43 protein-coding genes (2 of these 43 cut by a window edge) are annotated in these 57,671 nt (G+C 63.1%); 28 read left to right on the top strand and 15 right to left on the bottom strand.

From position 1 onward, the window contains the following. From I7X13_RS03225 to I7X13_RS03215, 3 genes are all read left to right on the top strand, one after another. Nucleotides 1–189, top strand: partial view of a T9SS type A sorting domain-containing protein gene (locus I7X13_RS03225; protein WP_198074331.1) — the 3' end only. 2,328 nt of this gene lie to the left of the window's left edge; only the last 189 of its 2,517 coding nucleotides appear in the window; its start codon lies beyond the left edge, outside the window; its stop codon occupies nucleotides 187–189. A gap of 115 nt (nucleotides 190–304) precedes the next feature. Continuing rightward, on the top strand, nucleotides 305–2,824 hold the full coding sequence (locus I7X13_RS03220; RefSeq protein WP_198074330.1) for a T9SS type A sorting domain-containing protein: 2,520 nt from the start codon (nucleotides 305–307) through the stop codon (nucleotides 2,822–2,824). Between the two features lie 96 nt (nucleotides 2,825–2,920). Further along, nucleotides 2,921–3,724 carry an aminotransferase class IV gene (locus I7X13_RS03215; protein WP_198074329.1) on the top strand — a complete coding sequence of 268 codons (804 nt, stop codon included), beginning with the start codon at nucleotides 2,921–2,923 and terminating at the stop codon, nucleotides 3,722–3,724. On the opposite strand, the gene I7X13_RS03210 is transcribed toward I7X13_RS03215, so the two are convergent. Both I7X13_RS03210 and I7X13_RS03205 read right to left on the bottom strand, forming a co-directional pair. Next, nucleotides 3,699–4,211 carry an energy transducer TonB gene (locus I7X13_RS03210; RefSeq protein WP_198074328.1) on the bottom strand — a complete coding sequence of 171 codons (513 nt, stop codon included), beginning with the start codon at nucleotides 4,209–4,211 and terminating at the stop codon, nucleotides 3,699–3,701. The genes I7X13_RS03215 and I7X13_RS03210 overlap by 26 nt on opposite strands. Before the next feature lie 8 nt (nucleotides 4,212–4,219). Beyond that, the gene (locus I7X13_RS03205) at nucleotides 4,220–5,014 is read right to left on the bottom strand and encodes a thymidylate synthase (RefSeq protein WP_198074327.1); all 795 of its coding nucleotides are present in this window, start codon (nucleotides 5,012–5,014) and stop codon (nucleotides 4,220–4,222) included. A gap of 126 nt (nucleotides 5,015–5,140) precedes the next feature. Between I7X13_RS03205 and I7X13_RS03200 the strand changes: the two genes are divergently transcribed. Next, nucleotides 5,141–5,746, top strand: a complete 606-nt coding sequence (locus tag I7X13_RS03200) for a hypothetical protein (RefSeq protein WP_198074326.1) — start codon at nucleotides 5,141–5,143, stop codon at nucleotides 5,744–5,746. A gap of 79 nt (nucleotides 5,747–5,825) precedes the next feature. Here I7X13_RS03200 and I7X13_RS03195 read toward each other — a convergent pair whose 3' ends face one another. Then, entirely contained in the window at nucleotides 5,826–6,059 is a 234-nt protein-coding gene (locus I7X13_RS03195; RefSeq protein ID WP_198068320.1) for a hypothetical protein, read from the bottom strand. Between the two features lie 97 nt (nucleotides 6,060–6,156). Beyond that, nucleotides 6,157–6,615 carry an ankyrin repeat domain-containing protein gene (locus I7X13_RS03190; RefSeq protein ID WP_198074325.1) on the bottom strand — a complete coding sequence of 153 codons (459 nt, stop codon included), beginning with the start codon at nucleotides 6,613–6,615 and terminating at the stop codon, nucleotides 6,157–6,159. Between the two features lie 328 nt (nucleotides 6,616–6,943). Here I7X13_RS03190 and I7X13_RS03185 point away from each other — a divergent pair, with 328 nt between their 5' ends. Next, complete coding sequence (locus tag I7X13_RS03185) at nucleotides 6,944–9,268, top strand: efflux RND transporter permease subunit (protein ID WP_198074324.1); 2,325 nt, start codon at nucleotides 6,944–6,946, stop codon at nucleotides 9,266–9,268. Here the strand turns inward: I7X13_RS03185 and I7X13_RS03180 are convergent. Beyond that, entirely contained in the window at nucleotides 9,230–9,916 is a 687-nt protein-coding gene (locus I7X13_RS03180) for a hypothetical protein (RefSeq protein ID WP_198074323.1), read from the bottom strand. The genes I7X13_RS03185 and I7X13_RS03180 overlap by 39 nt on opposite strands. A gap of 97 nt (nucleotides 9,917–10,013) precedes the next feature. Here I7X13_RS03180 and I7X13_RS03175 point away from each other — a divergent pair, with 97 nt between their 5' ends. Genes I7X13_RS03175 through I7X13_RS03165 form a run of 3 tightly spaced genes read left to right on the top strand, consistent with a single transcriptional unit; the run spans nucleotide 10,014 to nucleotide 12,272 of the window. After that, the gene (locus I7X13_RS03175; RefSeq protein WP_198074322.1) at nucleotides 10,014–10,838 is read left to right on the top strand and encodes an oxygenase MpaB family protein; all 825 of its coding nucleotides are present in this window, start codon (nucleotides 10,014–10,016) and stop codon (nucleotides 10,836–10,838) included. Between the two features lie 27 nt (nucleotides 10,839–10,865). Beyond that, entirely contained in the window at nucleotides 10,866–11,297 is a 432-nt protein-coding gene (locus tag I7X13_RS03170) for a ribosomal maturation YjgA family protein (RefSeq protein ID WP_198074321.1), read from the top strand. Nucleotides 11,298–11,351: 54 nt separating this feature from the next. Next, nucleotides 11,352–12,272: an FKBP-type peptidyl-prolyl cis-trans isomerase gene (locus I7X13_RS03165; protein ID WP_198074320.1), complete on the top strand. Its 921-nt coding sequence runs from the start codon at nucleotides 11,352–11,354 to the stop codon at nucleotides 12,270–12,272. A 32-nt stretch (nucleotides 12,273–12,304) separates the two neighbouring features. Here I7X13_RS03165 and I7X13_RS03160 read toward each other — a convergent pair whose 3' ends face one another. Both I7X13_RS03160 and I7X13_RS03155 read right to left on the bottom strand, forming a co-directional pair. Further along, nucleotides 12,305–15,934, bottom strand: coding sequence for a DEAD/DEAH box helicase (locus I7X13_RS03160; protein WP_198074319.1), 3,630 nt, complete (start codon nucleotides 15,932–15,934; stop codon nucleotides 12,305–12,307). A 77-nt stretch (nucleotides 15,935–16,011) separates the two neighbouring features. Then, on the bottom strand, nucleotides 16,012–16,476 hold the full coding sequence (locus I7X13_RS03155) for a hypothetical protein (RefSeq protein ID WP_198068312.1): 465 nt from the start codon (nucleotides 16,474–16,476) through the stop codon (nucleotides 16,012–16,014). A gap of 16 nt (nucleotides 16,477–16,492) precedes the next feature. Between I7X13_RS03155 and I7X13_RS03150 the strand changes: the two genes are divergently transcribed. From I7X13_RS03150 to I7X13_RS03110, 9 genes are all read left to right on the top strand, one after another. Continuing rightward, nucleotides 16,493–17,098, top strand: a complete 606-nt coding sequence (locus I7X13_RS03150) for a hypothetical protein (RefSeq protein WP_198074317.1) — start codon at nucleotides 16,493–16,495, stop codon at nucleotides 17,096–17,098. Nucleotides 17,099–17,113: 15 nt separating this feature from the next. After that, on the top strand, nucleotides 17,114–17,473 hold the full coding sequence (locus tag I7X13_RS03145) for a hypothetical protein (protein ID WP_198074316.1): 360 nt from the start codon (nucleotides 17,114–17,116) through the stop codon (nucleotides 17,471–17,473). 63 nt (nucleotides 17,474–17,536) lie between these two features. Continuing rightward, nucleotides 17,537–20,692 carry a DUF5691 domain-containing protein gene (locus tag I7X13_RS03140; RefSeq protein WP_198074315.1) on the top strand — a complete coding sequence of 1,052 codons (3,156 nt, stop codon included), beginning with the start codon at nucleotides 17,537–17,539 and terminating at the stop codon, nucleotides 20,690–20,692. A 118-nt stretch (nucleotides 20,693–20,810) separates the two neighbouring features. Next, complete coding sequence (locus I7X13_RS03135) at nucleotides 20,811–21,899, top strand: ATP-binding protein (protein ID WP_198074314.1); 1,089 nt, start codon at nucleotides 20,811–20,813, stop codon at nucleotides 21,897–21,899. Between the two features lie 58 nt (nucleotides 21,900–21,957). Further along, nucleotides 21,958–23,136 (top strand): ImmA/IrrE family metallo-endopeptidase, encoded by a 1,179-nt coding sequence (locus I7X13_RS03130; RefSeq protein ID WP_198074313.1) that lies wholly within the window; start codon nucleotides 21,958–21,960, stop codon nucleotides 23,134–23,136. Nucleotides 23,137–23,336: 200 nt separating this feature from the next. Next, entirely contained in the window at nucleotides 23,337–24,236 is a 900-nt protein-coding gene (locus I7X13_RS03125; RefSeq protein ID WP_198074312.1) for an NAD(P)/FAD-dependent oxidoreductase, read from the top strand. A gap of 68 nt (nucleotides 24,237–24,304) precedes the next feature. Continuing rightward, entirely contained in the window at nucleotides 24,305–26,629 is a 2,325-nt protein-coding gene (locus I7X13_RS03120) for a DUF5682 family protein (protein WP_198074311.1), read from the top strand. A gap of 21 nt (nucleotides 26,630–26,650) precedes the next feature. Beyond that, nucleotides 26,651–27,370 carry a 2'-5' RNA ligase family protein gene (locus tag I7X13_RS03115; RefSeq protein WP_198074310.1) on the top strand — a complete coding sequence of 240 codons (720 nt, stop codon included), beginning with the start codon at nucleotides 26,651–26,653 and terminating at the stop codon, nucleotides 27,368–27,370. An 8-nt stretch (nucleotides 27,371–27,378) separates the two neighbouring features. Beyond that, nucleotides 27,379–28,491, top strand: a complete 1,113-nt coding sequence (locus I7X13_RS03110; RefSeq protein WP_198074309.1) for a VWA domain-containing protein — start codon at nucleotides 27,379–27,381, stop codon at nucleotides 28,489–28,491. Nucleotides 28,492–28,576: 85 nt separating this feature from the next. Here I7X13_RS03110 and I7X13_RS03105 read toward each other — a convergent pair whose 3' ends face one another. Next, the gene (locus tag I7X13_RS03105) at nucleotides 28,577–29,665 is read right to left on the bottom strand and encodes a winged helix DNA-binding domain-containing protein (RefSeq protein ID WP_198074308.1); all 1,089 of its coding nucleotides are present in this window, start codon (nucleotides 29,663–29,665) and stop codon (nucleotides 28,577–28,579) included. Between the two features lie 442 nt (nucleotides 29,666–30,107). Between I7X13_RS03105 and I7X13_RS03100 the strand changes: the two genes are divergently transcribed. Together I7X13_RS03100 and I7X13_RS03095 are read left to right on the top strand one after the other, a co-directional pair. Then, nucleotides 30,108–32,099, top strand: a complete 1,992-nt coding sequence (locus I7X13_RS03100) for an AAA domain-containing protein (protein ID WP_198074307.1) — start codon at nucleotides 30,108–30,110, stop codon at nucleotides 32,097–32,099. A gap of 98 nt (nucleotides 32,100–32,197) precedes the next feature. Then, nucleotides 32,198–33,949, top strand: a complete 1,752-nt coding sequence (locus I7X13_RS03095; RefSeq protein WP_198074306.1) for a sensor histidine kinase — start codon at nucleotides 32,198–32,200, stop codon at nucleotides 33,947–33,949. Nucleotides 33,950–34,097: 148 nt separating this feature from the next. On the opposite strand, the gene I7X13_RS03090 is transcribed toward I7X13_RS03095, so the two are convergent. Further along, a complete protein-coding gene (locus I7X13_RS03090) occupies nucleotides 34,098–34,733 on the bottom strand; it encodes a response regulator transcription factor (RefSeq protein WP_198068300.1) in 636 nt (211 codons plus the stop codon). Between the two features lie 170 nt (nucleotides 34,734–34,903). Here I7X13_RS03090 and I7X13_RS03085 point away from each other — a divergent pair, with 170 nt between their 5' ends. The 3 genes from I7X13_RS03085 to I7X13_RS03075 all read left to right on the top strand — a co-directional run bounded on the left by I7X13_RS03085 (nucleotide 34,904) and on the right by I7X13_RS03075 (nucleotide 41,101). Next, entirely contained in the window at nucleotides 34,904–36,106 is a 1,203-nt protein-coding gene (locus tag I7X13_RS03085) for a hypothetical protein (protein ID WP_198074305.1), read from the top strand. Nucleotides 36,107–36,413: 307 nt separating this feature from the next. Further along, nucleotides 36,414–39,650 (top strand): tail fiber domain-containing protein, encoded by a 3,237-nt coding sequence (locus I7X13_RS03080; protein ID WP_198074304.1) that lies wholly within the window; start codon nucleotides 36,414–36,416, stop codon nucleotides 39,648–39,650. A gap of 2 nt (nucleotides 39,651–39,652) precedes the next feature. Then, nucleotides 39,653–41,101: a T9SS type A sorting domain-containing protein gene (locus I7X13_RS03075; protein ID WP_198074303.1), complete on the top strand. Its 1,449-nt coding sequence runs from the start codon at nucleotides 39,653–39,655 to the stop codon at nucleotides 41,099–41,101. 146 nt (nucleotides 41,102–41,247) lie between these two features. Here I7X13_RS03075 and I7X13_RS03070 read toward each other — a convergent pair whose 3' ends face one another. Next, nucleotides 41,248–43,416: a S9 family peptidase gene (locus tag I7X13_RS03070; protein WP_198074302.1), complete on the bottom strand. Its 2,169-nt coding sequence runs from the start codon at nucleotides 43,414–43,416 to the stop codon at nucleotides 41,248–41,250. 122 nt (nucleotides 43,417–43,538) lie between these two features. Beyond that, on the bottom strand, nucleotides 43,539–44,699 hold the full coding sequence (locus I7X13_RS03065; RefSeq protein WP_198074301.1) for an SMP-30/gluconolactonase/LRE family protein: 1,161 nt from the start codon (nucleotides 44,697–44,699) through the stop codon (nucleotides 43,539–43,541). A gap of 319 nt (nucleotides 44,700–45,018) precedes the next feature. Here I7X13_RS03065 and I7X13_RS03060 point away from each other — a divergent pair, with 319 nt between their 5' ends. Both I7X13_RS03060 and I7X13_RS03055 read left to right on the top strand, forming a co-directional pair. Next, nucleotides 45,019–47,208, top strand: a complete 2,190-nt coding sequence (locus I7X13_RS03060) for a catalase (RefSeq protein WP_198074300.1) — start codon at nucleotides 45,019–45,021, stop codon at nucleotides 47,206–47,208. 161 nt (nucleotides 47,209–47,369) lie between these two features. After that, nucleotides 47,370–47,885, top strand: coding sequence for an FKBP-type peptidyl-prolyl cis-trans isomerase (locus tag I7X13_RS03055; RefSeq protein WP_198074299.1), 516 nt, complete (start codon nucleotides 47,370–47,372; stop codon nucleotides 47,883–47,885). A 191-nt stretch (nucleotides 47,886–48,076) separates the two neighbouring features. Here the strand turns inward: I7X13_RS03055 and I7X13_RS03050 are convergent, their stop codons facing one another. Then, nucleotides 48,077–48,676 carry an acyl carrier protein phosphodiesterase gene (locus I7X13_RS03050; protein ID WP_198074298.1) on the bottom strand — a complete coding sequence of 200 codons (600 nt, stop codon included), beginning with the start codon at nucleotides 48,674–48,676 and terminating at the stop codon, nucleotides 48,077–48,079. A gap of 128 nt (nucleotides 48,677–48,804) precedes the next feature. Between I7X13_RS03050 and I7X13_RS03045 the strand changes: the two genes are divergently transcribed. After that, a complete protein-coding gene (locus tag I7X13_RS03045; protein WP_198068291.1) occupies nucleotides 48,805–49,317 on the top strand; it encodes a pyridoxamine 5'-phosphate oxidase family protein in 513 nt (170 codons plus the stop codon). A 96-nt stretch (nucleotides 49,318–49,413) separates the two neighbouring features. Beyond that, entirely contained in the window at nucleotides 49,414–50,133 is a 720-nt protein-coding gene (locus I7X13_RS03040; RefSeq protein ID WP_198074297.1) for a spheroidene monooxygenase, read from the top strand. Here I7X13_RS03040 and I7X13_RS03035 read toward each other — a convergent pair. Beyond that, nucleotides 50,130–51,725 carry a hypothetical protein gene (locus I7X13_RS03035; RefSeq protein ID WP_198074296.1) on the bottom strand — a complete coding sequence of 532 codons (1,596 nt, stop codon included), beginning with the start codon at nucleotides 51,723–51,725 and terminating at the stop codon, nucleotides 50,130–50,132. The two genes, I7X13_RS03040 and I7X13_RS03035, sit on opposite strands and share 4 nt — an antisense overlap. 167 nt (nucleotides 51,726–51,892) lie before the next feature. On the opposite strand from I7X13_RS03035, the gene I7X13_RS03030 reads away from it, so the two are divergent. Both I7X13_RS03030 and I7X13_RS03025 read left to right on the top strand, forming a co-directional pair. Continuing rightward, on the top strand, nucleotides 51,893–53,509 hold the full coding sequence (locus tag I7X13_RS03030; RefSeq protein WP_198074295.1) for a hypothetical protein: 1,617 nt from the start codon (nucleotides 51,893–51,895) through the stop codon (nucleotides 53,507–53,509). Between the two features lie 81 nt (nucleotides 53,510–53,590). Continuing rightward, a complete protein-coding gene (locus I7X13_RS03025) occupies nucleotides 53,591–55,126 on the top strand; it encodes a hypothetical protein (RefSeq protein WP_198074294.1) in 1,536 nt (511 codons plus the stop codon). Between the two features lie 80 nt (nucleotides 55,127–55,206). On the opposite strand, the gene I7X13_RS03020 is transcribed toward I7X13_RS03025, so the two are convergent. Beyond that, nucleotides 55,207–57,549, bottom strand: a complete 2,343-nt coding sequence (locus tag I7X13_RS03020) for a xanthine dehydrogenase family protein molybdopterin-binding subunit (RefSeq protein ID WP_233454643.1) — start codon at nucleotides 57,547–57,549, stop codon at nucleotides 55,207–55,209. Nucleotides 57,550–57,598: 49 nt separating this feature from the next. After that, nucleotides 57,599–57,671, bottom strand: the end of a protein-coding gene (locus I7X13_RS03015) for an FAD binding domain-containing protein (protein ID WP_198074292.1). 911 nt of this gene lie beyond the right edge of the window; 73 of the gene's 984 nt are visible here — the last part of the coding sequence; its start codon lies beyond the right edge, outside the window — the gene reads right to left on this strand; its stop codon occupies nucleotides 57,599–57,601.

Here is a 57,671-nt window from a genome sequence, read left to right as displayed (position 1 = left end):
GCCCCCGACGCCAGCGCCCACCCCCAGGCCCTCGACCTGCTCGACGCCCTCGGCCGCGCCGTGCGCCACCTCGAGCTCAACGGCGCCGCGCCGGCCTCGCTGGCCCTCGACAACCTGCCCGCCGGCACGTACCTGCTGCGCGTAACCTACGCCGAAGGCGCCGTGACCCGCCGCGTGCAGGTGCAATAGCCCTGCCTTATTCACGAAGCGGTTGAGTGACTCAAAAAGCTTATCATTCCGAGCTTTTTGGGTCACTCAACCGCTTCACTGTATTTTTGCTCCTTCCGATTCCATTTCTAATTCCATGAAAAAAAATCTACTTGCCGTAGCTTTTCTGCTCTTGAGCGGCAGTGGCAGCCAACATCTATTAGCCCAAAGCCTGGACCCGCAGTTCACCCCGCCAAGCATGTACGGCGTCGGCACTGTGAACAATGCCATTGAACAGCCCGATGGCAAACGGCTGGTGATAGGCGATTTCCGGCGCGCGAACGGTACCAGCACGGGTACGCTGGTGCGCCTGACTGCGACGGGTGCCCTCGACCAGGCCTTCCAGCAAAACCTGGGCTCCCTGACCAACGCCTACAAGGTAGCCTTGCAGGCCAACGGACAGATGCTGGTGACAACCCTTTCGACCACCCCCATCACGGCGGGCGGCATCACCCGCAACAGCGCCATTCGCCTGAACGCTGACGGCACCGGCGATGCCAGTTTCAGCCTCGGCACGGGCATCAGCAACGCGACCAGCGTGGTCTACATCGACAACATGCTGCAGCTGCCATCGGGCAAAATCATCATCACGGGCGCTTTTGACCACATCAACGGCGTGGCGGCCAACAACATTGCCCGGCTCAACTCCGACGGTTCCCTGGATACTACCTTCAACTCGGGGATGGGCAGCGATGAAGAAATTGAGTCGGTGGTTCTGCTGTCCAACGGCCAGCTATTGATTGGGGGTTATTTTACCACTTATAACGGCAGCCCGGTCAACGGCCTGGCCCGCCTGAATGCCGACGGCACCCGCGATGCGTCGTTCATAACGCCCCTGGGGCAATACGATGAAGCCAGCAACATTGCCGTGCAGCCCGACGGGCGCGTTTTAGTCTCGGGGTCCCTGAGCGTGAGCGGCACTAGGGGTATAATCCGGCTGCAGACCAACGGCAGCCTGGACAACACCTTTGCTCCAGCCGCAACAACTCCCTATTCGACCTACTCCTACTACGGCAATGCTTTTGAGCTGCAGCCCGATGGCAAAATCGTCGGCATCAGCGCAACTGGTGTAAGTTCGGGCGGCAGTGCCGCTTCGCGCGTTTTCCGCCTCAATTCGGATGGGACGCTCGATGCTGCATTTCTGGTTGGCACCGGTCCGAATGCCATGCCCCGCTCTGTCACGCTGCTGGCAAGTGGCAAAATCCTGGTTTCGGGCGGGTTCACCAATTTCAATGGCACCCTCGACCGCAACCTGATTCAACTCAATTCGACGGGTACGATTGACGCCACCTTTCAGCCAGTGATTCAATCCCTGGGCACCATTTCATCGGTGGCGCTGCAACCCGACGGCAAAATGGTGGTTGGGGGTTCGTTCACGGAAATCAACGGCCAACTGATGCGTCGGCTGGCCCGCGTGAACACCGATGGCACGCTGGACGCCACGTTTGCGGGCAATACCGCTTTCGATACCAACCCTTCGAGCCTGGCGCTGCAGCCCGACAGCAAAGTCCTGGCATCGTCGCTCGATAAAATGCTGCGCTTCCTGCCCACGGGAGCCGCGGATAACAGCTTCGCCGTCGATTTCACGGGCAGCCAACTCACGCGCACGCTGTTGCAGCCGGACGGGAAAATCCTGGTGGCCGCAACTAGCGCCATCCGGCTGAACGGCAGCACGACCAACAGCCTGGTAGTGCGCCTGCAAGCGAACGGCACCCAGGATGCCACGTTTGCGACGGTGGCTCCGGGCACCAACAGCAATACCAACTCCCTGCATACCATCTACGCTATGGGCCTGCAGCCCAACGGCAAAATTCTGCTGGGGGACGGGTATTACGGCACCCAAGGCGGTTTTAAAGCTGCCATTATGCGCCTGGATAGCAACGGAGCCATTGATGCCACTTTTAATCGCAGCGAATTTACCCTGACGCAGCAGCCCAGCGTGATATACGCCCTGGTGACGCAACCCGACGGCAAAATTCTGGTGGGGGGCAACTTCGACACGAACTGGAGCACCACCCGCCGGAGCCTATCGCGCCTGAACGCGGACGGCACCCTCGACACCGGCTTTACGCCACCGACCATCACGGGCTACATCAATTCGCTGCTGGTGCAGCCCAACAACCGCATCCTGCTGGGCGGCACCTTCACTAGCGCGGCCCTGCCCACCAACCTGGCCCGGGTGCTGGCCAACGGCCAGGCCGATGCCACGTTTGGCAGCACAGTTGTGCCCAACAGCACCGTGCGCGCCCTGCTGGTGCAGCCCGACGGCAAGCTCGTAGTGGGCGGTTCCTTCTCGGTCCTGAGCGGCCAAACCAGTGTGGGACTTGCCCGCATCGTTTCGGCTAATGTGCTGCACGTGCAGGCCCCGCAGGCCGTGGCCGCCCGCACCCAGGCCTGGCCCGTGCCCGCCCACACCGCCCTCACCGTGGCCCCCGACGCCAGCGCCCACCCCCAGGCCCTCGACCTGCTCGACGCCCTCGGCCGCGCCGTGCGCCACCTCGAGCTCAACGGCGCTGCGCCGGCCTCGCTGGCCCTCGACAACCTGCCCGCCGGCACGTACCTGCTGCGCGTAACCTACGCCGAAGGCGCCGTGACCCGCCGCGTACAAGTGCAGTAAACTGTTCTGGTTGATATTCACCAAAAACGGACGAGCCGGCTGGCTCGTCCGTTTTTTTGTGGGCCTGGGCCACTGGCCGGCCCTACCTTGCAACCTATGCTGCTGCTCAATAACCAACTTTTGCCCGCTGCCGCCCTGCCCCTGCCCAATCGCGGCCTGGCGTTCGGCGACGGCTTTTTTGAAACGCTGATTTACGCCGACCACCGCCTGCGCCTCGCCGCCGACCATTGCCAGCGCATGCAGCAGGCCGCCGCCGCGCTCTACCTAACCCTGCCCCCGGAGCTGGCCACGCCCGAAGCGCTGGAAACCACCCTTGCCCGCCTCGCCGCCGCCCACAACCTGCCCGCCGCCCGCCTGCGCCTGCAGCTCTGGCGCGCCGGCGGCGGCCGCTACACCCCCACCACCGAGGCCATCGAATGGCTAGCCACCGCAGAAGCCTTCGTGCCGGACGAAACGCCCATTGAAAAAGCTTATTTCGCGCGGGAAACGCACTCCATCTATTCCCCGCTCAGCTTTTGCAAAGGCCCGCAGGCGTGGCTCTACGTGCGGGCCGCCCACGAGCGGCAGCAGCGCGGGCTCGATGAAATTATCCTCTGCGATGCCGCTGGGCACGTAGCCGAGGCGGGCGCGGCGGCCATTTTTTGGGTGAAGGACGAGGTGCTGTTCACGCCCTCACTCGAAACAGGTTGCGTGGCGGGCGTGCGCCGGGCACAGGTACTGCGGACGGCGCGGGCGGCAGGCGTGGAATGCCGCGAAGGGCTGTTTGGAGGAGAAAAGCTGCTGGCCGCCGATGCCGTTTTTACGGCCAATGTGACGGCTATAAGAATAATTAAACAGGTGGACAGCGATGTTTTCGCGGAGCCGGACCCAGCAATTATTGCATGCGGAACCGACTGGTAATGGTAATAGTGTCAGCGGCAGCACCCGGTTCAAAACGCACCAATTTCATTACGCGCACTATTTCAGCTTCTAAATCCGTCAACCCTCGGGCGTAGTAAAGGGGAACTGCATCGCCGATTACTTCGCGTCTGGTGATTATTACACTCCCCACACTACCATCGGTCATCACTGTAAGGCGAGCGGAAAAATTGCCTTCTATTTCAGCCCGCATCGTATTGGCCGGATAGGTCAGCTTACTGCCGGTGAACTGGTAAAACGGCTTTGCGGCTTTCAATTTGACCGAATCCGGCGCGTGCCAAAAGCGTGGTATAACCGGTGACAATGGCTGAGCGACGGTCTCGGACTTCGTCGGCGGCTTGGGAGGTAGCGCTGACACAACTGGCAGGCCACGTTGCAAATGCAGCGGCATTCCCGGTGCCGCATAGGTTTGTGCGTGCGCCAAGTGGCCGAGGACGCAACCAATAGCCGTTAGTATTCCATGTTTCATGCCGCCTTCTAAACGGCAACCGGCGCTTTTATTGCGGGCCAGGGCTCATAATTCTCCAGCTTGAAGTCCTCGAATTGAAACCCGAAAATATCCGTCACCGCCGGGTTGAGGCGCATCTGCGGCAGCGCTTTGGGCTCCCGCTCCAGCTGCAGGCGCGCTTGCTCCAGGTGGTTGCTGTAGAGGTGGGTGTCGCCGCCGGTCCAGATGAACTCGCCCGGCTGCAAGCCCACTACCTGGGCCACCATGAGGGTGAGCAGCGCGTAGCTGGCAATGTTGAAGGGCACGCCCAGAAACACGTCGGCCGAGCGTTGGTAGAGCTGGCACGAGAGCTTGCCATCGGCCACGTAGAATTGGAACAGCGCGTGACAGGGCTGCAATTTCATGTCGGGCAGCTCGGCCACGTTCCAGGCCGAGACGAGGATGCGGCGCGAATCGGGCTGCGTTTTTAGCTGCTGGATAATCTGCGTAATCTGGTCGATGTGGCCGCCGTGGCCGTCGGGCCAGGAGCGCCACTGGTGGCCGTACACGGGGCCGAGGTCGCCGTTGGCATCGGCCCACTCGTCCCAGATTTTCACGCCATGCTCCTTGAGGTAGGCAATGTTGGTGTCGCCCTTGAGGAACCACAGCAATTCGTGGATGATGCTCTTCAAATGCACCTTTTTGGTGGTCACCAGCGGGAAGCCCTCGGCCAAGTTGAACCGCATCTGCGGCCCGAAAATGGACACGGTGCCGGTGCCGGTGCGGTCGGTTTTCACGGTGCCGGTGTCGAGGATTTGGCGGAGCAGGGCTTGGTATTGGCGCATGGGGTGAGGAATTCTACAAACGTAATCAGAGGTAAAAATAGTGGATAATCGCAGCGGCATTCTTGCCCAAGCATTTTCAGGCTAGGTTTGTAAGAACGTAGTCTAATCCGCTAATGCTATTCAAACATGAGCAATGAACGTCATCAGCTAGCAAACTATAAAAGCCGAGTAAAACACATTTTTCTGCCGCTCATTTGTTGGTTACTTGTAGTTGCCTGCTATTGGACTGACTTCACAAGTGGACTCATATTCTTTGGGTTGTGCGCGCTTGTCTTAACCTACCCCTTGCTTAACTTAAAGCAGAAAAGTATTTTCACAGGTACCGAAGGCCATAAAGCAGAAACCAGAAAGGACTTTAATTTCATCTATAATGATTTGGGCAATTTCACTTATTCTACAAGTGGTTTTGATGCGTTATTGAACAGTCAAAATATTCACATCTACTGGAAAGATATTCGAGCAATTTTTGGGTATAAGGCAGACTTATTTACCACTGATTTGATATGCATGGATATTCACAGCGCTGAAAAGGTGCTGCGTCTGACGGAAGAAACGGCTGGATGGTATCAATTTAATAGTAAAATGGCCGGACAGTTTCCGTCCATAGACCCAAAGTGGTGCATTGATATTGCTTCACCTGCTTTTGAAACAACCTTGACGTTGTTGTATGAGAAAGATGGGATGGAATTGTCACAAGCCATCACAGTTTATTATCCACAGCAAACCAAATAATGGAATTTAAGTAATAAAAAAAGCCGCCTCGTTTCCGAAGCGGCTTTTGGTTTCTCAGCAGCGGCCGAAGCCGGAGCACTTACAGCTTGGTAGCAGCCTCGGGCTTGGCGGCGGGCTTCACGCTGGCGGTTTTGCCGCCTTTCATGCAGCACGAGTGGCCGGCGGCCATGCCGTCTTTCGAGCACGAAGCCTTCATGTCTTTGGTGCAGGCTTCTTTCTTGCCTTTTTTACCGTCTTTGTCGTGGCCGTCGTGGGCAAAAGCGGTGGTGCCGGCGAAGGCAAACAGGGCGAGGGCGAGCAGGGTATTTTTCATGGGAAACGAAGTGGGGTGAGGGGATGAAAGCAACACAACGGTTAGCAGGCCCTAAGATACACGCAGGCGGCGCTTTTCTGATGGGCAGGCGGGCGCTTTATTTCAGCTTCTGTTCCAGGAGCGTGATGATTTCCTTGTTGCCGCTTTCTTTGGCCAGCGCCAGGGCGTCTTTGCCGTCGTCGTCTTTGGCGCGGGCATCGGCTCCGCTGCTGAGCAGCAGCTCGACTAGGGCCTTGTTGCCCTTGCCGACGGCGGCCATCAGGGCGGTGCCTTTGAATGCATCGGGCTGGTTGACCTGGGCCTTGTTCCTGAGCAGCAGCTGCACCAGCGGGAGGCTGTTGTTGGTGGCGGCGGTGATGAGGTAGGTGGTAGCGAAGCCGGGCACTACTTCAATCACGGCATTCGGATTGGTCCCGGCGGCGAGCAGCGCTTCGGCAGCGGCGGCATCATTTTTCAGAATGGCTTTTTTCAGGGCCTGGGCCGGCGCGGGGGTTTGGGCATGGGTGGCAAAAACGAAACTAAAAAGGGCAACAGTAAGGAATAATGTTCTTCTCATAGCTGCTATAAAGGCAAAAATTTGTGGGGCAACGAAACCACAAAGATGGGCCTACCAAGGCCGGTATTTGCGCCCAATTTGCTCCTGCTACAATAAGTCAAAGTCCTTGTGTGAAAAGTAACACCAGCGCGCCCGAATGGCCGATGCAGTCCGCCGGAAATGAACCGGCATTGCGTTTTAATAAGACGTGGAAACCGAAACAATTGCCGAAACCGGGGCGTTGCTGGTAGCTGCGACGCTTGCACGGCCGGGCTACGGTTCGGCAGTGCGGCCGGCGCTGCAGAAATGATTAGGCGGCCGTTGCGGCCGTGTCCGTGCCCGCTCTCTTATGTCCCTACGTCGCTACGCCCATACCACCCTGCTCGTGCTGGGCCTGCTCACCGCCCTGAGCGCCTTTTTCGTGGCGCAGCTGCGGTTCAACTACAATTTCAACGACTTCTACCCCGCCGGCGACCCCGACCTGGACTATTACCAGGGCTACACCCAGCGCTTCGGCAACGACAACGACTACCTGCTGCTGGGCGTGGAAGCCCCGGCCGGCCGCACCGTGTTCGACCCCGCCTTCCTGGCCCAAATCGACTCGCTGACGCACTTAGCCAAGCGGCTAAAGAACGTGCGGCACGTCACCTCGCCCACCACGCTGGCCAACACCGTGGTTGAGGGCCTAGGCGTGTTCAGCCTCCCCTACCTGCACCCGGCCACCTACCGCGCCGACCCCGCCCGCCGCGCTGCCGACTCCACGCTGATATACCGCACGCCCGGCCTCACGGGCAACGTGTTCAGCCCTGATGCCCGCGCTCTGGCGCTGGTGCTCCAGCTCACACCCGACCTCGAAAAGCCGCCCGGCGACTCGCTGTTTACGGCCCTGCGCGGTGGCCTGGCCCGCCTGCACATTCCGGAGGAGCGGATGCATTTCGCGGGCCGCATCGTGGCGCAGTCCGTGTTTGTGGACCGGCTTAAGTGGGAATTGGTGGTGTTCATGTCGCTGTCGGTGCTGCTCGTAACGGGACTGCTGTGGCTCACGTTTCGAACGTGGTGGGGCGTGGTGCTGCCGCTGGTGGTGGTGCTGGGGGCCATCTTGTGGGGGCTGGGCATCATGGCCGCGTTCGGGGTGAGCATCGATTTGATGACGGCCCTGCTGCCGCTCATGCTGTTTGTGGTAGGCATGAGCGATACCATTCACATCATCAGCCGCTACGTGAGCGAGTTGGGCTACGGGGCCAGCAAGCGGGACGCGCTGCGCGTCACCATCAAGGAGTCGGGGTTTGGGTCGGGGCTGTCGGCGCTCACCACGAGCCTGGGCTTTTTCACGCTGATGACGAGTACTATCCGGCCCATTCACAACTTCGGGCTGTTCACGGGCATTGCCGTTATTCTGGCGTTTGTGCTCAGCTTCACGCTGCTGCCGGCCATGCTGGTGCTACTGGGCAAGCCCCAGATGCGCGAGCCGCGCCGCCAGGGCCACAGCTGGGACGGCGTGCTCGGCCGCCTGTTTCGGCAGGTTCTGGTGCGGCGGCGGCTGATTTTTACCGTGAGCGGGCTGGTGCTGGCGGCATCCATCGGGCTGGCTACGCGGGTGCACATCAATTCCTCGCTGCTCGATGATTTGTCGAAAAGTGACCCCGTGCGACAGGATTTTGCCTTCTTCGACCGGCAGTTTGCCGGCGTGCGGCCTTTTGAACTGGAGCTGAAACCTGCCGGCGGGCGCGACATTTACGACCTGGCCGTGCTGCGCCAGACCGAGCAAATCGAAGCATATCTGGCAAATACGTATGGCCTGCGCTTCGCCGCCTCGCCCGTCACGCTGGTGAAATCGGTGCGCAAGGCCCTGCACGGCGGCGGCCTGGCCGACTACCGCTTGCCCGCCTACACACTGGAAATGCGCAGCCTGCGCGGCAAGCTCCGCCAGTTCCGCAAAAAGCCCGAGTTCAGCGCCCTGGCTCTGCCCGATGGCTCGGCCGGCCGCCTCACCGGCCGGATGGCCGACGTAGGCAGCATTCGGGCCGATAAGCTGAACGACGCCCTGCGCCGCTACCTGCGCACCCGCACCGACAGCACCGTGCTCCGCACCCGCCTCACCGGCTCGTCCAACCTCATCGACAAAAACAACGAAAACCTGACCCTGAACATGATTCAGGGCATGGCCATCGACGTGGCCATGGTCACACTCATCGTGTTGGCGCTGTTCAAATCCCTGCGCATGACGCTGGTGGTACTCATCCCCAACCTGCTGCCCATCATCATCGTGGCCGGCGTGATGGGCCTGGCTGGCGTGAACATGAAGGTGAGCACCAGCATCATCTTCACCATCGCCTTTGGCATCGCGGTCGATGATACCATCCACTTCATCAGCAAGCTGCGCCTTACGCTGGGCAAGGAGCCAGATATTTTCAAGGCCGTGCGCTACACGTATCTGCTGGCCGGTAAGGCCGTCATTACCACCTCGCTCATTCTGGTGGGCGGCTTTTCCACGCTGCTGTTCTCGAAGTTCGACGGCACGTTCTACGTCGGCCTGCTCATTGGCCTCACGCTGCTGTTCGGCGTGGTGGCCGAGCTGACGCTGCTGCCCCTGCTCATACTGTATTTCTACAAGCGGCCGAAAGCGGCGGCAACGTTACCAGCCACTAACCGCAGCAGTCAGGCGCCGGCGTAAGTTCTCCAGAACGTCCTGTTGGGGTGAATTGGTGATGTTTGCCAACAGGCTCCGGTAAACGGAATCAACTTTAGGTGTAATCTGCTCGGCCCTGAGCAAATCCACTGCTCCCTCGGCGGCATCGTCCGATTGGAAATAGGGCAAATTTTGTTTATCCCGATAGGACACGATGGTGTAGGCCAAACTGGCATTTCGGTTGACAACCTGCTCCAACGGCACTTCCGGCAGTTCACCGCCGGCCCAGTGCGGAGTCACCCCCCGGCCGGAATTCCAGCGCACGTGCGAGACAACGCACCGCAAACCACGCGGCGTGGGTTGCAGGTTGACGCTGTACAGAACAAAAAGCCCGGTGGCCTCCTCGCCAAACAGCCAGAGCACCGAATTTGGCAAACCCGCGTAGGTGCGAAACTGAGCGCCGGAAAGTTTTAGCTCTCTGAAATGGCGCAGGTTTTCAGCAGTGTACGGCGTCACTTTCAGGTACCACTGTCGGACTTTGGCTTGCCGCTTGGCTTCCGTCCGAACGCCGGGCGGCCACGGCAGCAGCCCGCGGAACTCTATTTTCCCGGTTTTCGGATTGCGCGGCCAATCCTGGGCCGACGACTGGTAGGCCAGCAGAAACAAGCAGAACAGTACAAGCCGGGGCATCATGCCCTAAAGCTACCGGGTAAACCGGGTTGGAACCTGATTCCAACTTATCTGAAAAAATGACTTAACTTTGCATCTCAAAGTTCTTCGAAAAAAAGTCATGCAATACTTCGTGCCGCCCAATTCCATTGTGCGCCGCATCTGGGGCACCTCCGATACGGTGCTGTTCATCTTTGCCGGGGCAGCGGCCGAGTTTGCGCTCAATAAAGCCGTGGACTGGCTCTATTTCACCGGCCGCCTGCCCGCCGACCCGCTGGCGCGGCTCTTCTCCACGGTGGACTACGCCCGGCGCATCTTGTTTGCCGACCGCGCCGGGGCCGAGCGGGCCATTGACAGCATTGCCGCTATTCACGCGGCGGTGGAGGCCAGGCGTGGGCGCGCCATTCCGGCCTGGGCCTACCGCGACGTGCTGTTCATGCTCATCGGTTACTCCATGCGGGCGTTTGAGGTGCTGGAACGACCCCTGACCGATGCCGAGCGCGAGGAAATTGTGGACGTGTTTTACCGCGTGGGTCACCGCATGGGCATTCCTGAATTGCCGGCCTCCTACTCCAAATGGCAGGTCGCGCGTGAGCAGCACCTGAACCAGGACATGGCCGTGAGTTCTTACACCGACGATTTGTACGTGCAATACCGACGGCATTTGGGCGGGCCACGCTACCGACTGCTGCGCATGGTGCAGGGGCTGGTGGTGCCGGCCCGGGTGCGGCAGCTTTTGCAATTGCCAGTTGGTGCTTTCATAAGCCCGGCCGTGTTTTTTTACCGTCTGACGCGGCACTGGCAGGCGAGCCAGTCGGCGAAGAATGCCATGCTGCCGACGGAATACCGGGCTCGGATTCAGGCCCTGGATTTGGCTCCGTCCGGACCGGCCGAACCAGCTAAGGCATTTGCGCCGGCCCGCCAGTGCCCCATGCATCAAAGCTGATTACCCACGCCGGGCTTTAATCGTCGCATGATTCGGATTCGCAAACGGTATTTACTGGCGGCCAGCTTATTATTTCTGCTGGAAGTATTCATCGCCCTTTTCGTACACGATAAAATTATTAGGCCCTACGCCGGCGATTTTCTGGCCACTATCTTCCTCTATTGCCTTGCCCTGGGCTTGCTGAAGACAGCCCCGGTGAAAGTGGCCCTCGGCGTATTGCTCACGGCTTATCTGATTGAGGCCTTGCAATATGTACACCTGTTGAGCTGGCTGGGCTGGCAGCATTCGCGGGTGGCGCGCATTGTGCTGGGTAGCCGGTTTGAGTGGGTTGATATGCTGGCCTACACGCTGGGCATTGGGCTGGTGCTGGGCATTGAGGCAGGTTTGGGCGCAATCCGCTCGAGGAAGATTTTCGGGACAAGCGCGCTTGACCAGGGGAAAACCGCGAACGCCGGATAGCAAATTCATGTTCTGCCGGCCACAATGCCCTATTTTTACTCCAAAATCCAGCCTATGAAATCTTATTTTTCCGCCGCGCTCACGCGCTTGTTTCTGCTGACCCTGCTGGCCTCCGCTGGCCTGTTTACCACCGCCTGCAAGAAGGACGACCCCGAAATAGCGGACTACAGCGCGGTTGACCAGGAAACTATTACGAATTATCTGGCGGCCAACAACATTACCACGTCTCAGAAGCAGCCATCCGGCTTACAGTTCATTCCGGTCAGAACAAACGCCAATGCGCCTAAAGTGACTGCCGGCACTTCGGTAGCGGTGCTCTACACCGGCCATTTGCTGGATGCGGCCGGCACGGTGTTCGATGCTTCCGCCAAGCACACCAACCCGCTGTTGACCTTCGTGCCGGGGGCGAACCAAATAATTGCGGGCTTCGACGAAGGGGTTTCGCTGATGCACGTGGGGGATAAGGCCGAATTCCTGCTGCCTTCCGCGCTGGGCTACGGCACGAAGGCGGTGGGCAGCATTCCGGCCAATTCGGTGCTGCGCTTCGAGGTGGAAGTAGTGGACGTGCCAACGTATGATGACAACCTGATTACGACTTACCTGGGCACCAAAAGCATTACCACGGCTCAGAAACAAGCCTCCGGGCTGTACTTTCTGCCCGTAACCACCAATGCCAGCGCCGTGCGGCCGGCCATCGGGAATACGGTAACGGTGCTCTACACCGGGCACTTATTTGATGCGACCGGCACCGTGTTCGATGCCTCTTCCCTGCACAACAATGCACCGATAAGCTTCACGTTTGGCCGCGGCCAGCTCATTACGGGCTTCGAAGAAGGCATTGCCCTGATGCACAAAGGCGACAAGGCCGAGCTGATGCTGCCTTCGGCGCTGGCTTATGGCGTGCAGGGTTCTTCCGGCGGCATCACTCCCAATTCGGCCCTGCGCTTCGAGGTAGAAGTGGTGGATATAAAGTAGAACAGTTTATCAGCCAATAACGCGGAGCGGCGCTACCGCACCCGGGCCAGCAAGGCCGCGTGGTGGGGGGCGCGGCTCAGCATTTCCACGTTGCCGAGCAGCACCAGCTGCTGGCGGGCGCGGGTAAGGGCCACGTTGAGCTTACGGTCGACCTGCCCGGTTTCATCGGGCGACACCATGAGTTCCAGCTGGTGCTCGTGGTGGCAGCAAAAGCTCACGATGATGACCTCGCGCTGGCTGCCCTGGTAGCGCTCTACGGTATCGACGCTGACCTGGGCCAGTGCGGGTAAACTCAGCTCGCGGGCCAGCTGGGCCAGCCGGGCGCGGATGCGGGCCGCCTGATTGCGGTAGCTGGCAATGACGCCGAGGGTGGTTTCGGGGTTGAAAGCGGGGCCGAAACCCTGGGCCACGTAGGCAGCAGCCCGGGCTGCCAGCTCGGCTTCCTGCGCCGATTCCTTCATGGACAAATCCTCGGGCTGGCGCTGGGTGGGCACAAAAACCACCCGTTGGCGGCGCAGTGCGGCCGTGAAATCATCGGCCGCCGCGGGCCAGGCGGCGCGGTCGAGCGGGGCCGCCTGCCAGGGCAGCGGGCAGCGCAGCTGACCCTGGTAAAATTCTTGGTTGACGAGCACGGCCAGTTCCTGGTGCATGCGGTACTGGTCGGCGAGGGTGCCGTGGGCGTGGGGCCAATGCGCTTCTGCCCGCCGGAACAGGCGCTCGAAGTAGGAGTTGCGCAGGTTGGTGAGGCCGAGGTTCTCGCGGAGCAAATCGGCCACTTCGGGGGCTACGGCGCTGGTTTCGGGCTCCTGGGCCACCACGGCGGGCAGCTGGCGGTGGTCGCCGATGAGGATGAACTTTTTCACCTTGGCCAGCAGCGCCAGCATCGGCGATTCCAGCACCTGGCTGGCTTCGTCCACCACGGCCACATCAAACTGTTTGAGCATGAACAGCTCGGGCTTGCCCAGCAGGCTGGCCACCGTGCCCACGTAGAACGGCGTGCCGGTGAGGCGGGCGCGCACGGTCTGGCGGCTGGCGCAGTCGGCAATCATGGCATCGAGCAGGTAGGGCCTGTATTGCGGCGACGTGCCCAGGCGCGAGCCCACCCGGATGAAGGGCAGTTTGGCTTCTACCAACTGCTCGCAGATTTCGTCTACGGCGCGGTTGGTGTAAGCGGCCAGCAGTACCTGTTTGTCCTGTTTGTAGAGATTTACGGCCAGCTCGCGCAGTACGCTGCGGGTTTTGCCAGTGCCGGGCGGGCCGCAGAGTACGAACCAATCGGGCGCGGCCAAGGCGCGGGCCACCACTTCGGGGGCCGTGGTGGCGGGTGCGGCGGCCGGGTTCCAGCCCTCGGGCTCGCGCGGGCCGGTGCGGGCCAGCAGGCGCTTGCGACGCTCGGGGCTCAGGCCGAGGAAGGACGAGAGGCCGGCCCACTCGCGCCGGAAGGTGTCGTAGGTATCGGGCTCCAGGGCCCAGTGCGAGTGGCCCAGCAGGTAGCGCGGGGCCATGCGGCGGTTGCGCACGCTGAGCACCACGCGGCCATCGGCCCCGAGGTCTTCGGCGAGGACGACTTTTACTACCTGCGCGTCCAGCACACTGAGCGACTGAGCAGCGGAGTGACTGAGTGAGTTTCCAGCCGTTTCTCCAGGAGCTGAAGCTGCAGCAGTTTCGCGGGTATTGCGGCGCCGCGGGTAGAGAATGAGCGTATCGCCGGCGCGGAAGTTGACTTCGCGGCCACCGGCCGGACGCCGGAAAATGAGGTGCGGGCCAAGGCCGTTGCGGGCGTCGTCGGGCGCGCCGCTGTGGTCTTCGATGAGTTCTAGGTCATCGAGCAAACTGAAATTCTGGTATTTGCGGGCCTGGGGCAGCAGCCAGAGGCCGGCCTGGCCACCGGCATCGCCGGGACGGGCTTCGTCGCCGAGCAGGGTGAGCCGCATTTCGCGGGCTGCGAAGCGGGCCAGTTCCAGGCAGTAGGCGCGCTCCACGGGGTCGGCGGCGGCCCAGGCGTTGGCTACTTTTTCGGCCTTGGCTTTGCCGAAGGGTGGCAGGGCCGTGAGGTTGGGTTGCAGCACGGGGGCCAGCAGGTGGGCCGTCTGGCGGGGGCCGGTGGCGCGGGCCAATTGCAACTCGGTGCCCACGAGCTGGTTGCGGGCCGAAAGCAGCCGGTCAATCAAATCCTGGTCCTGGTCGACGCGGCGCACGGCGGGTTGGCCGCTGGCCGCGTTGGAATACAAAATGCTGGTGCGGCCCCGGCCGGCGGTTTCGCCATCGGCCCCAAACACCGATTCGAGCAGCAGGCGGTAGAGCTGGGCCTGCGCGGCGTGGTTGGTCCAGGGCTCGGCATGAGGCACTTTAGTCGAGCTTTTGAGCTCAATGAGGTCGTAGCCGGTGCTGCTTTCGTGCAGCAAATCGAGCCGGCCCTGCAAGCCGTAGGTGGCCGAAAGAAAGGTAGGTTCGAGGAAGCAGTCGGCCAGGCGCAGGGGCTCCTGCTGGTAGCCGGTGCGGCTAGCCGCCACGAAACCCAGGGCGCGGGTTTCGCGCAGGGTGCGGTGGTGGCGGCGCAAGTCGTTCAGGAGTTCGGGCACGCCGGTGCGGGTCTGAAACTCGGGCAGCGTGCTGAGCGAAAGCGGCGCCGAACGGAAAAGCCGGCCCTTGAAGAAGGTTTCGAGGTCGAATTCTTTGGCGGTCAGCTGCTCGCTGTCTGGGGCTTCTTCGGTCTCGTCAGCTCCCGTATCAGCAGAGGCAACTACGTGGCCGGCCAGCTTCGCCAGCCGTTCCAGTTGCTGCCGTTTTTTGGTGGCTTCCCGCTGTGATTTCAATTCTTCCTGCCGGCCGGCGTGGCTCACTTCCTCGTCCAGCAGCAGGTTCACCAGGTTTCCGAGCACCAGCGGGCGCGAAATGTCATCGGGCAAAAAGGCATTCAGCAGCGCCCATTCAGGGATGGTGCCGTCGCGCTGGGCGCACTCGGCAATGGTTGTCACGCTGATGAGGTAGTCGGGCTCCAGCACCACGCGGCGTGCGCGCACGCTGCCATCGGCCAGCAGCACCGGCCCGATGAGGTGCAGCGTAGGGTGCAGCGCAGCGGCCAGCGGCAGCACGTTTTCATACGCCGCCGGCAACACCAACGCAAAGGGGCCGGCGGGGCGACCATCGGCGGGCGCGCCCATCTCAACGGTAAGCGCGCCGGTGGCCAAGTCAGCGTGCAGCACCCGCACGCGCCAGGTGGTGCTGGCGGCGGCTTCGGGAATATGGGCACCGGCATCAATGGCAATTTCCGCCGGTTCGGTGGGCGCGGCGGCTTCGACAAGTGGCTGGGGCAGCGCGGGGCCGGCATAGGCCGCGCCGGTGAGGTGCAGCACCAGGGCCGCCACCGCCGCGAAGCCCTGGGCGGCTTCGGCGCGGGTGCCGGCGTAGCTTTCGTGCACCACCAGGTTGGCGGCCAGGCGCAGGGCCTGCAGCTGTTGGCGCAGGGCGGCGGGCAGCTCGTGGGTGTAAGCGGCCTGGCCGATTGCCTGGTTGAGGTCGATAAACGGGGCCTCCCGGGCCTTGCAGTCGTCGCGCAGTACGGCTTCGAGCAGCTTGCGCAGCTTGGGGAGCTGGTCGGCGGGTGCGGCGGCGGGGTCAGCGGCCAGCGCGGCAAGGCGGGAGTAGTAGCGAGTGGGCATCGAACAGGTAGAGAAATAGCAGCCGGACTTATAAAAGTAACGGTTTTCTAATTTCAACCGGCCCGCTGCCGGCCGGGTTAGCGGGCCGCGCTCAGGCCCACAGGGGCGGCCAGCGGGCCTTCTTCGTACATGTTGAGGTATAGCTTCATTGGCTCCTTCTGCCCTTTCCAGGCGATGGTGTACACGTCGAGCTGGCCTTGGTTATCAACCCCGCCGCCTTCAATTTTGAAGGAACAGCAGTTGCCTTCGTGCTGGTAGGCAATTAATTGGCCTTTGGGTCCGAGCAGGGCATTGAGGTAGCGCTGCTGGTTGCGCACGCCAGCTTCTTTGCCGCCGCCAACTCGCACAGGGTTGGTTTCCGTAAAGCCGTAAGTGGGGTCGGTGCTGGTTTCCTGAATGAGGAAAGGCAGCACGCCGCTGCCGCCTTTTTCGTAGAGGCCTTCCGATGCCGCACCGCCGTAAGTGGGCGGTGTTTTCGGCCGGGCCGTTTCGCAGCTCCACACGCTCAGCGCCCCGAGCAATACGAGGCTGCCTTTTTTCATTAGTCGAATTCCCTTCATGCGTACTTCCGTGTTGTTTTCCTGGGTTGACAGTTTGCAAATAACCACCCGCCGCCAATTGTTTCGCACCCTGGCACTCGGCGGCGGCCTTATGTTGAGCGTGGCCACAGCCGCCCAGACGCCGGCTGTGAGCCCCGATTCGCCCCTGCCCGGCCTGCTGGCCGAGCGCAAAGCCCTGACCGACCGCTACCGCGAAGCCAGCGCCCAGCGCCACAGCCTGTTCGGCAACAAGCCATCCAAAAAAGACTTGCAGGAAGTGGTGGATGCCCTGCAAGGCATCGTGGACAAGGACCAGCAGATTGTGGACGTGCTCAACCGCACCGCCCAGGCGGCAACTACCACCTCGGCCCGCCTGGCGGCCACCACCACCCACCTCGAAACCAGCTCGCGCGACGACCGCAACCTCACGGCCCAGCGCCTTTCCGAACTCACCAACGAAGCCGAAAACCTGCGCCAGCGCGAAAAGCAGCAGCTGGCCCACCAGCGCGACCTCGAAGCCGAAGTGGCCGAAGCCAAGCAGGGCCATTTCGTGCGCGATGCCCTGATTGCAGGCCTGGCCGTGCTATGCGTAGGGCTGGTAGTGGCACTGCGGCGACGCAAGTAGGCGTACTTTCGAGGCATGTTGGCCACCTTTCCGTTTCAGCTCGCCCCCGCCCCACCCCCTATTTCGCCCGAATACCAGCTGGTGATTTTTGCCGATGTGGGCGGGCTGGAGGACTACTACGCGCTGTTTCAGCACTTCGGCTTCGGCGGCACGCCGGCTTCCTGGGCCGAGCACCTCGAAACCATTGTGGAAGAGCACTGCCCCGCGCTGCTCGATGAGATAGAGTTCACCGAAAGCGGCCAGACGTTTGTGGCCTACGCCAGCAGCCCGGCCCTGGCCGACCAGTTTCTGGCCTGCGTGTTGCCGTATTTTGGTTCGCTGGCGCTGCTGCGCAAGTACCTTAGTCAGGCCGACCCGGACGACTTCTTTGCGTGAAGCCGGATTTAAGGCAGCAATGCCTCAAAATCCCCGTTACTTTTAGGACTTGCCCTGCCCCGCATGATTTCCTACTCCGAAGCCCAGGCCCTCGCCCTCATCACCGACCCCGGCACCCTCAAACGAGGCCAGGAGCTGCTGAAACCCGCCAAATGGGCCAATCTGGGCCGCACCGATACTGCCGCCTGGGGCGACTGTGCCGGCAGCGGCAGCAAGCCCTACCGCACGGGCATCGACCTGGCGGAACCAGCTTTTAAATGCAGCTGCCCCAGCCGCGTGTTCCCCTGCAAGCACGGCGCGGGCCTGCTGCTGCTCATGGCTCGCCAGCCGGAGCTTTTTGGCGGCAACACCCCGCCCGCCTGGCTGGAAGAGTGGCTGGAAAAGCGCCAACAAGCACAGGAGAAAAAGGCAGAAAAACCCGCTGCTAATGCGGCCAAAGCACCTGTCGTATCGGCGAAACAGCTTGCTAATGCCGACACTCCGGGCGCTGCTTATCCGGAAGTATTGCCGGATGGCGAGGCCGCCGGGAAGCCCGTTGAGGCCACGCCTGCCGTTGCCCCCAAGCGCCTGGCCCGCATGGCCGCCGGGGCCGAAGACCTCGTGGCCTGGTTCGAAGACCTGATGCGCGCCGGCTTGGCTTCGCTCGACAAGCAGCCACTTACGTTTTGGGAAAGCCAGGCCGCCCGGCTGGTCGATAACCAACTACCGGGCCTGGCCGCTACGGTGCGCGAGCTGGCCACTCTGCCCCACGCCCACGCCGACTGGCCCGCGCGCCTGCTGGGCCGCCTGGGCGAACTGTACTTGCTAACCCGCGCCTTCCAGAACCTTCCCAACCTCGCCCCGGAGACACGGGCCGATATACTCCAACAAGTCGGCATCAACCTGAAAAAAGAGGACCTGCTCGCCATCGCCACCCCCGTAACTGATTCCTGGCGCGTGCTGGGCCAGTTCCGCTGGGATGAGGACCGCCTGACGGCCCGCCGCACCTGGCTGCACGGCCGCAACACCGGCCAAACGGCGCTGGTGCTGGAGTTTGCCTTTGGTGGCCAGCCCTTCAGCACACCCTTTATTCCGCACGGCGCTTATCTGGGCGAACTAGCTTTTTACCCCGGCCTGCTGCCGCTACGGGCCGCGCCGGTCAATGTCCGGTTCGATGGCACGGTACCCGCCGGCGTGGTACCTGCCGGTCAGTCCATCAGCCAGCTGTTGAACGACTATTCCGATGCCCTCGCCCACCAGCCCTGGCTGCGCGAATGGCCCGCTACACTCACGCAGGTGCTGCCCACGCCGCTGCCCGACGGCCGCTGGCTGCTGCACCACGCCACGGAGGCCGGAGTTTTGCCGCTGCGCCTGGTTGATGAAAATTATGGCTGGCAGCTGCTGGCCGAAAGCGGTGGCCAGCCGATTTCGCTCTTTGGTGAGTGGGACGGGCTGGCTTTCAGGCCGCTGAGCAGCTGGGTTTCCAGCGTCTCACCGTTCGCTTCTTCTCCTGGCTCCCTTTCACAGGAAGGGGAAGTGCCCACCCGTGCAGCCCAGGAATCAGCCGACTTATCCTATCCAATGGAAATGGGACCGGAGGGTGCTGAAAGAAACGGGGCGTCTCCCCGGCCGCAGCCGGATACGGCTCAACTCCTGCGCGTGGCCCTGCTCGGAACACGCCAGAGTGGTGAGTTCATTCCCACTTTCCCGACTGCTGCCGAAACGCCCGAACAGCAGCTGTTACTAGCGGCCGGCACGCTGGCCCTGATGCAAAAAGCCGGCTACCGCCCGCCCGCCGCCACGGGGCCACTTTTCGCACCCGCGCCGCCCGAGCTGCTCCCGACCGTCGGCCCCAAAGGCACCAGCCACCTGCACCAGATGCTGGTCAACTCCCTGCACCTGGAGCTGCTACCCGACTACCTCATCCGCCTGGCTGGCCGCGACCTGCTGGTGCCGCCGGCCCTACTGGTGCCCTTGCTGCGCCACGCCGCTCGCTCGGCCGAAACGCGGGCCGTGCTGGGGCCGGTGCTAGGCGCGCGCGGCCACTGGATGGCTTCGCTGAACCCGGAATGGGCCAAGCTGGCTGATAAAACGGCAGCCATTGCCCATGCAGATACCGGTGTCAGTATTTGGGAAACCGGCACGACGCCCCAGCGGCTGGCTTGGCTCACGGAGCGTTTTGGCCAGGCGCCGGACGAAGCCCGCGCCCTGCTCCTGGCCGCCCTGCCCACCGAGCCAGCCAAAATCCAGGAAGCCCTGCTTGATATTCTGGCCCGGCACCTGCGCCCCGACGCTGAGCCCGTGCTCGAAGGCTTGCTCAAAGCCCGGGGGCAGGATGTGCGCCGCCTGGCAACGGAGCTGCTGGTGCAACTGCCCGGCGCCGCCCTTACTGAGCGGTTGTGGGTCCGCGCCGCGCCACTCATCACGGCCAAACGCAAGCTGCTGGGCCTGGGCAAGCCCACGCTTGAAATTACCCTGCCCACCGCCTGGGACAAATCCTGGCTGCTTGATGGCATTGAAGAAAAAAACGGGCGCTTCGAGTACCGCATCAGCACCACGGCCGGCAACCAAACCACGCTGGGTCCGGCCGCCGGCCGCCTTGGCAACCTGGTGGGGCTGCTACCGCCCCGGCGCTGGACCGCTCACCTGGGCCTCACGCCCGGCGAGCTGCTCGCGGCAGCGCTGGCCTCCGAATGGCCGCTGCCGCTGCTGCCCAGCTGGGCACACAGCACCCTGCTGCACCGCGACGCCGCTTTTGCCAGCGCCTTCCTGCAGCTGTGGCAGGAGGAATTGCCCGCTCTGGAAAAAGCCAATTGCGCCCGCGGCATCGACTGGGGCCGGCTGGCTGCCCTCCTGCCTGCTGCCGAGCAACGCACGCTCCTGCTCACGCCCACCATCGAGCGGGTGCGCCGCCAGCAGGACGACTGGGCGCTGGGCCTGGATTTCGTGCCCGCGCCCTGGCCCCGTGCCCTCAGCGCCGCCGTACTCGAAACCATTGTCCGGCAGCTCACCAAAACGGCCGTGCTCTACGAATTCAACGCCCCGCCCTACAACCTGCGACAGTTGGCCTGGCTGCTGCCCCAAACCGTAGCCCCCAGCCTAGCGCCGGCCGATGCCGCCTGGGCCATTCAGCAGGTAGAGGCCATCGAGCAGGTGCACGCCGTTTTTCTGCCCCAAATCCATACGTTTGTCGATACCCTGCGCTTCCAGGCCGATTTGGAACAGTCGCTGAATGAGTAGAGACGCAATATTTTGCGTCTCGTCGTTGAACGGCCCGAACCATTCCATTCTGTGCAGTCAGAACAACATCAGCAATGACAAGACGCAAAACATTGCGTCTCTACAATCCCAATAAACCATGACACCCACTCTACTCCGCCCCCACGCCGAAGACTTGTACGCCGAAGAACTGGCCGCGCTGAAAGCCGCGGACAACGACCGCCCCAAACCGCCGGGCTGGCACCTCTCGCCGTGGGCCGTAGTGACGTATCTGCTGGGCGGGAAGCTCGATAACGGCTTCGAAATCGAGCCCAAATACATCGGCCAGCGGCGGCTGATGGAAATTGCCGTCGCCACCCTGGCCACCGACCGCGCCCTGCTGTTGCTCGGCGTGCCCGGCACGGCCAAAAGCTGGGTGAGCGAGCACCTCACCGCCGCCATCAGCGGGCACACCAACCTGCTGGTGCAGGGCACTGCCGGCACCGCCGAGGACAGCCTGCGCTACTCCTGGAACTACGCCCGCCTGCTCGCCGAAGGGCCCTCTATGAGCGCGCTGGTACCCAGTCCGCTCTACAAAGGCATGGAAACCGGCCAGCTCGTGCGCATCGAAGAGCTGACGCGCATTCCGTCCGATGTGCAGGACACCCTGCTCACCATGCTCTCCGAAAAGGTGCTGCCCATCCCCGAGCTGAGCACCGAAATCCAGGCCCGGCAGGGTTTCAACGTCATCGCCACGGCCAACGACCGCGACCGCGGCGTGAACGAGCTCAGCAGCGCCCTGCGCCGCCGTTTCAACGCCGTGGTGCTGCCCCTGCCCGCCACCCTGGCCGAGGAAGTGCACATCGTGCAAACCCGCGTGGCCAAGCAGGGCCAGGCCCTGCAGCTGCCCGTCGAAGCACCCGCGCTGGAGCAAATCAGCCGCCTCGTCACCATCTTCCGCGAGATGCGCCAGGGCGTGACGGACAACGGCAAAACCAAGCTCAAGAGCCCCAGCGGCACGCTGAGCACCGGCGAGGCCATCTCGGTGATGAACTCTGGCCTGGCCCTGGCTGCCTACTTCGGCGACGGCACCCTGCGCGCCCACGACCTGGCCGCCGGCCTGATGGGGGCCGTCATCAAAGACCCCGCCCCCGACCGCGTGGTGTGGCTTGAATACCTCGAAACCGTGGCCAAGGAGCGCGAGGGCTGGAAGGATTTGTACCGCGCCTGCCGGGAGGTGATAGAGTAAGTTTTATAGAATCGAATACAGTATTTATAGCGTATATTTATTTTCAGAAGCTAACATAATGAATACCGTATCTAAGGGAGATGCTTTCGAGGAAAAATCGCATCAATTAATTGAATCAGCAATTCAAAAGGGTGAACTAGGCATTTTGCCTAGTGCAGCAAAGCTATTCAAGAAGAAAGGATACTTTTCTCAAAAACGAGGAGAGAATATTATCTTTGATTTGACCATTGAAGTATGGCTTCCCAACGCTGAAACCTATGCATACCTATGGATTATAGAGTGCAAAAGTTACTCAAGCAGAGTTCCAGTAAATGATGTTGAGGAATTTGAGAGTAAAATCCGTCAAGTTGCTGGCCTAAATGTTAAAGGTGTACTGATAACAGACAGCACATTTCAATCTGGTGCATTCAGTGTGGCGCGGGCAAATGGCATGATGCTAATTGAAACTAATGCCGAAGGATATAACATTGTTCTACAAAGAATCGACCGTAGAATTAGCCTACTGCCAGATGTTAATACGCCCCGAAACGAAAGGTCGTTCGAAATTGATATCACGGGCAAGATGCAGTTATTTTTCCTAAATCTATTCGTACCTGACAACGAAAAAGTGTACGGTTTACAACATTTAACACCTGTCAGGATTCAAGAACTTGCTAATAATTTACTAATCGAGTACGAACCCGCAGAATTACAAAAATGCATGCCACTGGATTTGGATAGATTCATGGATTTTTTATCTAAAAAATTTGGGCTGCAATTAAATACCAGCACATCGTTAGGCCTAGACGTGAATTTCAATCGAATACTAGGCAATATCGATTTGGAAGAGAAAGTAATTTATATAGAGCCTAATATAGTAGACACCCCTCGTTTTGCTTTCGTGTTAGCGCATGAAATCGGTCACTTTATACTTCATAGCAACCTCAAAATAAATCAGCAGACATACCAAAATTTTGAAGATTCTTCCTTTGATACTTCAATAGGCAGATACAGACTGGTGAATCCTAAGCAATGGATTGAATGGCAAGCCAACGTCTTTGCATCAATGCTTCTAATGCCAGAAAATTCTATTCGAGTACGGTTGATTTCATATCAAATGCATATCGGCATTAACCATAACCGAGGATTCATTTTTAGAGACAACCAGCCAGTTAACCGCCGAGATTATGCAACCTACTGTTACGTATTTAGCGCTCTATTTTGGCGTAAGCAAAAGCTCAATAATTTATCGTCTTAAATCGTTAGGTGTTTTTATCACTTCTAATCCTTTTTTTGGATGGGTCATCAATCGTGGTAATATTCTTACAAGAAGAGGATAGTTTTTCCCATTGGCCGCAGCACAAGCCTTTTGCAAAAACAATCTGTAAGGGTAGCCGGCCGCCCGCGTCCGTCCCAACGGCCCGCCGGTAGCGCGGCTGTTTGCTTCCCTCCTTTTCTATGCCCGATTTCGACGCTATTATCATCGGCGGCAGCTACGCTGGCCTTTCCGCCGCGATGGCCCTGGGCCGCTCCCGCCGCCGCGTGCTCCTCCTCGATACCGGCCGGCCCTGCAATCGCCAGACGCCCCATTCCCACAACTTCCTCACCCAGGACGGGGCCACGCCGGCCGCCCTCCATGCCCAGGCCATCAAGCAGGTGCTGAACTACCCGAGCATCGAATTGCGGGCCGAGGAGGCGACTACCGCCACCGCCGTTTCGGGCGGCTTCGAGATTGGAACGGCGGCTGGGAATAGCTTCGCGGCGCCCAAGCTGCTGCTGGCTACCGGCGTTATCGACCTGCTGCCCGCCCTGCCCGGTTTTGCCGAGTGCTGGGGCATTTCGGTGCTTCACTGCCCCTATTGCCACGGCTACGAGGTGGCCGACCAGCGCCTGGGCGTCGTCGGCAACGGCGACGTGGGCTTTGAGTTTGCCCGCCTGATTCACAATTGGTCGCCGCAGCTCACGCTATTCACCGACGGCCCCTCCACGCTCAGCCCCGCCCAGCAACACGTGCTGGCCCGCCACGGCATCACCGTCGAAGAAACGCCGCTGGCCGGCATTGCCCACACCCAGGGCCAACTGCAAGCCGTCCAATTGGCCGATGGCACCGCCTACCCCCGCGATGCCGTATTTGCCCGCGTGCCGTTTGAGCAGGCCGGAACGCTGCCCCGGCAGTTGGGCTGCGCCTTCACGGAAATGGGGCACGTGCAGGTCGATGACTTCCAGCGCACCAACGTGCCCGGCTTGTTTGCGGCCGGCGATGCTACCACGCCCTTCCGGGCCGTTTCGGCCGCCGTGGCCGCCGGGGGCAAGGCCGGTGCTCTCATGAATATGGAGCTAATCGCCGAAAATTTTTAGTAAGGCGCGGCGCGGGTTGGGTGGGGCGTTGTTCATTTGCAGCCCTGCCCAACCACCGCCACCCCGCCATGCCCACCCCCGACCTCCGCCTGTTCGGCATTCGCCACCACGGCCCCGGCAGCGCCGCCAGCCTAGTGGCCGCCCTCGACGCCTTCCGGCCCGACATCGTGCTGCTGGAGTGTCCCGCCGATGCCGAAGCCGCCCTGGCCACCGCCACACACCCGGAGCTGCTGCCCCCCGTAGCCCTGCTGGTGTACAACCCCAAGCAGCAAGGCCAAGCCTCGTTTCTGCCGTTTGCCGAGTTCTCGCCCGAGTGGCAGGCGGTGCAGTGGTGCTCCCGCAACGGGGCGCATGTGCGCTGCATGGATTTGCCAATGAGTTTGCGGTTCGGGATGCGGGACATCCTGACGAACGTCTCACCCCCCGGCCCCCTCTCCGGTGGCGAAGGGGAGCCTGACGAATTAGAAATTGAGCCCATAGCAGATGGCGAAAAGGAGTTGTCCGTCTCCCTCTCTCCACCGGAGAGGGGGCCGGGGGATGAGGCGAACGCAGAGGTTGACACCGACCCCGTGGCCTACATCGCCCGCCTGGCCGGCTACACCGACTCGGAGCAGTGGTGGGAAACCCACCTCGAACACGCCCCCGGCCACGCCGACACCTTTGCCGTGGTGCTGGACATGATGACGGCCTTGCGTGAGGAGCTGAAGCGCCCCGAAACCGAGGAAACCTTGCTTCGCGAAGCCTTTATGCGCGAAACTCTGCGCGCCACGCTGGCCCAAGGCTACCCACGCGTGGCAGTGGTGTGCGGGGCCTGGCACGCCCCAGTGCTGCAGGCCGAGCTGTTCAAAAAGGAAGACAAAGCCCGCCTGAAGGGCCTGAAAAAGGTGCCCACCGAAACCACCTGGATTCCGTGGACCTATGAGCGGCTGTCGTTCAGCTCGGGCTACGGGGCGGGCGTGCTCTCGCCGGCCTGGTACGAGCTGTTGTTTGCCCAACCTCGCGAAGAAGTGCTGACGCACTGGATGGTGCAGGCCACCCGCCTGCTGCGCGGGCAGGACGTGGATGCGTCGTCGGCCCACGCCATTGAGGGCGTGCGCCTGGCCGCTGCGCTGGCCGCCGTGCGCGGGCTGGCGCTGCCGGGCATCGACGAGCTGCAGGAAGCCGCCGTGGCCATCCTGGGCGGGGGCTATGCCGAGCCGCTGGCCCTGGTGCATAAGGAGCTGGTGATTGGCGTGAAGCTGGGCGAGGTGCCCGCCGGCCTGCCCGCCACGCCCTTGCAGCAGGATCTGGCCCAGCAGCAGAAAACCCTGCGCCTCAAGCCCGAAGCCATTTCGAAAACCCTGGACCTCGACCTACGCCAGCCCGCCCAGCTCGACCGCAGCCACCTGTTGCACCGCCTGCGCCTGCTCGACATCAACTGGGGCGAGCCCGAGAAAGTGGCCGGCAAAAGCGGTACTTTCCATGAAATCTGGACGCTGGAATGGGAGCCCGAAATGGCTCTGGCCGTGATTGAGGCCGGCCGCTGGGGCAACACCGTCGTCACCGCCGCCGCCGCCCGCGCCACCGCCCGCGCCGCCGAAGCCATCAGCCTCGAAGCCGTGAGCCAGCTGCTGGAAGAGGCTTTGCGTGCCGACCTGGGTCCGGCTATTCCGGCGCTGGTGGCCCGGCTCGAAACCATCGGGGCCGGCACCCGCGACGTAACGCACCTGCTGGCCGCCCTGCCCCCGCTGGCCCAGGTGCTGCGCTACGGCAACGTGCGCCGCACCGATACCGCGCAGGTAGCCCGGGTGGTGCAGCAGCTGGTGCCGCGCCTGTGCATCGGCCTGCCCGCCGCCTGCGCTGGCCTCGATTACGAGGCCGCCAAGCCACTTCTAGCCCAAATCGAAGCCACCCACCAGGCCATTCGGCTGCTGCAAAATGACGCGCACGAAGCCGACTGGTACGCCGCCCTGGCCGCCGTGCAGCGCAACACCGCCACCAACGGCCTGCTGGCCGGGGCCGCCGCCCGCCTGCTATTCGACGCCCAAAAAGCCGATGCCGCCGTCACGGCCGTCACCCTCGGCTTGGCCCTGGCCCCCGCCCAGCCCACCGACTACGCCACCGCTTGGATTGAGGGCTTCCTGCGCGGCTCGGGCCTGCTGCTGATTCATCACCGCGAGTTGTTCGACCTGCTCGATACCTGGCTGGGCGAGCTGAATGAGGACACCTTCCGCGAAGTGGTGCCACTGCTGCGCCGGGCCTTCACCGATTTCTCGCTGCCCGAGCGGCGGCAGATTCTGGAAATTGCCAGCTCTGACACCTCGGCTTCGGCCGTGGCAGAGGCGGAGGATTTTGACTGGGAACGCGGGGCGCGGGTGCTGCCTGGGCTGCGGGTGCTGCTGGGCAGTTATTAACGGCTGCTTTCTTTGCTCAGTATGAACCTGACTGCCCACTACGATGCCATGCGCCAGGCCGCCGTGCACCAGCTGGCCCGGGGCGAAGCGGAGCTGGATAGCCTGCTGGATTCGCCCCTCGACACGCGGCGGGGCATCACGCTGCTGGCCCGGCCTCCGGCTGCCGTCACGGCGCGCATCGGGGAAATGCTAACGGATTTTCGGCGCATCGAACCCAACCAGTATTACTACCCGACCTCTGATATGCACGTCACCATTCTGTCGATAATTTGCTGCTATCCGGGCTTTACGCTGGATTTGATTGACCCAACCGCCTATCAAAACGCCGTGCGGACCATTGTGCAATCAAGCGCCCCGTTTTCGATACGCTTTGCAGGGCTAACGGCCTCGCCGGGCAGCCTTATCGTGAAGGGCTTCCCGGTGGGCGACGGGCTGGAAAACCTGCGGACGGCCATGCGCCGCTTTTTCCGCAGCGCTGGATTGCAGCATTCCATCGACCAGCGCTACAGCATTCAAACGGCCCATTCTACGGTTCTGCGCTTCCGGAGCCCGCTGCAAAACCCTGCGCGGCTGCTGGAGAAGCTGGCAAATTATCAGTCGTATTTTATCGGCTCATTTGAGATTGACGCGGTGGAATTGGTTTACAATGACTGGTACCAGCGCGCCCGCAATACCGTATTGCTGGGAAGATTTCCGCTCGGGGCACCGGCTCACCCCCACTCCTTTTCACCCGCTGCCTAACACTCGCCATGTCCGCAAATTCTTCCCGCTGGAAACTCGTCCTCGGCAGCGCCGCCGATGCGGAAAACGCCGTGCAAATGCCGCCCGATTACGGCCGAATGGACGACGTGCTCACTGCCCTCTACGACGGCGATAAGGCCGACCGCAAGGCCGGCCTGGGCGGCTCCGCCCCGCGCGTGAGCCGCTGGCTGGGCGACATCCGCGAGTATTTTCCCACCGAAGTGGTGGCCGTGATGCAGCAGGACGCCATGACGCGCCTGGGGCTGAACCAACTGCTGCTGGAGCCCGAAATTCTGCGCACGGTGCAGGCCGACGTGCACCTCGTGGGCACGCTGATGTCCTTGAGCCGGGTGATGCCGCAGAAGGCCAAAGCCACCGCCCGCGAGGTCATCACCAAAGTAGTGCGCGAGCTGGAAAAGAAGCTTAGCAACCCGCTGCGCCAGGCCGTGCAGGGCGCCCTGAGCCGGGCCGTGCGCAACCCACGCCCCCGCTACCACGAAATCGACTGGGGCGCGACCATCAAGGCCAACCTCAAGCACTACCAGGCGGCGCACAAAACCGTGATTCCCGAGCGGCTGGTGGGTTTCGGTCGGCGGGGGCAGGCCCTGAAAGAAATCGTGCTCTGTGTGGACCAGAGCGGCTCCATGGCTTCCTCGGTAGTGTACGCGGGCGTGTTTGGGGCGGTGCTGGCTTCGCTGAAAGCGGTGAAAACGCACATGGTGGTGTTCGACACGGCGGTGGTAAACCTGAGCGAAAACCTGCACGACCCCGTGGATTTGCTTTTCGGCGTTCAACTCGGTGGCGGCACCGATATCAACCTGGCCCTCAGCTACTGCCAACAGCTCATCACCCGCCCCACCGATACCGTTCTGGTCCTCATCACCGACCTTTACGAAGGCGGTAACGAAAAGGAAATGATAAAGCGCGCCGCCGCCCTCAAAGCCGCCGGGGTCAACATCGTGGTGCTGCTGGCCCTGAGCGACGACGGCGCCCCAAGCTTCGACCGCCGCGTGGCCGAGCAGCTGGCGGCACTGGAGATTCCCAGCTTCGCCTGCACGCCGCCCAGGTTTCCGGAGCTGATGGCCCGGGCCATTCAGGGGCAGAAGCTGGAGGTCCTGTAGCGTGGACGCTGCGACCCTGCACGTGCGCCAGACGAACGCACACGTTCTGCCCGCAGCATAGCGTAAGGGGGCCGTTTTGGGACTATCAACATTTCGACTCGACCCGGAACCCGCCCAGCGGCAAACCCAGGAAATCGGCGTACTGCCGGCTCGCACAGGCCACGGCGTCTGCCTCCAGCGCCTTGTCGAAAAAGCTCGCCACAACATCCACCACGCCCTTTTTAACGGCCCGTTGCCAGGTACCAACTATTTGTCCATCCACTACCACCATTGGCTTGAACACGCCGTTGCCGCCGGGCACGACTTTCGCCGCGTGCTCCTGGGCCAGCACCGCCCGCCGGTCCTTGTAGCCGAGCAGGTATTCATCGAAGCCCGGCAGCAGCTGCACGGCATTTGTGGGAGCAACAACCGGCATTTCTTCTGCCGAAAACCAATACAGTTGCTCTTCCACTTTTGCTGAAACCAAGCCGGGCTGCACGGCTTCGAGGCCCTGCCGGGCATCGGCCAGGGTGAGGCCGGCCCAGTTGGCAAAGTCGTGCACGGTGGCCGGGCCGTGGCTTCGGAAATAGCGCCGGGTCAGCTCTGCCAGGGCTTCTTCGCGGTCTAATTTTCGCGCATTCGGCACCCACTCGTCCAGCAGCACGAAGGTTTGCTGCCGCTCCAGCTGCGGGCCGAAACAAATGTGCCCCAGCTGCGCCGTGTGGCCCAATAAATGGTAGCCGCGCTGCCCCTGCGTGCTGATGCCGGCTTGCTCCAGGGCCTGCATCATCCCGGCTCTGGTCAGCCGCCGGCCCCCGCACAGGGCCTCGTAAAACACGGTTTTGCTGCGTTCGATGGTGGTCTGGTCCAGTTCCAGCTGGCGTAGGCGGGCAGTCAGGCCCCGCAGCACCCGGGGGGCCAACAGCCGCACCATCCAAGCCGCGTCTTCGGCCGGCACCAGGTGCATGGTGCCCCGCATGGGCCAGGTGAGCACGAGCTGCCCATCGGCCAGGGCCTGCTCCACGGCAGCCAGCGCGGGGCGCAGCGTGCGCAGGCCAACCGCCCACACGGCCTGGCCGTAGTCCTGGGCTTGCAGCGCGCCCATCCAGCGCACTACGGCGGCCGGGTCGGGGCATTTCTCGCCACTGATGCGCTGGTTGAGCAGGCGCAGACGGGCAATTTCGGGATGGGTCATTGTGGTGGACGTTAGGGTAGCCGGGCTAATCACAAAGTTTATGCGCAGACTCCGACCTTTGCCGGGCAATGCTTTTGCTGGCGCGCACTTATTGCAGCCGAATTGCTGCTGGCCGCGGCTCAAGAAACGAATGAAACTTACCCGCTACTGGTTTGAATTCGCGGAGCCTACTCCATCTCCATTCCTACGCTCTTTCGGAATTACGGCTTGGGCTTACGATGATGCCTTTACTATCCTGAGAAGTAGCATTTCGGATTTTCACCAACTGCTGCTAATTAAAAACATTAGCGACGTTGACATTAGCACCCTCGACCCCAATCACGTGATGCCCAATATGAGCAATTGCTCCGTAAGAGGAATCTGGTTTCCTAAGGGCTACCAATAATCGACTATTTACCCGTCTTCGTTGTTACCAATTACAACGAACTCAACCCGCATTCTTTTGTCCGATACCACCCCCACTTTCGCCCCCGTCGACCCCTACGCCATCGAAAAAGAACTGCGCCAGGTGCAGGCGCTGATGAAGCTGGAACAGCAGGAGGACCTGGAACAATTCAAAATCAAGAACGCCAAGGCCAGCATTGCCGAGCGGCAGCAGCGCGGCCTCACCTGGTACCCCGTCACCATCACGCAGGAAGACATTGGCTTCGGCGGCAAGGTGGTGCTGGAGCTGGAGCGGCCCGCCGGGCAGCAAGGCCTGCACCTGTTTCAGGTGGGCAAAAACGCCTCGTTGTTTGGCAACGTGCCCGGCCGCTCGGCCACCGACCGGCCCACCCTGAGCGGCGTGATTACCAGCGTGCGGCGCAACAAGCTGCTGCTCGCCACCACCAAGGAAGACCTGCCCGACTGGGTAACCGAAGGCCACAAAATGGGCATCGACCTCACTTTCGACGAGGTGAGCTACCGCGAGATGGACTATGCCCTGGGCAAGGTGATGGGCGCCTACGGCGACCGCCTGGCCGAGCTGCGCGACATCCTGCTGGGAGCCAAAGAAGCCCGCTTCCGCGAGGAAAAAGCCACCGACCTTTTCTACCCCAGCCCGCTCAACGACTCCCAGCTGGCCGCCGTGAAACACGTGCTGGCCGCCAAGGACGTGGCCATTATCCACGGCCCGCCCGGCACCGGCAAAACCACCACGCTGGTGCAGGCCATCCTGGAAACCATCCGGCGCGAGCGGCGCGTGCTGGTGTGCGCCCCCAGCAACACGGCTGTGGATTTGCTCACCGAAAAGCTGGCCGAGCGCGGCGTCAACGTCATTCGAATGGGCAACCCCTCGCGGGTTTCCGACCTGCTTTTGGAGCACACGCTCGATGCGCAGGTGATGGCCCACAAGAGCTACAACGAGATGCGCTCGATGCGCCAGACGGCCGACCAGTACCGCGAAACCGCCAGCAAATATGTCCGCAACTTTGGCTACGAGGAGCAGCAGCACCGCCGGCACCTGAAGGAAGAAGCGCGGATGCTGTTTCAGCAGGCCGATGATTTGGAGCGCTACATCACCGAAGATTTGCTGGAATCGGTGCAGGTGATAACGTGCACGCTGGTGGGCGCCAGCAACCGCAACATTCGCCACCTCACCTACGAAACGGTATTCATCGACGAAGCCGCCCAGGCGCTGGAGCCGGGCTGCTGGATTCCGATTGCCAAGGGCAACCGCGTGATTCTGGCCGGCGACCACCACCAGCTGCCCCCCACGGTGAAAAGCGACAAGGCCGGCGCCCTGCGCGAAACACTGTTCGAGAAGGCCATCAAGCGCCAGCCCACTACAGCCCGCATGCTCACGGTGCAGTACCGCATGCACGAGCAAATCATGCAGTTCAGCTCCGACCAGTTCTACGACGGACGGCTGGTGGCCTACGACACCGTGGCCCACGCTGGCCTCGATGCCTACGACCTGCGCTTCGCCCCCGACCTGCCCGTAGAGTTCCTCGACACGGCTGGCTTTGGCTTCCAGGAAATCACCATCCCCGAAAGCCGCTCCACCGCCAACCCCGAGGAAGCGGATTTGCTCCTCAAGCGCCTGGCCCAGCTGCTGGAACCCTACGACCCCGCCGACCACGAGGAAGACCCGCTCAGCATCGGCGTAATTGCCCCCTACCGCGCCCAAATCAACTATTTGAAGGACGCCATTGAGGAAAACGACGAGCTCAGCGGCTTTATGCAGCACCGCCAGCTCAGCGTGGGCACCGTCGATTCGTTCCAGGGCCAGGAGCGCGACATCATCGCCATCACCCTCACCCGCAGCAACACCCACGGCGAAATCGGCTTCCTTTCGGATATCCGCCGCATGAACGTGGGCATGACCCGCGCCCGCAAAAAGCTGCTGCTCGTCGGCGACTCTTCAACGCTAAGTGCCCATCCATTTTTCAAGGCGCTGATTGAGTACGTGGAGCAGATTGGGGGATATCGGACAGCTTGGGAACTGCAGGATTAAGAACCGGGTAAAGAAACGGTCATTCCGAGTTTGCCGGGGAATTCCGGAATGACCGTTTCCTTCTTAAAAACCTTTCCCTCGCCTTGCTACCTTGCAGCATGAAGCGCCTGTTGGGTTTTGTTTCCTGCGCCAGCCTGCTGCTGGCCGCCAATGCTGCTGCGGCTCCCATTACCGGGGCCGACAGCATCCGCCAGCTACACCGCTGGCCATTGGCCACGCAGCTGCATTTGGCCGGGACGCGGCTGCTGTCGGAGGCGCGGGTGGCAGCAGTTACCGAACAGGTGCAGCACTCCGACAAGCGCCTGCCTCGCGCCGTGCAGTTGGAGCTGCTTGGAAATCTGGCGGGCTTTTACATTCACGAAAGCCAGCCCAGCCTGGCCATTGCCCGGCTGCTTGAAATGCGCCAGCGGGCGGGTATTGATTCGGTGCACGCCGGCCATGCGGCCATGTGGCTGAGCTACTGCTACCAGCAACTAGGGCAGCCCCGGCTGGGGCTGGGATACGGCCGCGAAGCCGTGCGCGTGTTGCCCCGCCGGGCGACCGACTACGCCGTCAAGCTCGGCCAGGCTTACCGCATTCTGGCCGACTGCGCCCGAATGCTGCCCGACTACCCGCTCGACACCCACTACATGCGGCAGGCGCTGGCCATTGCCCGCCGCGCCCACGACATCCCGCGCATGGCCGTGGCCCTTACCTACCTGGGCGAAACCGAGCGGCTGTCGCAGCATCCGACGCAGGCCGCGGGACTGCTCGATTCGGCCCGGGCGCTGTATGATGCCCGCCCCTATCCTGACCTACTGGTGCTGGAGCAGGAGCTGGCCGCACGGCTGGCCCTGCGCCAGGGGCACTACCAAGCGGCCGAACGCGAGCTGGCCGTGCTGCAGCCGCTGATTGGCGTGGAACCGCTGTGGGAAACCGACGTGCTGACGCTGCTGGTGCCGGCCCTCACCGGGCAAGGACGCTACCGCGAGGCACTGGCCAATCAGCAGCGCCTGCAAACCCTGCTGGCCACCCGGTTTGAGGAAAACGCCAACCGCCGCGCCCAGGAGCTGCAGATTCGCTACGCCACGGCCCGGCGCGAGCAGGAGCTGAACCGGCAGCGCCAGCGCATCACGCTGCTGCGCACGCAGGCCCAGCTGCGCACGGCGCAGTATAGCCGCCGGCTGGCCCAGCTAGGTGCCGCCACGCTGGCGGGCGTGCTGCTGCTCACGCTGGGCCTGCTGGCCTTCACCAGCCGCCAGCGCCGCCTGCGCATCGAGCGCGAGGAGCGGCTGCGCAACCGCATTGCCGCCGACCTGCACGACGAAGTGGGCACCCTGCTCACCCGCGTAAACCTGCAGGCCGACCTGCTCAGCCAGGAGCAGCCCCATCCCGCCCTGGAGCGCCTGCTGGGCAACAGCCGCGCCGCCGCCGGCACCATGCGCGACATCGTGTGGGGCATCGACGCCCAGTCGGACACCGTGGGGGCGCTGCTCGACCGCATGCGCGACCACCTCGACCAGACTGCCGCCCCCGCCGGCCTCAACACCCACCTCGCCACCGACGGCCTGCCCGATACGTTGCCCCTGCCGCCGGAACTGCGCCAGCACCTCTACCTCGTGTTCAAGGAAGCAGTGACCAACGCCGCCCGTCACGCCCGCCACGCCACCGACTTGTGGGTGAGCCTGACGCGGGCCAACGGCCAGCTCCGCCTTGTAGTGCATAACAACGGGCAGGCACCAGCCACCGCCTCACGCAGCGGCCTGGGCCTGCGCAGCATGCGCCAGCGTGCCGAAGCCCTGCGTGGCACCCTGACCGCCGGGCCGGAGCCGGAGGGCGGGTTTCGGGTGCGGCTGGTGGTGCCGTTTTAGCGGCCAACTTGATTCCAGAACGTCATGCTGAGCGGAGTCGAAGCATCTCTACCGCAGCAGTAATCCACACGAATGGGGTAGTTGCGTAGTAGAGATGCTTCGACTCCGCTCAGCATGACCGTTCTTTTCAAACCTCAAAAACCAGTTCTTACAAATGCCCGCGGGCGTGCCGGCTCATTAGTTCGGTGCGGCTGCTCACTTGCAGCTTTTTGTAGATGCGCTTGACGTAGGTGCGCACCGTTTCGGGCGATAAATCGAGGCGGGCGGCCACCTGCTTGTCGCCCAGGCCGTCGATGATGGCCTGCACCACGTCGCGCTCGCGGGCCGAGAGCAGGTCGGGTTGCACCGAGGGCGAGGGCTTGAAGTGGGCCAGCACCTTGCGGGCCACGGCCCGGCTCATGGGCGCGCCGCCCCGGTGCACTTCAAGCACGGCGGCTTTGAGCTCGGGCAAAGGCGTGTTTTTGAGCACGTAGCCGCTGGCCCCGGCGCACAGAGCCTGGTAGATGCGGTCGGCGTCGTCGAACACGGTTTGCATGAGCACGTCGGCCTCGGGCAGGCGTTGCTTGATGGTGGGCAGGGCCTCGATGCCGCTGAGGCCGGGCAGGTGCACGTCGAGCAGCACCACCTGGGGCGGCCGGAACAGGTCGGGGAGCTGGCGCAGGAAGCTTTCGGCCGAGTCGGCCAGCAGCACGCAGTCGAACTCGGGCTGCTGGCACAGGTAGCCGTGCAGCAGCTCGCGCACTTCGGGGTCGTCTTCGACCAAAGCCAGCCGGATGGGATTCATGAGGGCAAAGGTCGGGCAAGCAAAACGGCCGGCCAACCCGCGCCTACCCCCCAAATGCGGTACAAGCCGGCTTGCAATGGCGCTGAAACGCCGCCATAGGTTTGCAGTCGAATCAGCCAAGCACCAGGTTTGGCTGCGCATCCGATTTTATTCATTCCATTTCCCGCTCTATGAAAAAGCATTTACCCTTTCTGTTTTCGTCGCTGCTGGCACTGCCCGCGCTCGCGCAAACGCCCATCACGCTCACCCAGGCAAATTTTCCGGCGGCGGCCGGCACCCAGGAGCAGTACCGGGATGCCACCGCCCCCAACGGCCTGACCAGCCCCACCACCGGGGCCAATCAAGCCTGGGACTACCGCACGCTCACAGCCACCGGCGCGCCCTACAGCCTCGTCTACTTGCCCGTACCGGCCAGCGGCGGCATCGCCGGGGCGCAGTGGACGCGGGCGCGCCAGGCCGTCATTGGTAGCCTGGCGTACAATTACACGGCTTATCTGAGCCTGGCGGCCACCGGCCGCCTGGGTCTGGGCCGCACCGTGATACGCCAGCCGCGTTCTATTCAGGCCTTCACGGGCGGGGCCAACGACTCGGTGGTGATTAATGCCCAAACGGTACGCTACGGCACTGGCACGGCGGGTATCGTCGATTTTCCGCTGCCGCTCACGGTGGGCAGCCGCAACCAGACGTTTTTCCGGTTTGGCGTCACGGGCACGCTCACGGTGGCGGCGGCCAGCCTCAACCGGGTGCCTTTCCGCATTGTGCAGCGCTACACCTACGTCGATTCGGTGGCGGGCTGGGGCACGGTGCGCATTCCGGTGGCGGGCCGCAGCACGGGCTCCGGCCCGCTGCCAGCCCTGCTGGTGCGCAGCCGCATTATCCGGCAAGACAGCGTGTACCTGAACGGCGCGCCGGCCCCGGCCATGCTGCTGGCTGCGTTCGGCATCACGCAGGGAGCCGCTTCGGTCAACTACTACGACGCTTTCTGGCGCACGGGCTCGGCCCAACCGCTGGCCGAACTCTTCTACGACAACCGCCAGTACGGCACGCCAACTTTTGCCGATTACTCCACCGAAAGCACCGTGCTGGCCACGCGCGCCTCATCGCCACTGGCCGAAAGCTGGCACGCCTGGCCCAACCCGCTGGCCGCCGGGCAGGCGTTGCAGCTGGCCCTGCCGGGGGCACTGCCGGGCCTGCCGCTCCAGCTCACGATTCAGGATGTGCTGGGCCGCACCGTGCTCACCCAGTCGCTGCCACTGACGGGTGGTGCGGCCACGTTGTCCGCCGCGGCCACCGAGGCGCTGCAGCCGGGGCTATACCTGCTCACGCTGCGCCAGGGTGCGCAGCAGGCCACCAACCGCCTGCTGCGCGAGTAGCGAAGGGTTGGTTTTGTCGTAGAAACGCAATATTGTGCGTCTCGTCGTTGCGCAAAATCGAACGGCCCTGCCCCGAGCAGTTCAACGGCGAGATGCAAAATGTAGCATCTCTATACCCTCTGACAATGCCCCTCCGGCTACTGGAGGGGCGTTGCTGATTTTGGGCCAGGCCAAATTCTGGCCCGATACCCCCAATTGCGGTACAGGCAAAAATTGTGCGGGGCGGCAGGCCGCGGGAAGTTTGTAGCCGGAAATCGGTGCGTGGCGAAAGCACGGCCGCTTGTTCCGGCTTCAATCCTTCTTTCTTATGCGTAAACTTCTACGGTATTCGCTGGCGCTGAGCGCTGCTTTCGCCCTCCACCACGCCGCGCAGGCCCAGACGGGCGGCGTGGGCATCGGCACTGCCACGCCTCATGCCTCGGCCCTGCTCGACGTTACCTCCACCACCAAAGGCCTGTTGCCGCCGCGCCTGAGCCAGTCCCAGCGCGATGCCATTGCCGCCCCGGCGGCGGGCCTCACCATCTACAACACCGATACGGGCAAACTCAATACCTGGAACGGCTTTTACTGGGTCGAAGCCGTGCAGGGTTTGTCGGCCGGTGCCACCGCGCCGCAGGTGCTGTCCTTTGGCTACACCGGCGCCTCGCAAACCTGGACCGTACCGCCCGGCGTCACCAGCCTGCAAGTAGATATGGCCGGCGCCCGCGGCCGCACCATCGATAACTGCTCCAACTGCTACCGGGGCGGCGCGGGCGGACGGGTGCAGGCCACGCTGGCCGTCACGCCCGGCCAGGTGCTCACCATCGTGGTGGGCGGCGACCGGGGCTACAATCCCAGCGTGCTTTACCAGGACGGCGGCTACAACGGCGGCGGGCGCGGCAGCGAGCCCGGCGGCGGCGCCACCGACATCCGCATCGGCGGCACGGCCCTCTCCGACCGGGTGCTTGTGGCGGGGGGCGGCGGCGGCTCGGGCTTTTACGCCCGGGGCGGCCCCGGCGGCGGCCTCACGGGCGGCACGGGCCTGGTGCCCACCAGTGGCAACCCAACAGGAGCGCCCGGCACGGGCGGCACGCAAACCGCCGGTGGCACCGACGGCACCCCGCCGGCGCAGTTTTGTTATTGCAGCTCCATTCCGGCCACCCTGGGCCTGGGGGCCAGCATGGACGGCAACGGGGCCAGCCACGGCGCGGCGGGCGGCGGCGGCGGCTACTACGGCGGCGGGGCCAGCTACGGCAACGCGGGCGCGGGTGGCGGCAGCTCCTACGCCGACCCCAACAAAACCAGCAACGTAACGCATACGCAGGGCTACCGCAACGCTGCCGGCTACGCCACGCTCACCTTCAGCTTTCAGCCCGAAGCACCAGTCATCAGCCTCAACAACGCCACTACCTCGCAAGCGGCGGGCAGCGTCATTTTCAGCGACGGCAGCAAGCTGGCGGGCAACGCGGGGCAGTTTTATTGGAACAATTCGACTGCACGCCTGGGCGTGGGCACCAACAGCCCACAGGCGGCCCTGCACGTAGCCGGCGACGCCCGCATCGGCGGCCTCGGCGGTGGCGGCGCGCGCATGGTGACAACGGACAACAACGGCCAGCTCGGCGCCCAGGCCCTGCCCACCGACGCCCAGCAGCTCAGCATCAATGGCCTCACGCTTAGCCTGACCAACGGCAATTCAGTGAACCTGCCCGCCGGCGCTGATAACCTGGGCAACCACACCGCCACCCAAAACCTGAACCTGGGCACCAACCAACTGGTGGGCAACGGCGGCGGCACGGGCCTGGGCGTGAGCAGCACCGGCGGCCTGCTGGTACCCGCGGGCGTCATTCAGCGCGGCGGGGCGGCCATCACCGGCACCTCCGATTTGGGCCTGTACTCGCGCCTGAGCGGCAACTTCCTGCGCCTGGTGACCAATGCGGCCCCAATCCGCTTTTATTCCGACGACAACACCGGCACCACGCCCAACGTGAGCTTCGAAAGCAACGGCGACGTGGGCATCGGCACGGGCAACAACACGCCCGCCAACCGCCTCGACGTGCAGACGACCGCCGGCCGCACGGGCACGCACGCGACGGGCCGGCCGCTGTACGTGACCGGCAACTTCGACGAGGCCGCGGGCGGGGCTGAATTTCGGCACTACAATGGCACGCAGGGCGTGGGCATCGGCTACAACTCGCTCTACGCCGCCGGCTCCAACTCCGACCAGCCCCTGAACCTGATGCCCAAGGGCGCGGGCGGCGTGGGCATCGGCACCACCAGCCCCGGCGCGCTGCTCGACGTTAACGGCAGCCAGCTGGTGCGCGGCAGCCTGGGTTTCGGGGCCGCCACGCGGCAAATGGTGAACCTGTGGAATGCCGACTACGGTATTGGCATTCAGGGCGGCACGCAGTATTTCCGCACGGGCGAGGCCTTTGCCTGGTACGCCGGCGGCTCGCACAACGACAACCAGTTCAACGCCGGCGGCGGCACCACCCAGATGGTGCTCAAGAACAGCTTTCTGGGCGTGGGCGCGGGCTACACCAGCACCGGGCCGCAGGCGCCGCTGGAAATCCGGCGCGACAACGCCAGCCCCTACCTGCTGATGCACGACCCGAACGACTCCTGGTTTTCATTTGGCATGGACCAGGCCGACGGCTTCAAAATCAAAATCAACGGCGGCAACGGCTTTGGCAATGACAACAAGCTCACCATCAGCGGCAACAACGTGGGCCTGGGCACCACCAGCCCCGCCTTTCCGCTCGACGTGCAGACGACGCCCATCACGCCCGCCAACTTCAACTACGGCTACCTCAACGGCAGCGGCCAAACCGGCTACGGCAGCAACAACACCGGCCCGGTAAGCATTCGCGCCACGGGCCGCATTCTGGCCACCGAGTTCAACGCCACCTCCGACCGCCGCCTGAAAAACGTCATCGGCCTGAGCGATAACGCCACCGACCTGGCCTTGCTGAACCGCCTGCGCATTACCGACTACACCATGCGCGACCGGGTGCAGTACGGCACGCGGCAGTTCAAGAAAGTCATTGCCCAGGAAGTCGAGCAGGTGTTTCCACAGGCCGTGAACCAGCACGTCGGCTTTTTGCCCGATGTGTATACAAATGCTGTAAAAGCAGAATTGCAGGCCGATTCGCTGCTCGTGCTCACCCTGCCCGCCGCCACGGCCGCTCAAGCGGGCCAGCGGGTGAAGCTCATCGCCAAAACCGGCGAAGCAACCGGCACGGTGAAGGCTGCCAGTGGCATCACGCTGGTGGTGCGCGGCGTGCGGCAGCTGGCCGGCCAGGCGGTGTTCGTCTTTGGCCTAGAGCACGCCGACGTGCGCACCGTCGACTACGAAGCCCTGGCCATGCTCAACGTGAGTGCCACCCAGGAACTGGCCCGCAAGGTAGCCGCCCTGGAAGTCCAGAACGCAACGCTGAAGCAGCAGAACCAGCAGCAGCAGCAAGCCCTGCACACGCTGCACACCGAAACCACCGCCACCACTGCCAGCCTCGCCGAGCGCCTCAAGGCCTTGGAAAATATGCTGGGCGCCAAAGCCGAAGCCAAGTAATAATGCAGAAGTCGACTTCCCTGGCCGCCGTCCTGATCCTGGGGGTGGCCGCTGCCCAGGCTCAGGACCTTACCAACATCGGCACCCAGCTCACCGTGGGCCCCGGCGCTACTCTCACGCTGCCCGGCAGCCTCAGCAACCAGGCTGGCGCTACGCTGACCAACAACGGCACTGTGCAGGTGGCCGGCAACCTGACCAACGCCGGCACCATCGCGCCCGGCACCGGCAGCGTGGTAATGGCCGGCAGTACCGACCAGACCCTCACGCCCGGCGGGGCCAGCCTCGCCAACCTCGAAGTGCGCAACACCGGCGCACTGGGTCAGAACCGCGTGCTGCTGCCCACTAACCTCACCGTAACGCAGCAGGTGCAACTCACCAGCGGCCTGCTGCGCACCGCCCCCACCGCCACCCTGCTCCTGCCCGATGGCGCGACCCTCACGGGCGAAGCGTCCGGCCGCTACGTGCAGGGCAACCTGCGCGTAGACCGGGCCAACGTAAGTGGCAGCGCCTCGGTCGATTTTGGCAACGGTTTCGGGCTAAATCCCAACAGCAACACCCTCGGCACCGTGCGCGTGACGCGCACCGCTGGCCTGCAAACCGCCGGCCTGAGCTACGGCCAGAACCCCGCCAACGCCAGCCAGAAAGGCATCGACCGCGTCTGGACCGTGGTATCCGACCAGCAGCCCACCACCCCCGTCGACCTTGCCCTGGCCTGGCTGCCCGACGACGATAACGGCCTGACATTTGGCCAAGCTCAGGTGTGGCGCATGCCCGACAACAGCGCCGCCTGGCAGGCCGCGGCCCCCCCCGCCAGCGGCGCGGCTCGCACCCTCACGGTGAGCACCGCCGGCCTTTCGCGCTTCACGGTGAGCAACCTGGCCAACCCGCTGCCGGTGGAGCTGCTCAGCTTCACCGCCGAGCGCCAGGGCCCCGACGCGCTGCTGCGCTGGACCACCGCCTCGGAGAAAAACAACGACCATTTCGAGGTCGAATCCAGCCCCGATGGTCGCACGTTTCAGCGCATCGGCACGGTGGTGGGCCAGGGCAGCAGCACCCAGCGCCACGACTACTCGCTTCCCGACCCCAACCTGACCCGTTACGCCGCCGAGCTGGTGTACTATCGCCTGCGCCAAGTGGACCGTGACGGCACTTTCAGCTACTCGCCCGTGCGTACCGTGCAGGTACCCGCCACCGGAGGCTTCGCTGTGCAGGCCTACCCGCAGCCCTTCGGCTCCGAATTGAACCTGCTGCTCCGCACTACGGAGGCTGGCCCGGTTATCATCGTGGTGCTCGACGGGGTGGGCCGCACGGTGCTCCGGCACGAGGCGGCGCTGGTGCCTGGCAGCAATACGCTGCCGCTGCCCGAGGCCGCCGTGCTGGCTTCGGGTGTGTACGTGTGCCGCATCAGTCACAATGCTTTTCATCGCACCGTTAAGATTATACGCGAATAATTATGCTTCAATAACCAGCCTCCGGCCCAAGCATAAGCAGCCGGTCTCAACCACAAAAAAGAGGCGCCGGGAAAATCCCCGCGCCTCTTTTTTGTGACTATTAGCGTTTTAATTCACTCTAATCCTGAGCGCAGCACAACCGCTTGCTACCGGCCGCCGGGCGGGCAATTTTCCTTCAGAAATTTGGTGTAGGTAGCGGCCAGGTGCTTGCTGGTACCCTCGCCCTCCGAGATGCCGTGCGTGCGGTTGGGGTAAGCCATGAGCTGAAAGGTTTTGCCGTTTTTCACCAGCTCGTTTATCATCTGCTCGGCGTTGTTGTAATGCACGTTGTCGTCACCGGTGCCGTGGACGAGCAGCAGGTTGCCGCGCAGGTTTTTGGCGTGGGCCAGCGGCGAGTTGTCCACGAAATAATGCTTGTCTTCGGGCAGCAGGCCCATGTACCGCTCCTGGTAAATGTTGTCGTAGTTGAGCTGGTTGTCAACCGCCGCAATGGAGATGCCGGTTTTGTAAATCTTCGGGTACTGAAACAGCAGGTTCAGCGTGGAGGAACCGCCGCCGCTCCAGCCCCACACCGCCACGCGGCTGGTGTCGACCCAGCTGTTTTTGAACACTTCCTTAGCGCCCATGGCCTGGTCGCGGATGTTGAGGCTGCCCAGGTTGTGGTAGATGGACTTACGGAACTCGCGGCCGCGCGGAGCCGGAGCACCCCGGTTTTCAATGGAGGCGTAGATGTAGCCGTCGTCGGCCATGCTGCCCTGGTAGAGGCGGTTAAAGCCTGTGCCGAAGTTATCGGTCACCGTCTGGCTGGCCGGCTCGCCGTACACCATGAACACGATGGGGTATTTCTTGGCGGGGTCGAAGTTGGTGGGCTTCACCATCCAGCCGTCCAGGGTCACGCCGTCGGCGGTTTTCACCTGGAAAAATTCGGTCTTCGGCAGCTTCATCTTCTTGGCCTGCTCGGGCAGTTCGCCGCCGCTCAGGCGCTGGTGCGCAGGCAGGGCCACCACGTCCGATACCGGGTAGCTGCTGGCGCTGGCGTAGCGGTGCAGGGCCACCTTGCCGTTGGGCGACACTTCGTAGGTGTTGGTGCCGCTGAGGGCGGCGGGCGTCACGCGCTCGGCCTTGCCGCCTTTCAGCGGCACCTTGTAGAGGTAGCGCTGGGTGGCGTTGGTGGGCGAGGCTAGGAAGTAGATGGTGCCGGTGGCCTCCGAAATACCTTCCACGCTGATAACGTCGTAGTTGCCGGGCGTGAGCAGCTTCTCTTTGCCGCTGCGGTCAATCTGGTAAAGGTGACGCCAGCCGTCCTTCTCGCTGGCCCACACAAAGCTTTTGCCGTCTTTCAACCAGTCCCAGCCCACGGGCTCGTCCTTGGCCATAATCCAGGCCTTGTCGGTTTCGGTGTAAATGGGTTTCACCGCGCCGGTGGCGGCGGTGCAGAGCATGAGCTTGCTCTCGTTCTGGCGGCGGTTGAGCTGCTGGATAATCAACTCATTGGCTCCGGCCCATTCCATGCGCGGAATGTAGTGCTGCACGGCGTCGCCGGGCACGTCCATCCACTTCGTAGCGCCGCCGCTCACGGCCACCACACCCACCCGGCAGCGGCTGGGGTCTTCGCCCACCACAGGGTACTCCACGGGCACCGTGAACGGGTACAGCGCGTCCGTGGTGTTCAGCATCAAGTAATTGCGCGTCTTGTTGGCGTCGAGCTGCCAGTAGGCCAGGTGCTGGCCGTCGGGGCTCCAGCGGAAACCGTCGCGGCAGTCCAGCTCCTCCTCGTACACCCAATCAAAAGTGCCGTTGATGAGCTTGTCGGTGCCGTCGGTGGTGAGCTGGGTGATGGCGTGGTCGGCCAAGTTTTCCACGAAGAGGTTGTGGCCGCTCACGTAGGCCACCTTGCTCCCATCGGGCGAAAACTTGGCAAACATCAGCGACGACTCCGGCCGGCCCTTGCCCAGCTGTGTCAGCTGCTTCGTGCCGGTGTCGTACACCCAATAATCGCCGCGCGTATCGTAGCGCCATACCTTTTTGGTGTTGGTATTGAGCAGGATAAGGCGACCATCATCGGACAGCGCCACGCGGCGCACGCCTAGCGGGGCCGTTTGGCCGGCGGGCGTGAGCTGGCGCTTGCTGAGCAACGTGCGCACCTTCCCGGGCTGGCGAATGTCGAGCTGCACCACCGAGTCGGGGCGCACCTGCAGGTAGCCGTAGCCGTCTTTGGTCCATTGGGTGCCGGGGGACTGGGCCCAGGCGGCGGCTGTGGTTAGCAGCGAAAAGGCCCCGGCCAGAGCGGCACGGCGGGCAAAAAGTTGAATCATGCGGGAATAGATGAGAACGAATGCAATAAGTTGCAACGCCAAATTTACCCTCTTTTTCCAGCAAAAATCCCCACCGGCGGACGCCAACGGGGATTTTTGCTGGAAGTAACGGCGGCCCTGAGTTACGGCAGGTCAATTACCGACATCGTGTGCGGTGCGTCCGATTTCGAGTTCACAAAATGCTTTTCCGGCTTGTCGAAATCAGAGATATACAGCCGCTTGCCCTTCAGCAGCACTTCGGCCGGCTGGTCGAGCTTGCCGCCTGTGCCGTCGGTATCACCGTTTTGGGCCAGGGTGGTCACGGCGTTGCCGTTGCGCAAATCCACGATTTCGATGGCGTTTTCACGCGAGTTGCAGAGGTACATTTTATCAGTCGCACGGTCGATAATCAGGCCATCGACGCAGGGAATAGCTTTGCCTTTGAGCTGCAGGGTTTCCTGCTTGGCCAGGCTGCCATCGGGCTTTAACGAAACCTTGTACAGCTTGCCGTCGCCGAAGGAACCCGTGTAAAAGTTGCCTTTGCTATCGTAGTCCATACCATCGGCGCCGTTGTCCACGCCGGTTTCATTCACCGTCGTCGTGAACGTGGCCAGCACGTGCGGGTCCATGGTTTTGGGCTTGAGGTGCACGGTGCCCTTGTTCAGCTCGGCCAGCGAAAATTTAAGTATGGCGCTGCCTTTGTCGTTATCGGGCAGGTCCCACTGGCTGTCGGTCACGTAAATCGTGTTGCCTTTCCAGACCACGGCGTTGGCCAGCGCGAAGTTATCGACCACCGTGGTGATGGCCCCGGGCTTGCCGTTTTTCATCGTCACCTTCATCAGGCGCGATTTGAAATCCTTGCTGTTTTCGTACTGGTTTTCGGCGTAGTAGAGGTTGCCATCGGGACCGAAAGCCAGGTCCATTGGGGCCGCTTTTTTGGTGGTGGGCTCCACGGGCAGGTTGGTGGCGAAGGGTTTGATGGTCATGCCATCAATCTCCATCAGCGAGGCCGGCTGGCTGTTGTCGGCCAAGTTGGGCACCGAGAGGATGAGGTGGCCGTTGGGGGCCAGCGCCAGGCCATCGGGCGTGTTGTGGGCGTCGTCGAGGGTGAAAAGCAGTTGCGGGCTGCCGATGGTGGGCACCGAGTCGGCTTTGGCCACGGGGGCGGCCGCTGAGTCAGTTTTCACCACGGCTTCCTTGTTCACGGCTTCGTCCTGCGTGGTGGGCGGGTTGGATTGGCAGGCGGCCAGCAGGCTGCCACTCAGCAGCGCGGCAGCCAGCGCTTGGTGCGATTTATTGCGCATTTGGATTTGGAGTTGAAAGGAAAGCTGGGATTAGAAAGCACTGCCTTCGGGTACGCGCCACGCCTAAGCCAGGTTATTCGGCCCACCGTCACGGACCGGTTCTGAATGGCTTGCGCAAGGCGTAAAACCGGATGAAGCCTTTGCATCCTCACCAAAAAGTCATTTGCACAGGCTCCTCACTAGGTGTACCGTGGCTACTGACCTTCAAGCGCTAGCCAGCATCACCAAAAAATGCCCGAATTATTTGTCCGGACTATGCCTAACCGTCACCGCCAAGTCACGTTCACCCTACGCCACTAACCCAAGCCGATTACTTTCCATGAGCAAGAAACCACTAGCCAAGAAGACCCACGAAGACGCCGTGAGCACCGCCAAAACCGACGAGCTGGCCCAGAACCGCGAAGACGGCTACGGCCAGTTTCTGACCACCAACCAGGGCCTGCGCATCAACGACGACCAGAATTCCCTGAAAGCCGGCGAGCGCGGCCCCACGCTGCTGGAAGACTTCATACTGCGCGAAAAAATCACGCATTTCGACCACGAGCGCATCCCCGAACGCGTGGTGCACGCCCGCGGCGTGGCCGCCCACGGCTACTTCGAAGCCTACGGCAACAACGCCAACCTGAGCCGCGCCGACTTCCTGCAGGCCGGCGTGCAAACGCCGGTGTTCACGCGCTTTTCCACGGTGGCCGGCTCGCGCGGGTCGTCGGATTTGGCGCGCGACGTGCGCGGGTTCGCCGTGAAATTCTACACCCAGGAAGGCGTTTTCGACCTTGTGGGCAACAATATTCCGGTGTTCTTCATCCAGGATGCCATCAAGTTTCCCGACTTCGTGCACGCCGTGAAGCCGGAGCCGCACAACGAGATTCCGCAGGCGGCCTCGGCTCACGACACCTTCTACGACTTTATTTCGACCAACCCCGAGAGCATGCATATGCTGCTCTGGGCCATGAGTGACCGCGCCCTGCCGCGCAGCCTGCGCATGATGGAAGGCTTCGGCGTACACACCTTCCGCCTCATCAACGAAGCCGGCAAGTCGCGCTTCGTAAAATTCCACTGGAAGCCCAAGCAGGGCGCGCACGCGGTGGCCTGGGAAGAAGCCCAGCAGATTTCGGGCAAAGACCCCGATTTCCACCGCCGCGACCTCTGGAACTGCATCGAAATGGGCGCTTACCCCGAGTGGGAACTGGGCGTGCAGGTGGTGGAGGAAGAAGACGAGCGCAAGTTCGATTTCGATATTCTGGACTCCACCAAGCTCATTCCCGAAGACCTAGTGCCCGTGCAGCTGCTGGGCAAGATGGTGCTCAACCGCAACGTCGACAACTTTTTTGCCGAAACCGAGCAGGTGGCCTTCCACCTCGGCCACGTGGTGCCGGGCATCGATTTTTCGAACGACCCGCTGCTGCAAGGCCGCTTGTTTTCCTACACCGACACCCAGCTCACGCGCCTCGGCGGCCCCAATTTCCACGAGATTCCGATTAACCGTTCCATTGCGCCCATTCACAACGGGCAGCGCGACGGGCACATGCGCCAAACCATCAACAAGGGCCAGACCAGCTACGGTCCCAACCTGCTGAACGACAACTTCCCGCAGCAAGCCAAGCGCAGCGAAGGCGGCTTCAATTCAGTGCATGAGCGAGTGGAAGGCCACAAAATCCGCCTGCGCAGCAAGAGCTTCGTGGACCACTACAGCCAGGCTAAATTATTCTGGAACAGCCAGTCCGATGCCGAAAAGATGCACATCGTGAAGGCCCTGCGTTTCGAGCTCAGCCACGTGCAGAAGGAGTTTGTGCGCACCCGCACGCTGATGCAGCTGGCCCAGATTGATAGCGACCTGGTGCGCCGCGTGGCCGAAGGCCTGGGCGTGACAGTCCCCTCGGCCGAGGGCGTGCAACTCAACCTGCAGGTAGGGGCCGATGCGGATGCCGCCTCGCTCCAGTCGAAACCCGCCGCCAGTAACATCGGCCAGGACTCGGCTCTGAGCATTGCCCCGGACGCCAAAATCAACCAAGGCAAAGCCAGCATCCAAACCCGCCACATTGCCATCCTGGCTACCGATGGCGCCGACGTGGCCGCCATTGGCGAACTCATGAAAATACTGATGGACCAAGGCGCGCAGACCGCCATTGTGGCCACGCACCTGGGCACCATCACGGGCGCGGGCGGCGAGGAGCTGCTGGTGAACGGCACCTTCCTCTCCACCGCTTCGGTGCTGTATGATGCGGTGTACGTGGCCGGTGGCGAGGCCAGCGTTGCTGTTCTCAAGCAGAACGCCGACGCCGTGCGCTTCGTGAACGAGGCCTTCCGCCACTGCAAGCCCATTGCGGCTTCGGGCGTGGGCATTGAGTTGCTGAAAGCCGCCGCCTACCCCGGGGCCGAGGATATTCTGAAAGCCGATGGCGTTGCAACCAGTCAGGACGCGCAGGTAAGTGGCTTGGCCACGCAGTTCATCGCGGCCATTGCCAAACACCGCTTCTGGAGCCGTGAGCTGAAGGCGATGCCGGCGTAGGTTCTGGGCCGAATGTAGGGAAAAGCCTGTCATGCCGCGTTGCGCCCGGCATGACGGGCTTTAATTTCCTGACATGCCCGCCGTTCCCGCCAGAACTTCCTTTCTTTGTGCATCAGCCGCCCGGGCTGGCACTCTCTCCTCCCCAATCCCCCTTTACTCTCATGGCTGCAATCAGCGATAAAAAAGTCGTCACCATCACCTACGACCTTAGCGTGACCGACGAAAACCAAGAAAAAGTATTGGTCGAATCGGCCGAAGCTGATGCGCCCATGGTATTCCTGTTCGGCCACAGCGGTCTGCCCGAAGACTTTGAAGCCCAGCTCAATGGCAAGAACCCCGGCGATGAGTTCCAGTTCAGCCTCACCCCGGAGCAGGCCTACGGCGACTATGACGAGCAGGCCCTGGTCGAAATCCCCAAAGACGTTTTCCTCATCGACGGCAAGCTGGACGAGGAAATGCTCCAGCCCGGCAACTTCCTGCCCATGGCCGACAACGAAGGCAACCACATGCAGGCTAAGGTGGTCAGCATCGGCGAATCGGCCGTAAAAATGGACTTCAACCACCCGCTGGCCGGCATGGTGATGCACTTCCACGGCAAGGTGCAGGACGTGCGCGATGCCACCGCCGAGGAGCTGGCTCACGGCCACGTGCACGGCGAAGGCGGCCACCAGCACTAATCGGTTCGACCGGCCATCAGCCAGCAGAACTGTCATTGCGAGGCCGCAGGCCGTGGCAATCCGTCCTGACAAAACCAGCCTCTTTCTTTATCGAAAAGCCCCGGCACTGCACAGTACCGGGGCTTTTCACATTATGTAGATTGGTCGGTGAGAACAAGACGGATTAGCTACGCTGACCTTCGGTTGTTTCGCTACGCTCGCAATGACAGCGCCACAAACGCCTGCAGCTCCGGGAAAAACGCCCGGAAATCAGCCTCATACGCCGCGTAATTCCGCTCCAGCTCCTCTACCGCCGTTTCCATGCCCGAGCCTGGCAGCGCCCGGCGGCTCAGGCCGCTGAGGGCCCGACCGACGCCTTCCATTTTGGCATAGCCCAGCAGCCAGTTGTGCTGCACGAGGTGGGGAAAGAACTGCTGCACACGCGGTGGCATCACGGCTTCATTAGCCGCCAGATTATCATAGACGCGGCGGGTAAAATCCGCCAGGGTTTCGGCTGAGTATTCGAGAAAATTGCGAGCCAGAAAATGGTCCAGAAACATATCCGAAATCACGCCGGCGTACTTGCCGTAGCCGGCTGCGCGCAGGCGCTGGGTGCTGCGGCGCACCACCGGGTGCTGGTCGGTAAAGGTGTCGATGGCGCGGTGCAGGCGGATGCCGGTTTGCACCGCGGGCGGGTATTTTTCGAGCTGCCGGCCGGGCACCGAGTCGGCAATGAAGTTGCCGAGCAGCACGTCGGCATAAGTGGCCGAAACCGGAGCGCCGGAAAGGAAAAGATGGGCCAGAAAGTTCATGATAACGGGCAAGGTACGGGCACGGCCGGGCTTTTATTCAACCCCGGCCGGCTGGCTGCCGTAAGCCCATACGCCGCCCACATGTTTTGGTCGCGGCCTATTCTTTCACCTCCCCAATTCTCTTTCCCATGTCCGAAAAGTCGCCCGTAACCCACGACCTGACCCAACTGTTCGATAAAATCAAAGACGTGCGCATGGCCATGCTCACCACCACCGACGAGCACGGCAGCCTGCACAGCCGCCCCATGGCCACCATCAAGCCTGGCAAAGACGGCGCCCTCTACTTCCTCACCGATTCAGAATCGGCCAAAGTCTACGAAATCAAAAAGGACAGCCAGGTGAACCTGAGCTATTCCGACCCGAGCGGCAACGTGTACGCTTCGGTGTCGGGCCGGGCCAATGCCTACCGCGACGAAGCCAAAATTGCCGAGCTCTGGAGCGAACCTATGCGCGGCTGGTTCCCAAAAGGCAAAGACGACCCGCACATCAACATCCTGAAAGTGGAGATTGAAAAAGCTGAATACTGGGACTCCCCCAGCAGCCTGCTGGTGCAGGCTTACGCCTACGTGCGCGCCGTAGTAACGGGCGAGCGCAGCAAGGACGATGACGTGAACCAGCACGCCCAGGTGCAGCCCAAGTAGGTTTTGAGCTTGTGATTCTGAAAGGCCGGAAGCAATTCCGGCCTTTTTTTGTTGCCAGAAACCCGCTGACCGGCGGCCGGCCCTTCCATTACTTCCATGCACCTCACCACCCTCACTGTTTTCACCCTGAAGCCCGGCCACCGGCGCTGGGCACTGGCCCAGATGGGCACCGCCCCCCCGCAATTGCAGCGCGTGCCGGGCCTGCGGTTTAGCAAGCTGCTGGGCAGCGGCGCAGCCAATGGCTTTGGGGCGTGGCCCAATTTCGACCGCTACGGCCTGATGGCCGTGTGGGAAGATGTGGCCTTTGCCGAAGCGTTTTTCAGCCGAAATGCCGTGTGGGCCGCCTACCAGCAACGCAGCGCCGAGCAGTGGACCGTGCACCTTGCCCCCATCAAATCCCAGGGCTTGTGGGATGGCAAAAACCCTTTCGACTATTACGCCAACCCGGTTTCGGGCCCGGCCGAAGCGCCCGTGGCCGTGCTCACCCGCGCCAGCATCCGTTGGCGCAAAGTGCCGCGTTTCTGGAAATTTGTGGAGCCCACCAGCGCCGCGCTGGCCCACGCTACGGGCGTGCGGGCGGCCATCGGGCTGGGCGAGCTGCCGCTGGTGCGGCAGGCCACGTTCAGCGTGTGGGAATCGGCCCGGGCCATGCAGGAATACGCGTATAAAGACGCCAAGCACCGCGAAGTCATCAAGCTCACGCGCCGCGAAAACTGGTACGCCGAGGAGCTGTTTGCCCGCTTCCAGGTGCTGAGCAGCGAGGGCACAATCGATGGCCGGGAGCCGCTGGCGGGGCTGATGACGAGGCCGGGCTAATCGCCCAGATTGTAGCGGTGCAGCCAGGCGCGGCCATTAGCCGTGAGCTCGTGGTCTGGGTCGGCCTCCACCTGCACGCCCGCCGGATGCGCAATAATTCGCTCGCCGGGCCCCGTGTACCAGGTAACATTGCCCGGCGTAGCGCCGGAGGCGGTGATTACCTGATTGCGGCCGCCGCCATCGTACAGGCGCACGGCAATGCCCTGCGGCAAAGCGCCGCGCAGCTCAAACACGTCGTCTCCGCCCAGGCCGTAAAGGTCGAGCTGGGGGGTGATTTTTCGGTTGAAGGTGCGGTCCACAACCAAGCTGTCGGACCGGCCGGGGCGCCGGGCCAGCAGCTGCACGCGCAGGCTGCCGCCCACTTCGCTCAGGATGAATCGTTCGGCCTGGTCGGTACCAATCAGCCAAGCCTGCTTGTTCAGCAGGGCGTAATACTGCTGGGCCACGGCCGGCAGCTGCTCGCGCCGGGAGCGCAGCATGGGCACGAATTTGGCTGCCAGGCTGGCCCGCATTTCGGCCGGGCCGGAGTTGAAGGCCTGGGCCAGCACGGCATCGCTCAGGCTGGCCCGAACAGAATCGGCCACTTCCCGGAAATCATTCGCGCTGAGGCTGGTGAGCAGGGTGCGGTCGAGGGCGCGGGCTGTGGTGGTGAGGCCGTCCACATTTTCCAGCCGGATGGTGGCCCGAAAAGTCTGATACTTGGGCGCAAACCACGACACCAGCCGCGTCACCAAGCCATCATCAAACAGAAAAAATGCTTGGTCGCGGTCGCGCGGCACGGGCCGAAACGCCCGCCGCCCCGCCTGCGGAAACGCGGCCCAGCGCCACTGGTCTTCGCGGCGGCTCCAGTCGCCCACCAGCATGTCGAGCAGACGCGCGCGCAGAAAGGCCCGGGCGGGCACGTGGGCGCTGGGCCAGCGGCGCAGAGCGGCCAGCATGTGGGCCGAGTTCACCACGCGGGGCGCGTGGCCGAAGCTGGCCACCCCGCTCTGGTCGCCGTCGGGCCGCTCCTCAAACAGGTACAGCGCATTGGCGTAGCTGGCTTTGAACTTGCCCAGGCCAGCATCCTGTCCCACAAATACCAGCCGGGGGTTGGCGTGCAGCACGCCGGCTGCCTCGGCCAGGCAGGCCGCCGGGTAGGCCCCGAACGGCTGGGTGGCGCTGGTCTGGTCCTTGAGCAGGCCGCGCAGCAGGTTCCGTTTCCAGCCGGGGCTGAGCGCGGCGCTCATGTCCTTGTCCACCGAGCGCAGCACGTACTCGCGACCATCGGGGGCGCACAGGCGCAGGGTGTGGCTCTGGTAGCTGCCGCCGGCCTGCAGGGGCACCAGCCCGCCGGGCACGGCCGTGGCCAGGCTCAGCACCGGCACCGTCACCGGCGTGGCCCACACGCTGCGGTAGTGTTTCCCAAAAAAGAAATTCCAGACGGTGCTGCGGGCATATTGCGGCCCGGCCGCCAGCCGGACGGTGGTCGAATCGGCGCTCCATTGCGGCATTGCCGCGCCGGGGGCTTTGGGGTTGGCGCAGCTCCCCAAAATTGCCGCGGCTGCGCCCGCCCACAGGCTCCGTGCCCACGGCCCCCATTCAGTATTCATACCCGGCATAAGCAGCAATTTTCCAAAACTACGGAGCACCCAGCGGGGCTAACAAGCAAGTATTTGTCGACAGTAGAAGCTGTCAGGCAATGAGTCGAAACCACCCACCGCCCACCTTTACGGGGAAGCTGCGTTAAAGGCTCATTCGCGCTTGCCGCTTTTTCCGAATGCCTGATTCTTTTGTTCATTGCCCCGGTTTTTGCCCGCGCCTGCTGGTGCTGCTGGGCCTGGGGCTGACCGTCGGCGGCTGCGCCCGCCACAACTACTTTCAGCCCGATGCCCGCGTGGGCCCGGGCAGTACGGCCGCCTTGCCAGGCCCGGCCGACTCGGTGCTGGCCACGGCCGGCCGCCAATACAACCGCCACTCCAAGTTTTATCAGTTTTTTCTGGGCCGCCACTACCGCCGCGTGTGGGCCGCCCCGGTCAAGGTTGCCGTGCTGGACCTAGCCACCGCCGCACCGGGCGGACTTACGGCGGGCAAGGCCGGCGGCGGTTACCAAAGTATCAGCATGACCCTGGAAGGCGCCGGGAAGCGCGAATACGCCCTGCGCGCCCTCGACAAGGAGCCCTACAAAACCCTGCCGCTGGTGCTGCGCCACACCTTCGTGCTCAACGTGGTGCGCGATGCTACCTCGGCCGCCATCCCGTACGGTGCGCTTACGGTGCCGCCGCTGGCGCAGGCGGCCGGCGTGCCCCACACCCGCCCGCGCCTGGTGTACGTGCGCCCCGATGAAACCGGCCTGGGCGAGTCCTCGGCCCGGTTTCAGGGCAAGCTGGCGCTGCTCGAAGAAAAGTATAACAACCCCGCCGCACGCACGCCCGACCTGGCCGCGGCCGTCGATTTTGACGGCGGCGAGGCCATGCTGAAAAAGGTGTACCACCACCCTTCTTATTTTATCGACCAGCCCGCCTTCCTGCGCGCCCGCCTGCTCGATGTGTGGCTCGGCGACTGGGACCGCCACGAGGCGCAGTGGACCTGGGCGCAGTTTCCCGAAGTCGGGGGCCGCGTGCGCTACGTCGGCATTCCGAAGGACCGCGACCAGGTATATTTTCGGTTCGATGACGGGGTGATTCCCTGGCTGGCGGCTCGGCCGTTCATTGCGCCGCAGTTCCAGACGTTTCGCAACCAGTACAACAACATGGCCGGACTGGTATTCCAAGCCAAGTTTATCGACGAGCGCGGCCTCTCGGCCATGACGCGGGCCGATTTCCAGCGCACCGCCCGCGACCTGCAGCGCCGCCTGCCCGATTCCGTGATTGACCGCGCCCTGCACCGCCTGCCGCCCGCCGTGTTTGCCCTCGAAGGGGCCCGCCTCGGCAACGCCCTGAAGGCCCGGCGCGAAACCCTGCCGCAGGCGGCCGAAGAATATTACCTCACCCTGGCCCACGAGCCCACGCTGGGCGGCACGGCCGAGGCCGAGCGGTTTGTGGTGCACCGCTACGCCGATTCTACTACCGTGCGGGTGTTTTCCAAAGCCCTGAGCCAGCTTTCGGCCGGCGACTCCCTCCGGTTCCGGCGCACGTATTTCACTGCCGAAACCAAGACGCTGAGCCTCGACGGCCTGGGCGGCGACGACGTATTCGAAGTAACTACCACCGCAGCCCACCGGCCCATGCCCGTGCTGCTCTACGGTGGCGAAGGCCACGACCAATTGTTGCTGCAAGGCAGCAGCCGGCGGCTCAAACTCTTCGACGAAGCCTCCGACATGACCGCCGCCGGCAGCCACCGCCCCAGCCTGCCCAGAAAGAAACACCGCGCCTACAATCGGCTCAACGATGATTAATGGTGCCTCCTGCCAAAATCGGCCAGCCTTTTTCAGCCCCCTCCCGTTCAAAGCCCAACCCTATTACGCTGCTTGCTCCTGATGCCTCTCCGTTTGCGCTTTTATACATTGTTGGGAGGCGTACTGGCTGGGCTACTCGGCACCGGCTGCGTGCGCAGGCAGTTTTTCCAGCCCGATGCCCGGCTTGATGCCACCGCGCCCCTGCCCGCTTCGGCCGACAGCGTGCACGGCGCCACCGCCGGTCGGCAATACGCCCGCCACGGCGGCCTCTACAACGCGCTGGTGGGCCGCCACCACCGCCCCACCTGGGCCGCTCCGGTGGCCGCACCGGTACTGCGCCTGACCAGCGCACACCCCGGCGGCCTCACGCCCGGCAAAGTGGGCGGCGGCTTCAACAGCACCAGCCTGAACCTGACCGGCACCGACGGCCGCGCCTACGTGGTGCGCACCGTGGACAAGGACCCCATCCGGGCCACGCCGGAACTGGTGCGGGGTACTTTTTTGGTGAATGTGCTGCGCGATAACATCTCCTCCACCAATCCCTACGCGGCGCTGGTGGTGCCGCCGCTGGCGGCCGCCACCGGAGTACCCCACGCTTCGCCGCGCCTGTTCTACGTGCGGGCCGACGACCCGTCATTTCAGACCGATTCGTTGCGGCACTTCCGGGGCCAGCTGGCTTATCTGGAGGAAAAAGCAGCCCCCACCACCCCGCCGCCCGCTGCCGTTATCAACAGCACCAAGGCCTTTGCCGCCGCTTTCGCCAGCCCCGAGCAGCGCTTCGCTCCGACCGACCTGCTGCGCGCCCGCCTGCTGGATGGCTGGCTGGGCGACTGGGACCGGCACCCCGGCCAGTGGAGCTGGGCCGTGGTCCGGCCTACCGAAGCCGGCCCCGCCACGCTGGCGCCGCTGCCCAAAGACCGCGACATGGTCCTCTACCGCCTCGATGATGGCGTGCTGGGCTGGCTCATCGGCCACGTATTTCTGCGGCACTGGGCCACCTTTGCTCCTCAGTTTAAGAATCCAGCGGGGCTGATGTCCTCCGGCCACTACCTCGACCAGCGTATATTGAATGGCCTGAGCCGGGCACAGTTTCAGGCCGCCGCCGTGGCCATGCAGCAGCGCCTGCCCGATACACTCATTGCCCGGGCAGTGCGCCGGCTGCCAGCGTCAGCGTTCGCCCTGGAAGGCGCGCGCACTATCGCGGCCCTGCAAGCCCGCCGCGCCGCCCTGCCCGCTCTGGCCGACGGCTTTTACCTGGGACTAGCCAAGCGCCCGCGCATTGGCGGCACGGCGCGGGCCGAGCGGTTCACCATCCGACGCTATGCCGATTCGACAGTGGTAATCGTAGAGCCACTGGCGACCGGCACTACCGCCCCACTTCTGCGCCGCGCCTTTTTGCCGGCCGAAACCCGGCTCATTCAGTTGGAAGGACTGGCGGGCGACGATGTTTTCACCGTGGAAGCGCATGGCGCGAAACCCGCCAGCAAGCCCGCTATCCGCATCTACGGCGGCGCGGGCCACGACGAGTTTCGCGCCGCCGGTGGCAGCCGGGGCATTCGCTTCACGCAGGAAAGCGCACCGGCCAAGCGCGCCTATGACAAGCCGCCGGAGGAATAGTCCTCCAAGCGCTTGCTGTACTGCCCCAAGCAGCCGCTGGCCAGATGTAACAGGCCTTTTATCTCGTCAGTAACCTGACCCTAGGCTGGCTGGCGCAGAGCTTCCAGCATTTTGTCGGGGGTGATGGGCAGGCTGCGCAGCCGCCGGCCGGTGGCGTGGTAGATGGCGTTGGCCACGGCCGCCGAGGTGCCCACAATGGAGATTTCGCCGATGCCCTTCACGCCCATGGCGTTGATGTAGGGGTCTTTCTCGTCGACGAACTCAACGGTCATCTCCGGAATGTCGGCGTTCACGCACACGTGGTAGTCGGCCAGACTGGCGTTGGTGTAGCGGGCTAGATGGGGGTCGCGCACAGTGCCCTCCATCAGGGCCGCGCCAATGCCCATGATGGCCCCGCCCATAATCTGCGAGCGGGCCGTTTTGGGGTTCAGGATGCGGCCACCCCCGATGACGCTCACCCAGCGCTTGACGCGCACGGTGCCCAGGTCGGGGTCGACGTGCACCTCGCAGAAGTGCGCTCCGAACGAGTGCATCGAGTGTCCGGCCGCATCGTCTTTGCCGCCAGCCGCGTCCTGCTTGGCATTGAGCGCGGCCTGCGCCGACTCGTAGCCCGCCCCGTAGCGGCCGGTGGCGCTGCCTTCCAGGTCGGTCATCATGGCCCGTTTCATTATCTCGGCAAAGCCTTCGCCCTTAGCCGGGTTGGCCTTGAGCTGCAAGCGCCCCCCGTTGGCCTCTATATCAGTAGGCTTAGCCCCGAAGAGTGGCGACTTCTTGTCCATTACCGCCACTTTGGTGAGTTTCTGCCACACGTCCTGCGCCGCCAGATACACCGACGACGACACCGTACCGGCCGCCATCGAGCCGCCCGAGACGATGGTGCTGGGCAGTTGGCTGTCGCCCAGTTCGAAGCGGATATTCTCCGGCGCGAGGCCCAGCGCGTCGGCCGCCGTTTGGGTGATGACGGTGTAGGTGCCGGTGCCAAGGTCGGTGGCCGCGGCCTGCACCACGGCGTGGCCGTCGGCGTAGAGGCGCACGCGGGCGTTGCCCTGCCCGCTGTGCACGGGGTAAGTGCCCGAGGCCATGCCGTAGCCCACCAAGAGCTTGCCCTGGCGCATCTGCCCGTTTTTGGGATTGCGCTTGGCCCAGCCAAACAGCTCGGCCCCGCGGGCGTAGCATTCCTTCAGGCTCTTGCTGCTCCAGGGCTTGCCGGTGCTGGGGTCGCGGTCGGCGTAGTTGAGCAGGCGAATTTGCAGCGGGTCTACCCCCACGCGGTAGGCCAAATCATCCATCAGGCTCTCGATGGCGAACGAGCCGGGGGCCTCGCCGGGCGCGCGCATAAAGGTGCTGGTCATCACGTTGGCCTTCGCCAGCTTGGCCGTGGCCTCAAAAGCGGGGCAGGCGTAGAGCAGGTCCACTATTTTGCTGTTCGTTTCGGCGTAGGCATCCCAGGGCGAGGTGGTCGAAGTTTTCTCGTGCAGCAGCGCCAGCAGCTTGCCCTCCGAAGTGGCGCCCAGGCGCAGGGTCTGGTCCTGGTCTTCGCGGTGGCCCATGCCCGTGAACTGCTGCGGGCGGGTGAGCACCAGCTTCACCGGCCGGCCCATGGCCCGCGCCGCCTGCGCGGCCAGCACCGTGTGGGGCCACACGCTGCCCTTGCAGCCAAAGCCGCCCCCCAGAAACTTGTTCACTACCCGCACCTGGTCGGCCGACAGGCCCAGCATCACGCTCAGCGCCTGCTGCGTCCATACAATGCCCTGGGTGGCATCATACACGGTGAGGCGGTCGGGCGCTTCCCAGTGGGCTGTGGTCGCGCCCGGCTCCATCGGGTTGTGGTGATTGATGGCGTGCTCATACGTAGCGGTGAGTTGGATGGGCGCCCCGGCGAAAGCCGCCTGCGCGTTGCCGCGCGGCTTGGGCAGCTGGGCCGCCCGGCCTTCTTTAGGTTTAAACTCCTCCGCCTTCGGGTCGCGGAACGAGGCCACGGGAGTTTCGGGCGATATTTGCACCCGCAGCAGCGCGGCCGCGTGCTGGGCGCGCTCTAGGGTGTCGGCCACCACAATGGCCACCGGCTGCGCGGCATAATGCACCTGGTCGGAAGTAAGCGGTAGGAAGCCCATGTGCGCCCCCGGCCCCATCGCCTGCTGGTCCTGAGGGTTGTTGGGCGTTTTGGCCAGCTTCGGGATGTTCTCGTGGGTGATGATGGCCAGCACGCCCGGCACCTGCCGGGCCGCGCTCACGTCGAAGCCCGTGATACGGCCCCGGGCCACGTCGCTGGTTTTGAGCACGGCGTGTACCAGGCCCGGCAGCTGGTTGTACTCGGCCGAGTATTTGGCCGCGCCCGTCACCTTGGCGCGGCCGTCCACGCGGCTCAGGGGCTGGCCTACTACGCCGGCTTTGGGGTTGGTATCAGCAAAATTCGGCTCCATTTCCATAACGTACTTTCAATGAGGGTGAATGCGGCGCTGAATCAGCCCGCTAGCCGGCTACTTCCTGCAAGGCCCGCACCAGCGTGTTCTGGACCAAGTCCACCTTGTAGGCGTTTTCCTTG

It is taken from the genome of Hymenobacter negativus (assembly GCF_016056375.1).
GTDB classification, from domain to species: domain Bacteria; phylum Bacteroidota; class Bacteroidia; order Cytophagales; family Hymenobacteraceae; genus Hymenobacter; species Hymenobacter negativus_A.
This window is presented reverse-complemented; position numbering and strand designations above follow the sequence as displayed.

Excerpts from the sequence above, each read along its gene's own strand:
- I7X13_RS03220 (WP_198074330.1), top strand. The coding sequence starts at position 305 with ATGAAAAAAAATCTACTTGCCGTAGCTTTTCTGCTCTTGAGCGGCAGT.
- I7X13_RS03215 (WP_198074329.1), top strand. The coding sequence starts at position 2,921 with ATGCTGCTGCTCAATAACCAACTTTTGCCCGCTGCCGCCCTGCCCCTG.
- I7X13_RS03210 (WP_198074328.1), bottom strand. The coding sequence starts at position 4,211 with ATGAAACATGGAATACTAACGGCTATTGGTTGCGTCCTCGGCCACTTG.
- I7X13_RS03205 (WP_198074327.1), bottom strand. The coding sequence starts at position 5,014 with ATGCGCCAATACCAAGCCCTGCTCCGCCAAATCCTCGACACCGGCACC.
- I7X13_RS03200 (WP_198074326.1), top strand. The coding sequence starts at position 5,141 with ATGAGCAATGAACGTCATCAGCTAGCAAACTATAAAAGCCGAGTAAAA.
- I7X13_RS03195 (WP_198068320.1), bottom strand. The coding sequence starts at position 6,059 with ATGAAAAATACCCTGCTCGCCCTCGCCCTGTTTGCCTTCGCCGGCACC.
- I7X13_RS03190 (WP_198074325.1), bottom strand. The coding sequence starts at position 6,615 with ATGAGAAGAACATTATTCCTTACTGTTGCCCTTTTTAGTTTCGTTTTT.
- I7X13_RS03185 (WP_198074324.1), top strand. The coding sequence starts at position 6,944 with ATGTCCCTACGTCGCTACGCCCATACCACCCTGCTCGTGCTGGGCCTG.
- I7X13_RS03180 (WP_198074323.1), bottom strand. The coding sequence starts at position 9,916 with ATGATGCCCCGGCTTGTACTGTTCTGCTTGTTTCTGCTGGCCTACCAG.
- I7X13_RS03175 (WP_198074322.1), top strand. The coding sequence starts at position 10,014 with ATGCAATACTTCGTGCCGCCCAATTCCATTGTGCGCCGCATCTGGGGC.
- I7X13_RS03170 (WP_198074321.1), top strand. The coding sequence starts at position 10,866 with ATGATTCGGATTCGCAAACGGTATTTACTGGCGGCCAGCTTATTATTT.
- I7X13_RS03165 (WP_198074320.1), top strand. The coding sequence starts at position 11,352 with ATGAAATCTTATTTTTCCGCCGCGCTCACGCGCTTGTTTCTGCTGACC.
- I7X13_RS03160 (WP_198074319.1), bottom strand. The coding sequence starts at position 15,934 with ATGCCCACTCGCTACTACTCCCGCCTTGCCGCGCTGGCCGCTGACCCC.
- I7X13_RS03155 (WP_198068312.1), bottom strand. The coding sequence starts at position 16,476 with ATGAAAAAAGGCAGCCTCGTATTGCTCGGGGCGCTGAGCGTGTGGAGC.
- I7X13_RS03150 (WP_198074317.1), top strand. The coding sequence starts at position 16,493 with ATGCGTACTTCCGTGTTGTTTTCCTGGGTTGACAGTTTGCAAATAACC.
- I7X13_RS03145 (WP_198074316.1), top strand. The coding sequence starts at position 17,114 with ATGTTGGCCACCTTTCCGTTTCAGCTCGCCCCCGCCCCACCCCCTATT.
- I7X13_RS03140 (WP_198074315.1), top strand. The coding sequence starts at position 17,537 with ATGATTTCCTACTCCGAAGCCCAGGCCCTCGCCCTCATCACCGACCCC.
- I7X13_RS03135 (WP_198074314.1), top strand. The coding sequence starts at position 20,811 with ATGACACCCACTCTACTCCGCCCCCACGCCGAAGACTTGTACGCCGAA.
- I7X13_RS03130 (WP_198074313.1), top strand. The coding sequence starts at position 21,958 with ATGAATACCGTATCTAAGGGAGATGCTTTCGAGGAAAAATCGCATCAA.
- I7X13_RS03125 (WP_198074312.1), top strand. The coding sequence starts at position 23,337 with ATGCCCGATTTCGACGCTATTATCATCGGCGGCAGCTACGCTGGCCTT.
- I7X13_RS03120 (WP_198074311.1), top strand. The coding sequence starts at position 24,305 with ATGCCCACCCCCGACCTCCGCCTGTTCGGCATTCGCCACCACGGCCCC.
- I7X13_RS03115 (WP_198074310.1), top strand. The coding sequence starts at position 26,651 with ATGAACCTGACTGCCCACTACGATGCCATGCGCCAGGCCGCCGTGCAC.
- I7X13_RS03110 (WP_198074309.1), top strand. The coding sequence starts at position 27,379 with ATGTCCGCAAATTCTTCCCGCTGGAAACTCGTCCTCGGCAGCGCCGCC.
- I7X13_RS03105 (WP_198074308.1), bottom strand. The coding sequence starts at position 29,665 with ATGACCCATCCCGAAATTGCCCGTCTGCGCCTGCTCAACCAGCGCATC.
- I7X13_RS03095 (WP_198074306.1), top strand. The coding sequence starts at position 32,198 with ATGAAGCGCCTGTTGGGTTTTGTTTCCTGCGCCAGCCTGCTGCTGGCC.
- I7X13_RS03090 (WP_198068300.1), bottom strand. The coding sequence starts at position 34,733 with ATGAATCCCATCCGGCTGGCTTTGGTCGAAGACGACCCCGAAGTGCGC.
- I7X13_RS03085 (WP_198074305.1), top strand. The coding sequence starts at position 34,904 with ATGAAAAAGCATTTACCCTTTCTGTTTTCGTCGCTGCTGGCACTGCCC.
- I7X13_RS03080 (WP_198074304.1), top strand. The coding sequence starts at position 36,414 with ATGCGTAAACTTCTACGGTATTCGCTGGCGCTGAGCGCTGCTTTCGCC.
- I7X13_RS03075 (WP_198074303.1), top strand. The coding sequence starts at position 39,653 with ATGCAGAAGTCGACTTCCCTGGCCGCCGTCCTGATCCTGGGGGTGGCC.
- I7X13_RS03070 (WP_198074302.1), bottom strand. The coding sequence starts at position 43,416 with ATGATTCAACTTTTTGCCCGCCGTGCCGCTCTGGCCGGGGCCTTTTCG.
- I7X13_RS03065 (WP_198074301.1), bottom strand. The coding sequence starts at position 44,699 with ATGCGCAATAAATCGCACCAAGCGCTGGCTGCCGCGCTGCTGAGTGGC.
- I7X13_RS03060 (WP_198074300.1), top strand. The coding sequence starts at position 45,019 with ATGAGCAAGAAACCACTAGCCAAGAAGACCCACGAAGACGCCGTGAGC.
- I7X13_RS03055 (WP_198074299.1), top strand. The coding sequence starts at position 47,370 with ATGGCTGCAATCAGCGATAAAAAAGTCGTCACCATCACCTACGACCTT.
- I7X13_RS03050 (WP_198074298.1), bottom strand. The coding sequence starts at position 48,676 with ATGAACTTTCTGGCCCATCTTTTCCTTTCCGGCGCTCCGGTTTCGGCC.
- I7X13_RS03045 (WP_198068291.1), top strand. The coding sequence starts at position 48,805 with ATGTCCGAAAAGTCGCCCGTAACCCACGACCTGACCCAACTGTTCGAT.
- I7X13_RS03040 (WP_198074297.1), top strand. The coding sequence starts at position 49,414 with ATGCACCTCACCACCCTCACTGTTTTCACCCTGAAGCCCGGCCACCGG.
- I7X13_RS03035 (WP_198074296.1), bottom strand. The coding sequence starts at position 51,725 with ATGAATACTGAATGGGGGCCGTGGGCACGGAGCCTGTGGGCGGGCGCA.
- I7X13_RS03030 (WP_198074295.1), top strand. The coding sequence starts at position 51,893 with ATGCCTGATTCTTTTGTTCATTGCCCCGGTTTTTGCCCGCGCCTGCTG.
- I7X13_RS03025 (WP_198074294.1), top strand. The coding sequence starts at position 53,591 with ATGCCTCTCCGTTTGCGCTTTTATACATTGTTGGGAGGCGTACTGGCT.
- I7X13_RS03020 (WP_233454643.1), bottom strand. The coding sequence starts at position 57,549 with ATGGAGCCGAATTTTGCTGATACCAACCCCAAAGCCGGCGTAGTAGGC.